This is a genomic window from Massilia sp. SYSU DXS3249, assembly GCF_053668055.1.
The window spans coordinates 173014-229910 of record NZ_JBSIPX010000005.1 but is presented as its reverse complement, the minus strand read 5'-3'; the positions used below and the strand labels follow the sequence as shown (position 1 = coordinate 229910).

Sequence of the window (56897 nt, the reverse complement as noted above, 5' to 3'; positions counted from 1 at the left end):
CAGGGGCATCACCGCAGCGAAGTCGTCGCTGGTGGCCACTTGCTTGGCGCTCATCTTCTTTTCGGCGGCGCGCAGGGCCACCAGCGCCGCCTTCTCGATGTTCACGATACGCACGTTCATCTTGAAGTCGTCGACCCGTTCGCCGGCGAATTCCATGGTCTTGATGCCGAAGGCTTGCGTCATCTCGACCGTGCGCGGGCGCTCCAGGATGTTGGCGGCGAAGTACATGTCGCGCAGCGCCACCGTGATGGGATTGGTCTTGCCTGCGATCTCGAAGCTGGCGACGCCGCCCTGCATGCTGCCGAACCAGATGTTGCCGGCGCCGCGGCGCTGGGTGCCGGCGAGCGTGGCGTCGCGCATGGTCAGGCGCGCGTCCTTGTCCTCGAAGGTCAGCAGGGGCCAGGCCGCGCGGTAATCCGCGCTCTTGCCCGACTTGTGGAGCCAGAAGTCGATCGGGAATTCGCTCCACTGCAGCGTGCTGCCCGCCGGCGTGGTCTGGTGCAGGGCATTGAGCTGCCAGCGGTAGGCGGCCTTGCCGTTTTCGACGCCGCGCTTTTCCATGGTCCATGGGCGCTCGTTGCCGAAGCCCTCGGCCAGCAGCTTCGCGACGTCCGGCGAATGCTGGAAATTCACCAGCTTGTCGAAAGTCTTGTGGAGGTCGGCGCCGTCCTCCATGGCGTTCTGCAGCTCGTGGGCGGCGGCGGTAAAGGCTTGCACCATCACCGGCGGCGCCTTGGCCGCGGGCTTCGGCGCCTGCTCGGCGGCGTGAACGAAAGGAGAGATGAAAAGGGTTGCCGCAAGGACGCGGCGCATCAGGGCAGGTTTCACAAAGGGCCTCATGGTTAGCAAGTTTCCAATTATCAATGATGCATTACTGAAAGTCATCTTGCTATCCATGGTGCTTAAACGGATGTTGCAGAAAAGTCCTCCTGTGCCGCCGCCTGCTTGCCGGGGGCATGCTGCGCCAGCCGCGCCGCCCGCGCAGTACAATATCGAATTCGACAATCTTTCCAAAGAAGACCACCATGGCCGTGAATTCCCCCCTGCCCGTCGCCGCCGACCTGAAGCCGGTCGCCGGTATCGAGATCGGTTTTGCCCAAGCCGGCATCAAGAAGCCCAACCGCAAGGATTTGCTGGTGATGCGCGTGGCCGACGGCGCCACCGTCGCCGGCGTGTTCACCCTGAACCGCTTCTGCGCCGCGCCTGTGCAAGTGAGCAAAGCCAACCTGGCGGCCGTGACGAACGGCGCCGCGCCGATCCGCGCGCTGGTGGTCAATACCGGCAACGCCAACGCGGGCACCGGCGAAACGGGCCTGGCGAACGCCCAGGCCACCTGCGCCGAAGTGGCGCGCCTGCTCGGCTGCGAGCCAGGCCAGGTGCTGCCGTTCTCGACCGGCGTGATCCTCGAGCAGCTGCCCATCCAGAAGATCGTCGCCGGCCTGCCGGAGGCGGTCGACAACCTGACCGCGGACAACTGGTTCAACGCGGCCGAAGCCATCATGACCACCGACACCCAGCCGAAGGCGGCTTCGCGTACGGTCACGATCGGCGGCCATACCGTCACCATGACCGGCATCAGCAAGGGCGCCGGCATGATCAAGCCGAACATGGCGACCATGCTGGGCTACCTGGCGTTTGACGCGAAAGTGGCGCAGCCGGTGCTGGACGAACTGGTGAAGTACGCGGCCGACCGCTCCTTCAACAGCATCACCATCGACGGCGACACCTCGACCAACGATTCCTTCATGCTGATCGCCACCGGCGCCGGCAGCCTGGTCGTGAACGAAGCGAGCGGCGCGGACTACGAGGCGCTGCGCGACGCGGTGACCGACATCTCGCGCAACCTGGCGCAGCAGATCATCCGCGACGGCGAGGGCGCCACCAAGTTCATCACCATCACGGTGGAGCAGGGCCGTTCGCTGGAAGAGTGCCGCAAGATCGCCTACGCGATCGCCCACTCGCCGCTGGTCAAGACCGCCTTCTTCGCATCCGACCCGAACCTGGGCCGCATCCTGGCCGCCGTCGGCTATGCCGGCGTGGACGACCTGGATGTGACGAAGCTCGACCTGTACCTGGACGACGTGCTGGTGGCGCAGGCGGGCGGCCGCAATCCGAACTACCAGGAAGCGGACGGCCAGCGCGTCATGAAGCAGGCCGAGATCCTGGTGCGCGTGACCCTGGGCCGCGGCGACGCGACGGCAACGGTCTGGACCTGCGACCTGTCGCACGACTACGTCAGCATCAACGCCGATTACCGGTCCTGATGCCGGCATGACCTCGCTCGAACAGTTCCTGCAGCGCGCGGAGAGTTTGCTGGCGCGGGTGGAGGCGGTGCTGCCGCCTGCGGCTCCGCGCGAGCCGGACTGGAAGCGCGCCACGGCCTTCCGCTGGCGCCGCCGCGCGTCGGGCGGGGGCTGGCTGCAGCCGGTGCTGCATGCGGCGTCGATCCGTTTCGAGGACTTGCAGCACATCGGTCCGCAGCAGCGGGCGATCGAGCAGAACACGCGCCAGTTCGTGGCGCGGCGCCCGGCCAACAACGTGCTGCTGACGGGCGCGCGCGGCACCGGCAAGTCTTCCCTCATCAAGGCCTGCCTGAACGGCTTTGCCGACCAGGGGCTGCGCCTGATCGAAGTCGACAAGGCCGACCTTGCCGACCTGCCGGACATCGTCGACCTGGTCGCCGGCCGCCCGGAGCGCTTCGTCATCTTTTGCGACGACCTGTCGTTCGAGGAAGGGGAGGCCGGCTACAAGGCGCTCAAGGTGGCGCTCGACGGCAGCATCGCCACGCCTTCGGACAACGTCCTGATCTACGCGACCTCGAACCGGCGCCACCTGATGCCGGAAAAGATGTCCGACAATGCGGGTTTCAAACACGGCGACGACGGCGAGCTGCATCCGGGCGAGGCGGTGGAAGAAAAGATTTCGCTGTCGGAGCGCTTTGGTTTGTGGCTGTCGTTCTATCCGTTCCGGCAGGACGATTACCTGGATATCGTCGCGCACTGGCTGGCGAGCTTCGGCTGCACGCCGGAGCAGATCGAGGCGGCGCGTGGGGAAGCCCTGCAATGGGCCTTGGGACGCGGCTCGCGTTCTGGCCGCGTCGCCTGGCAGTTTGCGAAGGATTATGCGGGCAAGCTGCCTGGCCCGGACGACTCGCCCTTGTAGGGTGGGCACTTGTGCCCACGCGGTACGGTGGGTGCGTATCGAAATGATGTTTCGACATCACGACCGTGCCAAGCCGCGTGGGCACTTGTGCCCACCCTACGAACCCCACATATCGCGCCATATCCGGCGGTTATCCCCCCTCTCATTTTTGTATCGCCCGGCACAACAGCAGGCATGCCTTGCGCATCAGCCTGGCGTACAATATCGGATTTTCCGGACGATTCAGCCATGCAGGAAGCGAAGGCCCGGCCGATCGATGTGGCGGTCGGCATCTTGATGCGCCCGAACGGCGACGTGCTGCTCGGCCAGCGCCCCGAGGGCAAGCCCTATGCGGGCTACTGGGAATTCCCGGGCGGTAAAGTCGATCCGGGCGAAACCATTTTCGAAGCCCTGCAGCGCGAATTCGTCGAGGAACTGGGCGTGCACATCGACAGCGCCAGCCAATGGTGCTGCGTCGAACACGTCTACGAGCACGCCCATGTGCGGCTCCATTTTTATATCAGCCGCGACTGGCGCGGCGAACCGCAGAGCCTGGAAGGCCAGGCATTTGCGTGGCAAGGGACAGTCGGCGTTACCCCGCTGCTGCCCGCTACCATCCCCTTGCTCGAGTGGCTCGATCAGCTGCGCTTTGCAAGGTAAAAAGCAGTCAATCAATCTGTTGAAGGATCCCTGTGAAAATCATCGTCTTGGGTAGTGGTGTCATCGGCACCACCACGGCGTATTACCTGGCCCAGGCCGGGCACGACGTCACGGTCATCGACCGCCAGCCGGCCGCCGGCATGGAAACGAGTTATGGCAACGCCGGCGAAATCTCGCCCGGCTATGCATCGCCCTGGGCCGGTCCCGGCGTGCCGGCGAAAGCCGTCAAGTGGCTGATGATGCAGCACAGCCCGCTGGTCGTGCGTCCGCAACTCGATCCGGCCCAGTGGCGCTGGATGCTGCAGATGCTGGCCAACTGCAACCACAAGAGCTATGCCATCAACAAGGGCCGCATGGTGCGCCTGGCCGAGTACAGCCGCGACGTGCTGGTCCAGCTGCGTGCCGACACCGGCATCAGCTACGACGAGCGCAGCCAGGGTACCCTGCAGCTGTTCCGCACCCAGAAGCAGCTCGACGGCGCCGCGACCGACATCGCCGTGCTCCAGCAGTATGGCGTGCCGTACAAGGTCCTGGATCCGGCCGGCTGCGAAGCCTACGAACCGGCCCTCGCGAAAGTGCGCGGCAAGTTCGTCGGCGGCCTGCTGCTGCCGAACGACGAGACCGGCGACTGCTTCAAGTTCACCCAGAAGCTGGCCGAGATGGCCAAGGCGCTGGGCGTGAAGTTCCGCCACGGCGTCGAGATCAAGCGTCTCTCCGTCGAAGGCGACAAGGTGGTCGGCGTGGTGACCTCGCAGGGCGAGTTGAAGGCCGATTCCTTCGTGCTGGCGCTGGGCAGCTACTCGCCCTTCGTCCTGAAGCAGATCGGCATCAAGATCCCGGTCTACCCGGTCAAAGGCTATTCGATCACGGTGCCGATCACGGACGCCTCCGGCGCGCCGGAATCGACCGTCATGGACGAGACCTTCAAGGTGGCGATCACGCGCCTCGGCGACCGCATCCGCGTCGGCGGCACGGCCGAACTCGCGGGTTACAACCTGACCCTGCACAAGGCGCGCCGCGACACGCTGGAGCACTCGGTGACCGACCTGTTCCCGCAGGGCGGCGACGTGACGAAGGCGGAATTCTGGTGCGGCCTGCGCCCGATGACGCCGGACGGCACCCCGGTGGTCGGCCCGACCCCTTACCGCAACCTGTTCCTGAACACCGGCCACGGCACCCTGGGCTGGACCATGGCCTGCGGCTCGGGCCGCGTGCTGGCCGACATGGTCTCGGGCCGCCAGCCGGAGATCGGCCTGGAAGGGCTGTTCATGGACCGCTACGGCGCCGTCAACAAGCCGGTGCTGGTGCCGGGCGGGATTACGGTCACGGCCTGATCCCGTAGGGTGGACGGCTCCGCCGTCCACGCGTTCGGCGTGTGTCTGATATTCCGCGAACGATCATCTGCCGCTTGAACGCGTGGACGGGAGACCCGTCCACCCTACGCGGTTCATTTCGGAACGGTCGCTTGCCACTTGCGCAGCCTTTGTAGGGTGGGCTCTCGAGCCCACGCGGTACGTCGGTCGATCAATGGAGCGGCCGCGCGGAGCTTTGGTGGATTGCAGCGGCACGACCGCGTGGGCACAAGTGCCCACCCTACGGGTATGTTCGTCGATTTCGACGGGTTTCAGCGCTACCGGCGCGTAGCCGGGTCAGTGCTTGTCGTCGTCCAGCGGATTGTCCTGCGACTCGTTCGGCGCAGCGGCGGGGATGGTGTACTTCTCCTCGGCCCAGGCGCCCAGGTCGATCTGTTTGCAGCGCTCGGAGCAGAACGGGCGGTACTTGTTCTCAGGCGTCCATTCGACTTTCCTGGAGCAGGTGGGGCAGGCGACGACGGTCATGGCAATACTCGATCAAACTTAGAAATTACAGAGGGTCAGCTCGAAGGGCACGTCTTCTTCCAGCGACTTCGGCTTGAGGTCGCCGCCCTGGGTGGTGAAGCGTACCCACAGCATGTACTTGTTAGCGGAAATCTCGGGGATCGCGCCCAGCGATTCGTCCAGGCCGAGCCGCAGCATGTGATAGATCTTCCCCTGCAACATCTGCTGGTAGCTGCCGGCGGAGGCGATCATCTTGGTCGGGCGGCCGGAGTCGCGCAGCAGGCGCAGCACCAGGGCGAGGGCGTCGCACAGCGGCGCCAGCGGGCCGAACCAGCCCATGATGTCGGCGTGGCGCTGCTCGAAGGGGCGCTTCTGCCAGGCGTAATAGGAAGGCAAATCGAATTCGCAGGCGCCGCCCGGGATGATGGTGCGGCCGCGGATGCTCATCAGCCATTCGTTGTCGCGCACGTTCTGGCCGGTCTTGCCCTGGGCGGCGACGAGGGCGCTGCTGACCTGGTCGAGTTCGCCGAGGACGGCGTCGAGCGCGTCGGCGGCCACGGCGGGGTTGCTGCGGTAGGCCAGCAGGCTCTGCTTCTGGCGTTCGAGTTCCTGCAGCAGGTCGGATTTCAGGTCGGCGCGGCCGGCCACTTCCAGCATGTCGAAGATCGTTGCGAGCGCGACGTGGTGCTGCATGGGATGCTCCTGCTGCACGAAGAACTTGAACTTCTCGTACAGGTCTTCCAGCCGCAACAACGTGCGAATCCGCTCGTTGAAAGGATATTCGTAGACGATCAAAGTGACATTCCCCTGGATGTGGGCTGGCGAGCAACCCCGTGATTCTGAACCATGCGGAGCAAAATTACAAATCCCGCATCGCAGGCGCGCCGATGCGGGCGGCCTCGGCCAGGTAAAACGCGTGCAGGCGTTCCACCTGGGGCGCGAGCGCCTCGAGGCCGTCGTCGTTGACGATCACGTCGTCGGCCGCAGCCAGACGCTGCGCGCGGCTCACCTGGGCCGCCATGATGGCACGCACCTGTGCCTCGTCCAGCCCGTTGCGCGCCATCACCCGCGCCACCTGCGTCTTTTCCGAGCAATCGATCGCCAGCACGCGCGCGACGCGGTCGGCCCAGGTGCCGGACTCGATCAGCAGCGGCACCACGAAGATGACGTAGGGGCCGGTAGCAATCGCCGCCGCGGCGGCGGTCGCTTCGCGGATGCGCGGGTGCAGGATGGCTTCCAGGCGGGCGCGGGCGCCGGGATCGGCGAAGACCAGTGCGCGCATCTTCGCGCGGTCCAGCGCCCCATCGGGCGTGGCGAAGCCGGCGCCGAATTCGGCGAGCAGGGCCGGCATGGCGGCCCCGTGCGGCGCAGTGAGGGCGTGGGCGATGGCGTCGGTGTCGACCAGCGAGGCGCCGAGCGCGCCGAACATGTCGGCCACCGTCGTCTTGCCGCAGCCGATGCCGCCGGTGAGGCCGACCGAGAAGGCGGGAGCGTGGGCGGCGGTCATGGTGCTCATGGTGCTTATGCGAGGTGGCCCAGGAACATGGCGGAGATCTGCTCGCCGTAGAGCAGGGCGATCATGCCGGCAGCGGCCAGGTAGGGGCCGAAGGGGATCGGCTTGTCGCGCCCGCGCTTGGCGAACACGATCAGGCTGATGCCGACAATCGCGCCGACCACCGAGGACAGCAGGATAATCGTCGGCAGCATCGTCCAGCCGAGCCAGGCGCCCAGCGCCGCGAGCAGCTTGAAGTCGCCGTAGCCCATGCCTTCCTTGCCGGTGACGAGTTTGAACAGCCAGTACACCGCCCACAATACGAGATAACCGGCGGCCGCGCCAATCACGGCGTCGTGCAGCGGAACGAAGGTGCCGTCCAGGTTGACCAGCAGGCCGGCCCACAGCAGCGGGAAGGTCAGATCGTCGGGCAGCAGCTGGGTGTCGACGTCGATGAAGGTCATCGCGATCAGGAGGTAGGCGAACAGCAGGGTGGCAAGGCCCGCCGTGCCGGACCCGAAGGTCCAGACCAGCAGGGCGGACAGCAGGCCGGTCAGGAGTTCGACCGCAGGATAGCGCGCCGAGATCGGCGCCTTGCAATTGCGGCATTTGCCGCGCAGCGCCAGCCAGCTGATCACGGGGATGTTTTCCATCGCCGTGATCTGGTGGCCGCAGCAGGGGCAGGCCGAGCGTGGCACCATCAGGTTGTAGCGGTCGGTATGGGGCAATTCCTTGCCGCTTTCGTGGGCCACGTAATTGTCGGACTCGCGCTGCATCATCTTCGGGATGCGGTGGATCACCACGTTCAGGAAACTGCCGATGAGGAGGCCAAACAGGCCGGCGACCAGGGTGGGACCGAGCGATGCCGGGGCGGCGAAGAGAAGAGTTTCCAAAGCGGGCTTCCGAAAATGAAGAATGGTTCCGTAGAACAACGTATTCTAGGGTGTTTCGGGCGTTTTGGCGAAGAGACCGTGCATCGCAGGGCTGATTGCGCGCCCTGGTGTGGCATGCAGGCAGCCGGGAGTATCTACACCGGCCTTGCGCGCCCGGCTTGCAGGTGTCGTGGTACAAATGGATTATATGAGTTATGATGGTGTGAAGCGAACCAGCATAATCTCATCAGGAGGGGCCATGCACGCACTGGACTACGACACGGCAGGGATTTCGACCCTGGCAGGCGGGCCCGAGGAAGTCAGCAGGCAACTGCACCGAGTTGATGCGGAACAAGTGGTTGCAGTCACGCTGACCCATGCGACGGCGCGCGAAGCGGCGGCCATGGCGGAAACCTTTGCCGGCATCGCCGGGCTCGTCAAATCCATCGTCGGCGCCCACCACCGCCAGTCGCTCGACGCCATCGTCGAAGCGCTGGTGCCGAAGGCGCCGCCCACCCCGAACGAGCTGAAGGAAGCGACCATGCTGGCACGCGCGCGCACCGCCGTGCTCGACAGCGGCGACTGGATGACGGCCGCCGAGATTGCTTCCGTGGCCGGCTTCAGCCCCAGCAACCCCAGCACCCAGCCCAACAAGTGGAAACGCGAGGGCGCCATCTTCGCCATCCGCCACAACGGCATCGATTATTTCCCCAGCTACGGCCTCGACCCGCAAGCCGGCTACCGGCCGCGCAAGGCGATGGCGCAGGTCCTCAAGACCTTCGGCGACGCCAAGGACAGCTGGGGCTTGTCCTACTGGTTCATGTCCGCCAACAGTTTTTTGGGCGGTAAATCGCCACGCGAACTGATCGCCACCGATCCCGAACGCGTGATCGCCGCCGCGGCCGACGAGTGCGAAGGCGTGCTGCATGGCTAAGGCGCCGCCGCGCCCATCCCTCATTGCCCAGGCTGCGCCCCCCGCGATCCCGCCGCCATCCGTACTGCATATTTCGACGACCATCTGGCCGGCGGGCCTGGCCATCCACCGCGTGCACCAGGATGTCTATGGCCCGGTGCAATTCAACCCCGGTTTGGCCGGCAATGCCCGTTTCAGTCCCATCACGCGCCCCGACGGCACCCCGATCCCGACCCTCTACGGCGGCGCCAGCTTCGCCTGCGCGGCCATGGAAACGGTGTTCCACGACATTCCTTTCGTGCCCGGCTTTAAGGCCTACGACAAGGGCAAGCTGGCCGGGCAGGTTCATTCGCAGTTCAGTGCGGCGCATGAACTGCTGCTGGTCGACCTGGGCAGCAAGGCACTGCGCAAGCTCGGCGTCGAGCGCAAGCAGCTGATCGATACGGAAAAGGACCAGTACCCGGTGACGCGGCTGTGGGCGGCGGCCATCCACGCCGGCTTCCCGCAGGTGCAGGGCCTGTGCTGGATCTCGCGCCAGGACGACGGCGCCCGGTCGGTGGTGCTGTTCGGCGACCGCATCGCCCCGGACGGCCTGCGTCCGGGCGTGCCTTCGCGCAGCCTGGTCGACGACACGGTTGCCTATGGCGAACTGCTGGCGCTGGCCGAGCAGATCGGGGTGGACATCGTCCCGGGGCGCGGCTGAGGCAGTCGTCGCTAGTGGCTTGAAAACATCTTCAGGCCGATGATGCCGGCCGCGATCAGGCCGATACAGGCGATCCGTGCCGGCGAAGCGGATTCGCCCAGCAGGACGATGCCGACCAGCGCCGTGCCGACCGCGCCGATACCCGTCCAGATGGCGTACGCCGTGCCGACCGGCAGCGTCTTGAGCACATGGGCCAGCAGGCCGAAACTGATGGCCATGCCGGCCAGCGTGCCGACCGTCGGCCACAGGCGCGTAAAGCCTTCCGTGTATTTCAAACCGATGGCCCAGACAACCTCGAACAGGCCAGCCAACAGCAGCAGAATCCAGACCATGACAAGCTCCCTATGCCGCCATCGCGGCCTTGTGATGCTGCGTATGGTATGTCTCTAAAACTATGAGGAAAAGTCAGATACTATCAACGTAATTGATAGATTGGAGCAGTGCATGGCGTTCGACCTCGACAATTTGAAAGCCTTCCTTGCCGCCGTCGAGCGCGGCTCGTTCTCGGCCGCGGCGCGTGCCCTGAGCCGGGTGCCATCGGCGGTCAGCATGGCGATCGCCAACCTGGAAGCCGAGCTCGACCTGCAGCTGTTCGACCGCAGCGGGCGTGAGCCGAGGCCGACCGTGCACGCGCAGGCCCTGTTGCCCCAGGCGCGCCTGCTGGTTGAGCAGCTGGACCGCCTCAACACTCACGCGCTCTCGCTCACCAAAGGGCTGGAAGCCTCGCTGACCATCGCGCTGGTGCCGGAACTGATCGCGGCCGAATCGTGGAGCAGGGCGCTGCAGGCGCTGGCGCTGGAGTACCCGCTGCTGGAAGTGGCAGTGCTGACCGCGCCGCAGGGCGACGCCCTCGGCATGCTGGAAAGCGGCCGCGCCGACCTCGCCCTCGTCTTCGAACGCTACGGACTGGGCGCCCACGAGGCCTTCCAGGAGATCGCGCAGGAGCGGCTGGTCGCCGTGGTGGCGCCGCATCACCCTTTGCTCGAAAGCGTGAACGATGTGTCGGTGCGCGATGCCGATCTCCTGTGCGCGCGCCAGATCGTGGTGGCCGGGCGCGATTCAAACGAGGTCGACAAGCGCATCTCGGTATCGCGGCTGCAGTGGAAAACGGACAGCCCGGCCGCCGCGCTGTCGCTGGTGACCGCCGGCGCAGGATGGGCCTGGCTGCCATCGGCCTTCGTGCGGCCCTACCTGGCCGACGGCTCGCTGGTCGAGATACCGACGGAGAATCTGACCAACGAACTGCGCTTCTTCGTCGATATCGTCTGGACCACCGAGCGGCCGCTGGGACTGGCAGCGAAGCGCTTCATCGAACTGCTCGGCCCGCAGGGACAAGCACGTGGCGGCACGCACGGATAAAATGCGGGACGAACCTGCCACCTGAACACCGACATGAAAATTTCCCAACGCGCCCAATCCGTCGATCCCTTCTTCGCCATGGAGTTCGGCAAGCGTGCGGCCGCCCTCGAAGCGCAAGGGCACGAGGTCATCAAACTGAGCCTGGGCGAACCCGATTTCGGCCCGCCGCCCGCCGTGCTCGAGGCCGCGCGCACGGCGGTGGACAGTCCGCTTCCCTACACCGCGGCCCTGGGCACCTGGGCCCTGCGCGAGGCAATCGCCGCTTTCTACCTGCAGGAACACGGCGTCACGGTCTCTCCGCACCGCATCATCGTCACCGCCGGCGCCTCCGCCGCGCTGCTGCTGGTCACCGCGGCCCTGGTCGACCAGGGCGACGAAGTGATCGTGGGCGACCCGTCCTACCCATGCAACCGCCAGTTCCTCAGCAGCTTCGGTGCGCAAGTCAAACTCGTGGCGACCGATGCCGACAGCCGCTTCCAGCTCGCCCTCGATAGCGTGCGCGCCAACTGGACGCCGCAAACGAAGGGCCTGATGATCGCCACGCCCTCGAACCCGACCGGCACCTCGGTGCTGCCGCAGGAACTGCGCGCGATCTGCGACTGGGCGCGCGAGCACGGCGCCTGGCGCATCGTCGACGAGATTTATTTGAACCTGGGCGACCGCGACGCCGCCGGCCGCCCGCCGCAGACCGTGCTGTCCTTCGACGACGGCGCCATCGTCATCAACAGCTTCTCGAAGTATTTCGGCATGACCGGCTGGCGCCTGGGCTGGACCGTCGTGCCGGAAGCGCTGGTGCCGACCATGGAGCGCCTGGCCCAGAACTACTACATTTGCGCCTCGAACCTGTCCCAGCAGGCGGCGCTGGCCTGCTTCACGCCGGAATCGCTGGCCGTCTGCGAGGAGCGGCGTGTCGAGTTCGCGCGGCGGCGGGAACTGGTGCTTGAAGGCCTGGCGGGGATCGGGCTGCCCGTGCCGGTGCCGCCGGACGGGGCTTTCTATGTGTACTTCGACGTAAGCGGGACGGGGCTGAGCGCGTGGCAGTTCTGCGAGCGGGCGCTGGAAGAGATGTATGTGGCGCTCACGCCGGGCAAGGATTTCGGCCATGTGGGCGCGGACCGCTACGTGCGGCTGTCGTATGCGGCGGGCGCGGAACAGCTGGCGGAGGCAATCAGGCGGCTCGGCATCCTGATGGAGCGCCTCGCCAAATGACGACTGGCCGGGACCGATCGTCCGATCGTGTCCCGGCCAGCCGGTGTGCAGCGTCTTGTTGCGGGCCTGTCAATACCTGTAGGGATTGTCGGGACGGCGGTCGTGGCGGTTGCGCACGCCGTCGCCGTCCACGTCGCGGTCGTAACGATTGGCGATACCGTCGTTGTCGAGGTCGCGATCATAGCGGTTCGGCACGCCGTCGCGGTCGAAGTCGCGGCGTCCGCGGCGATCGTGCATGCCGTCGCGGTTACGGTCGACCCAGCGGCGCGACTCGACGTAGTACCCACGTGGCGCATAGACATAGTCGCCGCGGTAATTGTGCTGCTGAACGTAACGGTCCTGTACGTAATAGCGGTCTTGCACGTACACGGGGGCAGGCACGCCGACGTTGAGGTGGACGCGGGTCTGTGCGGCGGCCGACAGCGGCAGCAAAGCGGCTGCGCTCACGGCGGTAATGGCGGCAATGCTGAGGAATCGTTTCATGTCAGGTCTCCAGTTGAACTGCTATGGTTCGACTATAGAACTGCTACCTGTTCCTTGACAGCACTGATGCAACTTCTTACAGGTGATACAGATCGCACAGGTTCTGACGGCGTAGGCGCGTGGCGTTCCGGGTCCACGCGGTTGAACCGTTGAACGGCCTGCAGCCGCCGTGCGCTACACCACCGAACCCAGCTTGAAAATCGGCAGATACATCGCCACCACCAGGCCGCCGATCAGCACGCCCAGGATGAACATGATCATCGGCTCCATCAGCGAGGACAGGGCGGCGACGGCTTCGTCGACCTCGTCTTCGAAGAAGTCGGCCACCTTGCCCAGCATGGCGTCGAGCGCGCCGGATTCTTCGCCGATGGCGACCATCTGCGTGACCAGGCTCGGGAACACGGCGGCGTTCTGCATCGCCATCGTCAGGCTGGTGCCGGTGGAGACTTCGGTCTGGATGCGGCGGGTGGCGTCGAAGTGCACTGCACTACTACGTTGTTGGCTGGCCGCCATCTGGAGCAAGGACTCGTACCTAAAGGGGGCGACAACGGCGAATCCTATCTTAGTAGACGTTGCTTGCACATTAAATGAAGGCCCTGCTTTCACTCGTTCTTGTGCAAGCGACAAACAAATCTTCGGCATGGCTTAGGGTTCGCGTACAATTGAAACTAGGTCAATAAACGCATGTTCAAATTAAAACATTATTAACACTCTCCGGGCGCTAAGGAAGCAGAGTCATGATACTCAAAAATGTAGATCTAGAGAACTTTCGTGGCATTGAAAAGATGTCGCTCTCATTCACTAAAAGAACGACGGCAATCTTGGGTGTTAACGGCGTAGGCAAGTCAACGGTACTGGATGCATTAGCTATCGCTCTGTCAAATATGACTGAACGTATTGTTGGTAACTCTGCTAAGGCGAGAGATATCTCGCCTGATGACATTCAGGAGGGAAAACAATTTGCGCGTTTGAAAGTGCAGGTTGATCTTGGGGCGGATTCGCCGACCAGTTGGGCTATAGCTCGAAATAAAAAAGCAGGCGAAAACAAGACCTCCGAGCGCAGCAGCGATTTTTCCTCATTGAACCCACAAACTGCATTACTAAATTCTCGTATGCTTTACCGGGAAGAGCACAATCAACCCATCAGTCTTCCGTTGGCTGTTTATTATGATGTTCATCGCGCTGTTTTAGATGTTCCGCTCAGAGTCAGAGCAAAAATGAAGAGCACGCCACGAGAAGCTTACTATGATGCTTTAGGTCATGGTGGAACGGATTTTCGAGGCTTTTTTGGATGGTTTCGGGATCGCGAAGACGCAGAGAATGAAAAAATTCGTGATGATTCGGCATATCGGGATCGTGATCTCTCTGCTGTGCGCCATGCTATTGAAAGTTTTACGAAATTTACTGAGCTACGTATACGCCGGAAACCTTCCCTTCGCATGACGGTAAAGAAGGGGGGGATCGAATTAAATGTTATGCAGCTTTCGGATGGTGAGAAATGTCTTCTTGCACTTGTTGGGGACCTGGCTCGACGTTTAAGTCTTTTAAATACAGAAAAGTCAAATCCTCTGTCGGGTGAAGGAATTGTTCTAATAGATGAAATAGATCTGCATTTACATCCTAAATGGCAGCGGACAATTGTTTCATCATTGGAAACTACTTTTCCAAACTGTCAGTTTGTAATTACGACGCATTCACCACAAGTGGTGGGGGAGCTGGCACCCGAATCAGTGATGTTATTGCGAAACGGCGTATTGTTGGGGCATGCCGAACGGGCAATGGGTATGAGCAGTGGCGACATACTCGAGGAACTAATGGAAAGTACTGCTCGTGATCCAGTGGTAAAGGCCTCACTTGCAAAGATTAGGACGCTTATCGATGATGATGAATTGGCTGAAGCGCAGAGCGAACTTAATAGGTTAAGAAATAAAGTGGGAGATATTCCAGAGGTTCTGGAAGCTCAAGGTTCGATCTCGAGTTTAGAATTGATGGGGGATGTTGAGTAATGCGCTCGATAAACAAGTCGGCTGAGCCCCGTGAACTTATAAATTGGAAGGCTGAGAACGCAAAGACGCCTGAAAATTTGACCTATGGCGGTGGAGGATTTCCGAGTGAGGCTGTTCGAAAATCTTTGCTTACGGAGCAGTTTTATTTGTGCGCCTACACATTGAAACGATTGCAAACTGTCGCCGATTGTCAGGCGACAGGGAACGATACCCGCGCCTCGTGTCATATCGAACACGTCCTTCCGCAGGCAAGAAAAATTAGCGCGGAAACAATTGATTATCGTAACATGGTGGCATGTTATCCCCCTAGCCAGTCTTCGGTGGCAACTGAATACGGCGCGCCAATAAAAAAAGATTATGACCCCCAATCTCAACCATTTGTCTCTCCGTTGCTACCTAACGCCGAGCGACATTTTAAATTCCAAAAGGATGGGGAAATTATTGGGAGTACAGCTGAGGGAATAGCAACCGTCAAAATCCTTAATCTGAATCACCGCACATTAAGTTCCAATCGTGCTGCTGTTATACGTGGTTCGCTTTTCCCAAAGCAAAACAAGCCAATCACAGCTGCTGCAGCTCGTAGGCTTGCGGCGGAGATTCTAAAGCCTGATGCCAACGGATGTTTACCTGCGTATTGCGTGGCTATTGCAAATGTTGCGTTGGCTCATGCTGATCGGGAAGAGCGCCGAGCAGCGCGTATTAAAGGCGCGCGACAGTGTCCCTAGCTATTCGTGAAGAATCTGCACGTTTCGTCAGAAAGCCATAAACTCGCCTCAATACGTTATATTCTTAGCCTAGATTACTTCCTAAGTTCGGATTTTTGCAATCGTCGAGGCGGCGTTCAGGACGCGTTTCTGCAGGATTGACGTTGCGTCAATCCAAGCCTCGGTCACTGATCTACAAGAAGGGTCTTACACCACCGAACCCAGCTTGAAAATCGGCAGATACATCGCCACCACCAGGCCGCCGATCAGCACGCCCAGGATGACCATGATCATCGGCTCCATCAGCGAGGACAGGGCGGCGACGGCTTCGTCGACCTCGTCTTCGAAGAAGTCGGCCACCTTGCCCAGCATGGCGTCGAGCGCGCCGGATTCTTCGCCGATGGCGACCATCTGCGTGACCAGGCTCGGGAACACGGCGGCGTTCTGCATCGCCGTCGTCAGGCTGGTGCCGGTGGAGACTTCGGTCTGGATGCGGCGGGTGGCGTCGAGGTAGACCGCGTTGCCGGAAGCGCCGCCGACGGAGTCGAGGGCCTCGACCAGCGGGACGCCGGCGGCGAACATGGTCGACAGGGTGCGCGTCCAGCGCGCGATGGTGGCCTTGCGGATGACAGGGCCGAAGACCGGCAGGCGCAGCAGCAGGCGGTCCATGGTCTGCTGCATTTTCAGCGAGCGGCGCCAGGACTGGAAGAAGAAGTAGATCGCGCCGAAGAGCGAGCCGAAGATCAGCCACCACCACTGCACGAAGAATGCCGACATGGCCATCACGATCAGGGTCGGGGCGGGCAGGTCGGCGCCGAAGCTTTCGAACACGGATTTGAAGGCCGGGACCACCCAGATCATGATCACGGCGACCACGATGAAGGCCACCGCGAGGATGGCGATCGGGTAGGTCAGGGCGGACTTGATCTTGGCCTTGATCGCCAGCGTCTTCTCTTTGTAGACCGCGAGGCGGTGCAGCAGGTCTTCCAGGATGCCGGCCTGTTCGCCGGCGCCGACCAGGTTGCAGAACAGCGGGTCGAAATAGCGCGGGTACTTGCGGAAGGCGTTGTTCAGGCTGGTGCCGGTCTCGATGTCCGAGCGCAGGTCGAGCACCAGTTTCGCCATGGACGGGTTCGCATGGCCCTTGCCGACGATGTCGAAGGCCTGCAGCAGCGGCACGCCGGCCTTCATCATCGTCGCCAGCTGGCGCGTGAACATGGTCAGGTCCTTGTCGGTGATCTTCTTGCCGGCGCGGTAGACCTTCTTCTTGACCTTGGTGACCATGATGCCCTGGCGGCGCAGCGTCACGTTGACGATCGCTTCGCCGCCGGCGCGCAGCTCGCCGCGCACGGTCTTGCCGGCCTTGTCCTTGCCTTCCCAGGCGTAGACCGCTTCCTTGACTTGCGCGCCGCCGCGGCCACGGGTGGTGAGGGAGGTTGCCATAGTGATCCTGTCTTCGTTGTTCGCTACTCGTTGGTGCAGCCGAGCACTTCTTCGAGGCTGGTCAGCCCCTGTTTTACTTTCATCAGGCCCGAGCGGCGCAGCGAGTTCACGCCTTCCTTCTCGGCCTGGGCGGCGATCTGCATCGAGTTGCCGCTGGCCAGGATCAGCGCCTCGATCGCCGGGCTGATCGGCATGAGCTGGTAGATGCCGACGCGGCCCTTGTAGCCGGAACCGAGGCAGCGCTCGCAGCCGACCGGGCCGTAGGGTTTCCAGTCGCCTTCCAGGTCGCCCTCGCGGTAGCCGGCCGCCAGCAGGGCCTCGCGCCCCATCTCGAGCGGCTGCTTGCAATGGCAGAGGCGGCGCGCGAGGCGCTGGGCCGTGATCAGGATCACCGAGGAGGCGATGTTGAACGGGGCCACGCCCATGTTCATCAGGCGCGTCAGGGTCGAGGGCGCGTCGTTGGTGTGGAGGGTGGGAAACACCATGTGGCCGGTCTGCGCGGCCTTGATCGCGATGTCGGCGGTTTCCAGGTCGCGGATCTCGCCGACCATGATGATGTCGGGATCCTGGCGCAGGAAGGATTTCAGCGCGACCGGGAAGGTGAGGCCGGCCTTGTCGTTGACGTTGACCTGGTTTACGCCGGGCAGGTTGATCTCGGCCGGGTCTTCCGCGGTCGAGATGTTGATCCCGGGTTTGTTCAGCACGTTCAGGCAGCTGTACAGCGACACCGTTTTACCCGAGCCGGTCGGACCGGTCACCAGCACCATGCCGTAGGGGCGCGAGATGGCTTCGAGCAGCAGCTCTTTCTGGTCCGGGTCGTAGCCGAGCGAGTCGATGCCCATTTGCGCCTGGGTCGCGTCGAGGATACGCATGACGGTTTTTTCGCCGAACAACGTGGGCAGGGTGCTGACACGGAAGTCGATGGTGCGCGTGGCGGACAGGATCAATCTCATGCGGCCGTCCTGCGGCACGCGTTTTTCCGAAATGTCGAGCTTGGCCAGCACCTTGATGCGCGAGACCAGCTTGTCGCGGATCGACAGGGGCGGCATCGCGTGGTCGCGCAGCACGCCGTCGACGCGCATGCGGATCCGGTAGTACTTTTCGTAGGGCTCGAAGTGGATGTCGGAGGCGCCCAGGTTCACGGCATCCATCAGGATCTTGTTCAGGAAGCGCACGATCGGCGCGTCCTCGACCTCGGTGGTCGCTTCCAGCGCCACCGCCGCCGATTCTTCCTCGGCGAATTCGATGTCGGCGCCGTCGCCGGCCAGGTCGTTCAGGCTTTGCTCGGTGCTCTTGGTGAGGTTGGCCAGCAGGGCGAGCAGGGCGTCGTGGGCCACGATCACGGGTTCGACCGCCGCTTCGCTCTGGAACTTGATCTGGTCCAGGGCCTGCGTGTTGGTCGGGTCGGAGATCGCCACCGACAGCCGGTTGCCGCGCTTGGCCAGCGCGATCACGCGCTGGGCCGCCATCAGCTTGGTGTCGATCGCGCCGGCCGGGAGCGACTCGGGGCTGAAGGTCGACAGGTCGAGCAGCGGATAGCCGAAAGTCTCGGCGCAGAAGGCCGCCAGCGACTGGGCGTCGAGGACGCCGCCGGCCAGCAGGGCATCGATGAAGGTGCTGCGCTCGCTCGCGGCTTTCTTCTGGAAGGCGTCCGCCTGGGGCACGCTCAGCCGGCCCGCCTGCACCAGTGCGCGCGCCAAACCGGACATAGGCGCCGACATCGGCGTGCCTGAAGTCGTGTTTGGGAGGACTGCTGCCATAAGCAAATGAGAAGCCAGTGAGGTGCCGAGTGATTAGATGAACAACAAGAGGCAACCCGCGCCATGTCGGAGAGGCGGGCTCTTCGGATGATGCCTACAGGCATCACATTTGTAAAGCGTTTCAACAGGGCGGAGATGCAGATGCGCCACGTAGACGAAATGGCACGACGCCCCGTGGAAGCGAGTTTGTTGGCGGGGTATCAATGGGTGTTGTCGGGTTGATCAGAGCCTTTATTAATCGTAATGGATGAGTACCCGTAGGGTGGTCGGCTCCACCCAAGGGTATGAATTTACGTACCGTATGCGCCGCCCACGCGTTCAACCGCCGGGTGATCGGTCGCGAATGATCGGCAGTGCGTTGAACGCGTGGACGGCGCACACGCAGCAGTCGATCATCCGTTCAGGTGAAGCCGTCCACCCTACGACACCCAAAACAATACCGGCGCCCTCAGGCGCCGGTATCGATCTCGCGCAATCGTGCGCAGCCGCTCAGCGCAGCGCCAGCGGCGCCGGCCGTGCCGAGAGGGCCGGCTCGCCGCCCTGGCCCGCCAGCTTGAACACCGACAGCGCACCCGTCAGCTGCCCGGTCTGCTCGGTCAGCGATTCCGCCGCCGCTGACGCTTCCTCGACCAGGGCCGAGTTCTGCTGGGTCATCTCGTCCATGCTGTCGATGGCGCGGCCGATGTCTTCGATGCCTTCGCTCTGGCGCTGGCCGGCCATGGCGATTTCGACCATGATGTCGTGTACCTTTTTCACCGAATCCACGATCTGGCCCATGGTCACGCCGGCCTGGTCGACCAGCGCGCTGCCGGCGTTGACCTTCGAGACCGAATCGCCGATCAGTTCCTTGATCTCCTTGGCCGCCGCGGCGCTGCGCTGGGCCAGGTTGCGCACTTCGCCGGCCACGACCGCGAAGCCGCGGCCCTGTTCGCCGGCGCGCGCCGCCTCGACGGCCGCGTTCAGGGCCAGGATATTGGTCTGGAAAGCGATGCCGTCGATGACCGAGATGATTTCGACGATCTTCTTGGCCGAGGTGTTGATGTCGCCCATCGTCGACACCACGCCGCCCACGACCTGGCCGCCGCGGGTGGCGATGTCGGTCGCGTTGACGACCAGCGCGTTCGCTTCGTTGGCGTTGGCCGCGTTCTGGCGCACGGCGCCCGTCAGGTCGTCCATCGCGCGCGCGGTGCGTTCGAGGTTGGCCGCCTGCGACTCGGTGCGGCCGGCCAGGTCGGCGTTGCCGCTGGCGATCTCGGCGCTGGCGACGGCGATCGTGTCGGCCGAGGTCTTGATCTCGGCAACCATGGTGGCCAGGCGCACGCGCATGTCCTTCAGCGAGGCCAGCAGGCTGGTGCTGTCCTTCGCATCGGTGCGGATGTCCATCGCGAGGTTGCCCTCGGCCACGGCGCGCGCGATCTGGCGCGCGTATTCCGGCTCGCCGCCGAGCTGCTGCCAGATGGCGCGCACCACGAACCACGACACCAGCGCCAGGCTGAGAACCACGACCAGCGCGGTCAGGATCATCGTCCACAGCACGCGGCGCACGTTCGCCTCGCTGCTGGCGATGCCGGCGGTGAACTGCTCCCTGGCCCTGGCCTGGGTCTTTTCCAGGTCGGCGCTGAGGGCGGCCAGCGTGCTTTGCATCTTCGGCACCACGACTTGCGGGTCGCCCTGCTCGAGTTCGAGCATGATGCGCGCGGCCGACAGGGCCGGCGCATAGTAATCGTTGAATTCCTTCAGCAGGCGCGCGCCGTTCTCGCGCTGGCCTTCGATCTGGCCGAACTGCTGCAGGTGGGCGCGGACCTTGTTGGCCTGCTCGCCGACACTGTCGATGCGCGCCTTGTCGCCTTCGGTGACGGCGTCGGTGAGGCCGGCGGTGATGTCCTGGATCTCGAGCGTGATCGCCTTGGAGGCATCGAGCACGGGGTAGTCGGTGCGCCCGGTGGAGTCGATCGAGCTCAGGGCCTCGTTCGCGATGATCGCGCTCACGCCGACGCCGAGGCCGAAGATCAGGGTCGAAATGACCGGTAGTGCCCAGATTTTGCGCTTGATGCTCATGTTCTTGTCTCTTGTTTGCTGAGGACAGCTCTTATTGAATACGCCCTGCCGGCACGAGGCGGGCAGGGCGGACTTCAACTACGGTACGTCAGGCTTGCTTACGGCGCGGTGTAGACGACCTTGACGCTGGCGTCGACGGCGCTTTTTTCCATGTAGCCGATCGCCTTCGGGTTGGCGGCGACAGCGCTCTTGACGGCGGCGCTGTTGGCGACTTCCTTCGGCATCGTGGCCTTGCCGGTGAAGACCAGCTTCGACCACAGGGCCTTGGCCTGCGAGGCTTCCTTGTCGGTCACCTTCTTGTAGAACTCGGCGCGCACGGGGGCGTCTTCCGGCTGGTCGATCGGGGTCATCGCGGTCGACTTACCCAGGAAGAACTGGGCAATCTGGTCCTTGGACATCGACGCTTCCGCCGCCTTCGGGTTGACCACGACCACCACTTCGGCAAGGGCCGGCACCGATGCGGTGAAGATCGCTGCGGCCAGGGCCGCTTTCAACAGTTTGTTCATGGCGGCTCTCCTTAGAAGACGAAGTCGAGGGCGACGGCGCCGACGGTCACGTCGCGCTGGAAGCCAGGCGCGGCGTTGAGCAGCAGGCCGCTGCCGACTTCCGGCTTGACGCGGTCGATTTGCACCTTGAGTGCGACCGAACGGTAGAAGTCGTAGCGCACGCCGATCGAGGTCGTGCTCTGCTCGCCCTGGCCGATGCCGGTATAGGGCAGGCGGGCGGCGCCGGCGCGCAGTGCGGCCATGGTCGGGGTGCAGGCAGCCGGGTAGCCGGCCGGGCAGGCGGTCGGGACCGCATTGCTTGGGAAGCCGTCGATCGAGACCTTGCCCTGGATGACGTAAGGCAGGACCTTGCCGAAGCGGTAGCCGCCCATCACGTACCACGAGGTGGTGTCGTTGACATAGGTGTCGGTCTTGCGCTTGGCGAACTCGGTCTGGACGACGATGTCGTTCCAGTCCATGCCCAGGCCCAGCGAGGTGAACGAGGCTTTCTTCTCGGTCGCCTGCAGCTGGTCGGCCATGGCGTTCAGTTGCGGGAAGCGGTAGCCGGTGCCGGCGGCGCGCAGGCCGGCCAGCAGGGTGTCCAGGCTGGCCGAACCGGAGATCGAGACCTTGGCGTCGACACGGCCGACACGGGCGGTGAACGGGCCGTGCTCGGCCATCAGGTTGACGGCGACCATTTCCTTGCCCTTGGCTTTCAGGCCACCCGAGATCGGCGCTTCGGCACGGCCGAAGGCGAGCTGGCCGGTGACGCTGGTGTCGCCAAAGCTCTGCTGCCAGGTGGCGTCGATGCCGTCCAGGCTGTTGAATGGCACCTGCGAATACATCTCGACTGGCGGACGCAGGAAGGTATTGGCGTAGCCGACGTTGCGGTAGTCCGAGATCATGAAGGCCGGCAGGCCGATGCGGCCCACGCGCACGCTGAACTGGTCGTTCAGCTTGGCCTTGGCGAAGGCCCAGCCGAGTTCGGCGCCGTAGTCGTCTTCGGCATCGCGGCGCACCAGGCCCTGGCCGGTGAACGAGAGCCAGCTGTTGATGGCGACGTCGGCCTGCAGGCCGAGGTTCGAATCCACACCGGTGCGCGGGCTTTTCCGGGCGCCGCTGGCCTGGTTGGGACGGCCGAACTCGGCTGCGTCGGTGTTGGTCCAGGTGAGGGCACCGGTACCGAAACCGCTGATCCTGACCGACGGACCTTCCGCTTCCTGCGCAAAGGCCGACGAGAGTGCGAGCGGCATGGCCAGCACGGCGGCAATAATCTGCTTATTCATAAGACAACCTGTAACGGGTACTGCGTTTATAAGATTAACTTCTTGTTGTGAGGCGTCAGCGCGCAAAGCGTGAATTGACAGAAATTATTCTATCCATGCGGCAAAAGTGCTGACAAGCAAAAGCCTGGAGCATGCACACTAAATAAGAGAGGTGACCCGGCAGATGTTGTGCTGCTGAAACAGATGGGCTGTGATCCTTACAAACTCGGCAATGTTCTGCCAAGCCGAGCTAGATAAAAGATCAAGAACACTAACAATGTTGTCAATTCCACCAATGCGAGGTGGCGCCCATGGCGGGCAGGCGGGCCTGGACGGCCTCGTGGACGAGGCCGGCGCGCACGGCCTGTTCGGCCGTATAGATGCGCGCATTGCCGAACAGATGGGGACGGATGTCGTGCGCTTCGGGCGCGCCGCGGGTGGCTTCCTCGAAGATGCTGGCATAGCGTTCGGCGTCGAAGTCGAGGCATTCGCGCCACTCCGACACACGCGAATGGTCCGCCGCGACCAGGTTGCCGAAGCCCCAGTGCAATGGATGCACGAGGAAACGCGCCCCGGGACAGGCGTAGCGCTTGGCGCCGGCCAGGAAGATGACGACGCCCACCGATTCGACGCTGCCGATATTGTAGGTGGTCAGCGGGATGGGGAGCGATTTCAGGAAGAAGTAGAGGGCGAAGCCGGCCGTCATGTTGCCGCCTTCGGTCGACATGTGCAGCTCGATCTCGCTGGCCCCGCTTTGCAGGGCCTGCAGGCACAGGTTGCGTACCCCGCAGGCGGAGTTGTGGTTGATCGGGCCGATGAAATGAACGATGTGCAAGGACATTGGCGCTCCCTCCTGGGGCTCAGGATAGCAATTTATTCCACGGCACAGCGCCCGGTTACCGGGTTCGAGGGGCCTCAACCACGACCCCACGCACATCGCGATGCGTGGGGTCGAGCCTTAGCTCCCCCGGTAGGTGGAATACGACCACGGCGTCACCACCAGCGGCACATGATAATTCTGCCCCGGATCGGCCACCCCGAACGCAATCGTCACCCGATCGACGAACCGCGGCTCGGGCAAGCTGACCCCTTGCGCCGCAAAATAATCACCCGCCGCAAACACGAGTTCATAGCGCCCGGCCCGCAGCGCATCCCCTTCGAGCAGCGGCGTATCGCAACGCCCGTCCGCATTCGTGCGCGCCTGCACCAGCCGCCGGCGATCCTCGCCTTCGACCGCAAACAGCTCGATGACCACGCCGGCGGCGGGCCGCCCGTGCGCGGTGTCGAGCACATGCGTGCTGAGTTTGCCCATCGCATCTCCTATACGAGTCCGTTGAACCTGCCTATTCATGCGATGATATACCGTTGTGCTTCCGTCAATATAAGATCGCCGATATACCTCCCATTCTTCGAGCCGCCATGACGTCATCCGATCCCCATTACCCGCGCGACCTCGTCGGCTACGGCCGCAACCCGCCGCATGCCCAATGGCCCGGCGGGGCGCGCATCGCCTTGCAGTTCGTGCTGAACTACGAGGAGGGCGCCGAGAATTCGGTGCTGCACGGCGACCCGGCTTCGGAAACCTTTCTCTCCGAAATCATCGGCGCCCAGGCCTTCCCGATGCGCCACATGAGCATGGAGTCGCTCTACGAATACGGCTCGCGCGCCGGCCTCTGGCGCCTGCTGCGCCTGTTCGAGGCGCGCGGCCTGCCGCTGACCGTGTTCGGCGTGGCGATGGCGCTGCAGCGCAACCCGGATGCGGTCGCCGCTTTTCGCGAACTCGGCCACGAGATCGCCTGCCACGGCCTGCGCTGGATCTCCTACCAGAACATGGACGAAGCCACCGAGCGCGCCCACATGCTTGAGGCGGTGCGGATCATGCGCGAACTCACAGGCGAAGCGCCGCTGGGCTGGTACACCGGGCGCGATTCGCCGAACACGCGCCGCCTGGTCGTCGAGCACGGCGGCTTCGCCTACGACGCCGACCATTACGGCGACGATTTACCGTTCTGGCAGAACGTGGCGTTCACGGGAGCCGACGGCGCCCCGGCCGAGCGCGCCCACCTTGTCGTGCCCTATACCCTCGACACCAACGACATGCGCTTCGCCGCCATGCAGGGTTTTAACTCGGGCACCCAGTTCTTCGACTACCTGAAGGACGCCTTCGACGTGCTGTATGCGGAAGGCGACCCGAATGGCCTGGATCGGCCTAAAATGCTCTCGATCGGGCTGCATTGCAGGCTTGCCGGCCGTCCGGCGCGCGCCGCATCGCTGGCGCGTTTCCTCGATTACGTGCTGGGACACAAGCATGTGTGGATCACGCGCCGCATCGACATCGCGCGCCACTGGCAGGCGCACCATCCGTACGCTGGCTGATATATCGGTTTGATGATAAGAAATATCTGTTTGCAGTCATAGTAGGCGGCCTCCCCGAGGGAGTATCCTTCACGCTGGGTTAAATCCGAGACAAGCATGGCCGAACCGATCCGCTTTTATTTCCGCAACGCCGTCCACGAAGTGACGGACGTGGCGCCGACGCAATCCATCCTGCAGCACCTGCGGGAGGACCTGCGCTGCACCGGCACCAAGGAAGGCTGCGCCGAGGGCGACTGCGGCGCCTGCACGGTGGTGGTCGGTTCGCTGGAGAATGGCGAGCTGGAACTGAAGGCGGTCAATTCCTGCATCCAGTTCACGCCCACGCTCGACGGCAAGGCCTTGTTCACGGTCGAAGACCTGCAATTGCCCGACGGCCGCCTGCACCCGGTTCAACAGGCACTGGTCGAATGCCACGGCTCGCAATGCGGCTTCTGCACGCCGGGTTTCGCGATGTCGCTGTGGGGCATGTACCTGAAACAGGACGGGCACCCTCCCTCGCGCTGCCAGGTCGACGATGCGCTCTCGGGCAACCTGTGCCGCTGCACCGGCTACCGGCCGATCATCGAGGCCGCCGGGCGGATGGTGGAACTGCCGCGCGCCGAATTCGACCGCGCGGCCGTGCGCGAGGCCCTGCGCGGGATCGAGCGCGGCACGACCCACACGTATTCCTTCGAGGGTCGCAGCTTCCATGCGCCGCGCACGCTGGACGAACTCGTCGCCCTGCGCGCGGCTCATCAGCAAGCGCTGATCCTCGCCGGCTCGACCGACGTCGGCCTGTGGGTGACCAAGCAGATGCGCGAGCTGAACGACATCATCTACCTCGGCCACGTGAGCGAGCTGAAGTCCGTGACGGAAACCGGCGACACCCTCGAGATCGGCGCCGGCGTCACCCTGCAGGACGCCTATGCGGCCATCTGCCGCCACTATCCCGATGCGTTGAAGGAGTTGTGGCAGCGTTTCGCCTCGCTCCCCATCCGCAACGCCGGCACGCTCGGCGGGAATGTCGCCAACGGCTCGCCCATCGGCGACTCCATGCCCTGGCTGATCGCCCTTGGCGCACAGCTCGTGCTGCGCGGGCAGGGCGGCGAGCGCGTGCTGGCGCTGGAAGATTTTTATCTCGGCTACCAGCAGAAGGACATGCAGCCGGACGAGTTCGTGCAGGCGCTGCGCGTGCCGCTGCCGCGACCGAACCTGCGCTTCCGCACCTACAAACTCGCCAAGCGCTTCGACCAGGACATCTCGGCCGTATGCGCGGCGTTTGCGCTCACCGTCGAGCACGATGTCGTCGTCGACGCGCGCATCGCCTTCGGCGGCATGGCCGCGACGCCCAAGCGCGCTGCCGCGGCCGAAGCCGTGTTGCGTGGCCGTGCCTGGGACGAGGCCGCATTGAAAGACGCCATGGCCGCGCTGGCCCAGGACTATGCGCCGCTGTCGGACATGCGCGCTTCCAGCGGCTACCGCATGAAGACGGCGCAAAACCTGCTGCGCCGCTTCTGGCTGGAGACCCGCGGCGAGAATCCGCTGCCCGTCACCGCCGTCAACGCATTTGCAGCCTCGGCGTAAGGAGAACACCATGAACGACGCAGGCGCACCAGCATTCAAGGCGGCGGCGTGGAGCGCGGTCGGTCGCGCCCGACCGCACGAGTCGGCCACGCTGCACGTGCTCGGCCAGGCCACCTATACCGACGACATCGCGGAAGTCGCGGGCACGCTGCATGCGGCGCTCGGCCTGTCCAGCAAACCGCACGCCCACATCCTCTCGCTCGACCTGGCGCCGGTACGCGCCGCGCGCGGCGTCGTCTCCGTGCTCACGGTACGCGACATCCCCGGCACCAACGATTGCGGCCCGATCATCCACGACGACCCCATCCTCGCCGACGGCAAGGTGGAATATGTCGGCCAGCCGATCTTCATCGTCGTCGCCGACACCCACGACAACGCCCGCCGCGCCGCGCGCCTCGCGAAAGTGGAATACGAAGAGCTGCCGGCCATCCTCACGCCGCAGGAAGCGCACGCCGCCAAGTCCTATGTCGTGCCGCCGATGCGCCTGGCGCGCGGCGACGCCGAGACCGCCTTCGCCAACGCGCCGCACAAGGTGGCAGGCAAGCTGTACGTCGGCGGCCAGGAACAGTTCTACCTGGAGGGCCAGATCGCCTACGCGATTCCGGGCGAGGACAACGGCATGCTGGTGCAGTGCTCGACCCAGCATCCGAGCGAGATGCAGCATGTGGTGGCGCACGCGCTCGGCCTGCATTCGCACCATGTCGTCGTCGAGTGCCGGCGCATGGGCGGCGGCTTCGGCGGCAAGGAATCGCAGTCGGCCCTGTGGGCGGCCGCCGCGGCCATCGCAGCAAACAAGCTGAAACGCCCGGTGAAGCTGCGCGCCGACCGCGACGACGACATGCTCGTCACCGGCAAGCGCCACTGCTTCTATTATGAATACGAGGTCGGCTACGACGATACGGGCCGCATCCTGGCCGCCAAGGTCGACATGGTCTCGCGCGCCGGCTACTCGGCCGACCTCTCCGGCCCGGTTGCCACGCGCGCCGTTTGCCACTACGACAATGCCTATTATTTGTCGGACGTCGACATCCGCGCGGCCTGCGGCAAGACGAATACGCAATCGAACACCGCCTTCCGCGGCTTCGGCGGCCCGCAAGGCGCGATCGCGATGGAATACGTGCTCGACGAGATCGCGCGCAATCTGAAAGTCGACGCGCTCGACATCCGCAAGCGCAATTTCTACGGCAAGGAGGAGCGCAACGTCACGCCCTACGGCCAGGCCGTGGTCGACAACGTCATCCACGAGCTGGTGGACGAGCTGGAAGCGTCCAGCGAGTACCGCGCGCGGCGCCAGGCGGTCGAGGCCTTCAACCGTACCAGCCCGGTGCTGAAGAAAGGCCTGGCGCTCACCCCCGTGAAATTCGGTATTGCCTTCAACGTCACCCACCTGAACCAGGCCGGCGCGCTGGTGCACGTCTACGTGGACGGTTCCATCATGGTCAACCATGGCGGCACCGAGATGGGGCAGGGGATCAACACCAAGGTGATGCAGGTGGTCGCGCACGAACTCGGCGTCGACATGATTCAGGTGCGCGCCACCGCCACCAACACCAGCAAGGTATCGAACACATCGGCCACCGCCGCCTCCACCGGTGCCGACCTGAACGGCAAGGCGGCCCAGGACGCGGCGCGCCAGATCCGCGAGCGGCTGGCCGCCTATGCGGCGGCGCAGTACGGCGGCGAGGCTGGCGAGGTGCGTTTCGCGGCCGACACCGTGTTCGTCAACGGCATCGAGGTGCCTTTCCCGCACCTGGTGCAAAAGGCCTATCTCGCGCGCGTGCAGCTCTGGTCGGACGGCTTCTATGCCACGCCGGGCCTGTCCTGGGACGCGAAGACCATGAACGGCCGGCCTTTCTCCTACTTCGCTTATGGCGCGGCGGTGTCCGAAGTCGTGGTCGACACGCTCACCGGCGAGTGGAAGCTGCTGCGCGCCGACGCCCTGTACGACGCCGGCAATTCGCTCAATCCGGCAATCGACATCGGCCAGGTCGAAGGCGCCTTCATCCAGGGAATGGGCTGGCTCACCACCGAGGAACTCTGGTGGAACGCGGGCGGCAAGCTGATGACGCATGCGCCCTCGACGTACAAAATCCCGGGCGTGTCCGACTGCCCGCAGGTCTTCAACGTGCGCCTGTTCGAGAACCGCAACGTCGAGGACAGCATCCACCGTTCGAAAGCGGTCGGCGAGCCGCCGCTGCTGCTGCCGTTCTCGGTGTTCTTCGCGATCCGCGACGCGGTTTCCTCCGTCGGCGATCACCAGGTCAATCCGCCCCTGAACGCGCCGGCGACGAGCGAGGAAATCCTCGACGCCATCGCCGCGGTTGAAGCTGCGGTCGAAGCGGCCGTTTCCGCGCACGCCTGATGGAAGACTGGCGGACAGCCGCGCTGCGTGCGCCGGCCGTGCTGGTCACGGTCGCCATCGCCCAAGGGTCCGTGCCGCGCGAACCGGGCGCGAAGATGCTCGTCATGCGCGAGGGCTTCGCGGGGACCATCGGCGGCGGGCACCTGGAGCACCGGGCGATCGAGCTCGCGCGAGAAATGCTGGCGCAGGGCGGGACGCCGCGCCTCGAACGCTTTGCGCTGGGGCCGAGCCTGGGGCAGTGCTGCGGCGGGGTGGCTTATCTCGTGTTCGAGCAGGTCGATCGCGACCAGGCGGCTTTGCTCGATGCGCGCCGCCATGAAGATACGATCAGGCTCGTAGGGTGGACCGGGCCACGAAAGGCGGCTCCGCCGTCCACGCGTTCAACGGACGGTGGCACGGTCGAGATCCCTGGTACGTCGCCGTACGTTGAACGCGTGGACGGGAGACCCGTCCACCCTACGTGGGCTCTCTGCACTGCTGATGGTACCCACATCGCCGGCGACGCCGTTCCCGCCTTCGACCGTACCCGTGGCACCCACGTCTTCACCGACGATGACGGCCGCACCTGGCTGGCCGACCCCATCCTCGCCCCGCGCGCCCACCTGATGCTGTTCGGCGCCGGCCATGTCGGCGCCGCCATCGTGCGCGCGCTGGCCGAGCTGCCCTGCCGCGTCACCTGGGTCGACGAGCGCGAGGACCTGTTCCCGTCCGTGGTGCCGGCCAACGTCACGGTCGAGGCCACCGACACCCCCGAGGCGCTGGTCGAACAGGCCGCGCCGGGAACCACCTTCCTGGTCATGACACACAGTCATGCACTTGACCTGCGCCTGTCCATTGCGATACTGTCGCGTCCCGGCGCACCGGACTGGTTCGGATTGATCGGGTCGGAAACCAAACGCCGCCAGTTCGAACACCGCCTGCGCGAGCGCGGCATCGCCGGCGAGCGCATCGATGCCATGGTGTGCCCGATCGGCCTGCCCGGCATTGCCGGCAAGGCCCCGGCCGTGATTGCCGCCTCCTGCGCGGCGCAACTGCTGACCGTCTGGGAGGCGCGCGAGCGCGCCGCCAGCCCCCACCAAGTTTCTTCGGAATCCAACTGATGTCCACCGCACCACATACCGTGCAAGCCTACCGTGCCAGCTTGCTGCATTTTCACGCCGACCCGGCCTTCACCGACCAGGCCCACACCTGGATCGAGGACGGCCTGCTCATCGTCCGCGACGGCCGCGTCGAGGCGGCCGGCGACTATGCGCAGCTGGCCGCCACGCTGCCTGCCGGCCTCGAGCCGGTCGACTACCGCGGCCAGATCATCACGCCCGGCTTCATCGACACCCACCTGCATTACCCGCAGACGGACATGATCGGCTCACCCGCGCCGGGCCTGCTGCCCTGGCTCGACACCTACACCTTCCCGACCGAGCGCCAGTTCGCCGACCCGGCGCATGCACGCGCGACCGCCGAGTTCTTCCTCGACGAGCTGACCCGCTGCGGCACCACCACGGCGGTGGTTTACTGCACCGTGCACCGCGAATCGGTGGACGCCTTCTTCGAGGCCAGCGAAGCGCGCAACCTGCGCATGGTGGCCGGCAAGGTGCTGATGGACCGTAACTGCCCGGACTTCCTGCGCGACGCCGAAGGGCAGATCGGCGAGAGCGAAGCCCTGATCAACAAGTGGCACGGGCACGCGCGCTCGCTGTACGCGATCACCCCGCGCTTCGCTCCGACCTCGAGCGAAGCGCAGCTGGGCGCGATCGCGGAACTGGCGAAGGCCTATCCGGACGTCTTCATCCAGACCCACGTCTCGGAAAACCAGGATGAAGTGAACTGGGTGCGCGAGCTGTACCCGAAGGCGCGCAGCTATCTCGGCGTCTACGACGACTATGGCCTGATGCGCCCGCGTGCGCTGTTCGGACACTGCATCTGGCTCGACGACGAGGACTTCGCGCGCATGGCGGCCACCGGCTCGGCGGTCGCGAGCTGCCCGACCTCGAACCTCTTCCTGGGCAGCGGCCTGTTCGATTTCGAAAAGGCCGACGGCGCCCGGGTCCAGGTCACCCTCGGCACCGACGTCGGCGCCGGCACCTCGTTCTCGATGCTGCAGACCATGAACGAAGCGTATAAAGCAGCGCGCCTGAAGGGCAGCTACCTGCCGGCCCTGCGCATGTTCTACCTCGCCACCCTGGGCGCGGCGCGCGCGATGGGCCTGGAGGGCACGATCGGCAGTTTTACGCCTGGTGCGGAAGCCGACTTCATCGTGCTCGACCCGCAAGCCACGCCGCTGCTGGCGCGCCGCAGCAGCCATTGCCACTCGCTGGAAGAACAGCTGTTCGCGCTGGCCTTGCTGGGCGACGACCGGGCGGTGCGCGCGACCTACGCGGCCGGCAGCAAGGTGCACGAACGCCAGGCGTAATCGCTGCGCCGATATTCGGTAGGGGTGATTGAGGCCAGTGGCCTCAATCACGGGTTCACCGGGCGGCTCTACCCGTACGTGGGCGTGCCCGCGGCCCATGCGCCGCCCAAGCGTTCAAGCAGCGTGAAATGGCCATGGTTCGATTCATCCCAAACCACGTGCAGACAGGGTGGGGCTGTTGCCTGACACGTTATCGGTACCTCCAATCCGCGTGGACACAAGTGTCCACCCTACGGGTCACGCCTCGGGTTCGGCACTCCGTGCCTCGGCGTCTCGGGCCTGCAGCGTGTCCCGTAGGGTGGGCACTCTGTGCCCACGCGGATCGCGCCTACCGATCACGCCGCAGGCAACAGCCCCACGTCCCCCGGCACGCCCCGCATTGCCAACCTTGAACGAACCCGTTAGAGTTGCGCGGTCGCGCGCCACTGCCGAGCTTGCTGCCGCGACAAGCCAACCCAACACGAAAGACCGTCATGCAGAACACACTCAGCACCAGCCTGCTGATCGCCCTGGCCGCATTGTCCCTGAACGCCGCGCCGGCGATGGCGAAGGAGCCCTCCAGCGCCGCGCGCCAGGCCAACGAGGCCGCCACCGCCCGCCACTACGCCACCCTGATCGCAGGCAGCGAGCCGAAAATGGCCGAGCTGACGATGTTCTTCACGCAGATGCCGAAGGGCGGCGACCTGCACCACCATTATTCGGGCTCGATCTACGTCGAGCAGTACCTCGAATTCCTCGACAAGCAGGGCCTGTGCGTGAACAAGCAGACCTACCGCATCGAGACCGACAAGGCGAACATCGCCGCCGAGCGCGCCAAGCCGGCCAAGGAACGCAACTGCCTGTCGAGCGCGGAAGTCTATGCCGACGACCACACCTGGCGCGAGCTGGTGCAGCGCTGGTCGAACAAGGATTTCAACAACCACGGCGCGATCCAGCCGCCGCCGGACCGCCTCTTCTTCCAGACCTTCGGCTACTTCGGCCCGGTCTCGAACGCGAACTTCGCGGAAGGTCTGCAGGAACTCAAAAAGCGCGCGATCGCGGAAAACGTCAGCTACATCGAGACCATGTTCAAGATGGCGCCGGCCGTCGCCAACCCGGAATTCGACAAAACCGCCTGGCAGCTGGCGAACGACGACGCGGCGCTCCAGGCCGAGATGCGCCGCGCGATGGAAGCCCTCGACCGTGACCCGGCCTTCGCCAGGTCGATCGGCGACTTCGTCGCCAAGATCGAGGACGCCGCGCAGGGCATCGACGACGAGCGCTTCACGATGCGCTACCAGACCTACGTGCTGCGCCTGCTGAACCCGTCGCAGGTATTTTCCTCGATGCTGGCCGCCTTCAAATCGGCCTCCACGGGCGGCAAGGTGGTTGGCGTCAACATCGTCGGCCAGGAAAGCACGCACGTGTCGATGCGCGACTACGCGCTGCACATGAAGATGTTCGGCTTCCTGAAGTCGGTCTATCCGAAGGTGAAGGTGGCGATGCACGCGGGTGAACTGGCGATGGGCGACGTGCCGCCGGAAGGCCTGAAGTTCCACATCGACCAGGCCCTGAACGTGGCGCGCGCCGACCGCATCGGCCACGGCATCGACCTGGCGCACGAGTCGAACGCGGTGCAGATCATGCGCACGATGCGCGCCAGGGACATCCCGGTCGAGATCAACCTGACCTCGAACAGCTTCATCAGCGGCATCGAAGGCGCGAATCACCCGGTGACCCTGTACCGCAAGTACGGCGTGCCCTACGTGATCTCGACCGACGACGCGGGCGTCACCCGCCACACGCTGTCGCAGGAATATGTGTCGTTCGCCAGCCGCTACAAGCCGGACTATGCGGAGATGAAAAAGACTTCGTACAACAGCGTGCGCTACGCCTTCCTGCCGGCGCCTGAGAAGACACGCCTGACGCGCCAGCTCGACGAACGCTTCGCGAAGTTCGAAGCCGAGATGGCGAAGCTGGCGAGCGGTGTCGCTTCGGCGCGACGGAAATAAACAAAACCGTCCGGCCCCGGTAACGGCAGCGCAACGCTGCCGTTGTTGCATCTGCACCATGCAATGCATCGAGATGGGGCAAATAAAAGTTAGCGCCGAGCTAACATTTGTGGTGGGGCCACCACAAATTCCAGCGCCCACCGGGGCGATCAATGGAAATTTTTATCAAAATATTTCATCAAAGAATGCACCCCTTATAATCCCGCCTTGTGATTTTGCTCGGGGAAACCCCCGCGCGGCGCACGAGATGCACGTTTTTCGGGCGATTCAGAGGAAAGGCCTCTCAATCCCGAAGTAAAAACGTATTTGTCTGGTCTGTGGCACTCATGCATATTTGTTGTTGTTAGTAAATATGCTTGAAGTTTTTTCAAGGGCGGCAGGTAACGGGGATGACATATTTCCTCTTTACAATCGCCCGGTCCACGGAAGACCAGCAGTGCGACGCTGCGGTGCAGCGGCCGGCGAACCGGCAACCAGGGTTGCAGTACTTGTAAAGAGGGGCGTTCTTCGGGACGCCCAAATAATTAAGTCTATTTTGGGGTTTTAACAATGATCACTCAACAACAGATCCGGCTGACCAAGCTGGCGCTGGCTTTGTCGATTGCGTTGTCGGCGGCGCCGACCTTCGCACAGAACACCACCTCGGCCATCGGCGGCCGCGTCGCCGGCCCGGATGGCAAGCCGGTGGCGGGTGCACAGGTCCAGATTCGCCACGCCGAGTCGGGTTCTGTCAGCACGGTTACGACCGATGCTGAAGGCCGTTACGTCGCGCGCGGCCTGCGCGTCGGTGGTCCGTACACGATCACCATGACCAAGGACGGCGCTGTTGAGAAAGTCGACAACGTGTTCACCCAACTGGCGGAAACGTCTGCCGTCGACGCAACCCTGGGCCAGGTCCAGGTCGTCCGCGTGACCGGCCAGGCTGCTTCGAACAAGTTCAACAGCACCAACATGGGTTCGGGCACCGCCATCGGCCGCGCCGACCTGGTCGCCCAGGCATCGATCAACCGCAGCCTGTCGGACTACGCGCGTAACGATCCGCGCCTGTCGCAGACCGACAAGGAGCGTGGCGAGATTTCGGCCGGCGGCCAGAACTCGCGCTTCAACTCGATCACCATCGACGGCGTGTCGATCAGCGACACCTTCGGCCTGGAAGCGAACGGCCTGCCGACCAACAAGCAGCCGATCTCGATCGACTCGATCCAGTCGGTGCAGGTCAACATCTCGAACTACGACGTGACCCAGAAGGGTTACACCGGCGCGAACATCAACGCCATCACCAAGTCGGGCACCAACCAGTGGCACGGCAGCGTGTACCACGTGTACCGCGACGACAACATGGTCGGCAAGCGCTACAACGCTACCGACGACACCTACTTCGACGCGCCTGAGTTCCAGGAAAAGACCACCGGCTTCACCATCGGCGGCCCGCTGATCCAGGACAAGCTGTTCATGTTCGCCAGCGCCGAAAACGCGACCAGCTCGAAGGCATCGCCGGAATTCGGCATCCTCGGCAGCAACCTGACCAACGTCGGCATCACCCAGTCGTCGATCACCGCCCTGCAGAACGCAGCGCAGCGTACCTACGGCATCGACGTCGGCAGCGGCGAGACCCCGACCGGCCTCGAGCAGAAGGTCGAAGACCGCCTGCTGAAAGTCGACTGGAACATCAACGACAACCACCGCGCAAGCTTCCGCTGGCAGAAGACCGAGCAGAACGAGCCGGCATTCGCAGGCTACTCGGCATCGGGCATCGCCCTGTCGTCCTACCTGTGGAACGAGAAGAAGACCATCGAATCGAGCGTCGCCCAGGTGTTCAGCGACTGGACCCCGACCTTCTCGACCGAATTCAAGCTGTCGCGCCGCGATTCGGGCAAGACCCACGACAACAACTCGCGCCTGCCGGCCATGGCCCTGCAGATCGGCGGCGCGTTGCCTGCTGGTACCCCATCGTCGGTCCGTACCGGTAACCGCTTCATCAACTTCGGTACCGAGCAGAGCCGTCAGTTCAACGAACTCGACACCACGACCTGGGACAGCTACGCCGGCGCCACCTGGCTGCACGGCGACCACGAAGTCAAGGGCGGCGTCGACTACAGCAAGAACGAGATCTTCAACGCGTTCCTGCAGAACGTGAACGGTAACTACACCTTCCGTTGCGACAACACCACCGGCCTGACCGCGCAGCAAGTCGAAGATTGCGTCATCAACAACTTCGTCGCCGGCCGTCCAAGCTCGTACACCGCACAGCTGGCTTCGCCTGGCTTCGCGCTGACCGACGCCGCTGCAAAGTGGACCCTGGCTAACACGGGCCTGTTCCTGCAAGACACCTGGAGCATCAACCCGCAGCTGAAGCTGACCTACGGCGTGCGCTATGACCGCGCTTCGACCAGCGACCGTCCTCTGCGCAACAATGCCGTTGCCGGCGCCCGCGTTGCCGGTTCGTTCAACGCCACCACCGGCGCCATCGTGCGCGACACGGGCGGCTTCGGCGTCGACAACACCGTCACCATCGACGGCGACGACCTGATCCAGCCACGCGTCGGCTTCAACTACCGCCTCGACACCAAGCGCGCGACCCAGATCCGCGGCGGCGTCGGCCTGTTCGGCGGCGCAGCCCTGAACGTCTGGCTCGGCAATCCGTTCGCCAACGCCGGCATCGCGACCTACACCGTCGGCTGCGGCACCGGCAACTTCGGCGCCTGCCCGGCAACCGGCGCGCCGATCTTCAGCGCCAACCCGGACGCACAGCGCGCCATCGCCGGCTCGCCGCCGGCAGCCAACGTCGACGTCCTGGCACGCGGCATCAGCCAGCCGTCGGTGTGGAAAGCCAACATCGCCGTCGAACACGAACTGCCATGGTACGGCATGGTCGTGAGCCTGGAATACCTGCGCACCGACGTCAACAAGGGCGTGTACTTCCGCCAGCTGAACCTGGGCGGCGCAACCCGCACCGGTCCTGACGGCCGTCCGCTGTACTGGACCGCGCCTGGCTACAACGCAGCCTGCGCCACCGGTACCGGCAGCATCACCTTCAGCACCAGCGGCGCCTGCACCGGCTTCCGCGCCCGCGCACTGTCGAACGCTTCGTTCGCCAACGTGATCGAAGTGGCTGAAACCAAGAAGGGCGACGGCAACGTCGCGACCATCCAGCTGAGCAACAGCCGTTCGCGCGGCCTGCGCTGGAACGCGGCTTACACCTACACCGACGCAACCGAAGTGAGCAACCTGAGCTCGTCGACTTCCGGTTCGAACTTCGGCGCCCGTGCAAGCTTCGATCCGAACGAAGACGTGGCAGCGAACTCGGCTTACCTGGTGCGCGACCGTGTCAACGCCTCGGTCAGCTGGGAAAAGGCCTTCTTCGGCACCTACAAGACGACCTTCGGCGCATTCTACGAAGGCCGTACCGGCAAGCCGTACAGCTGGACCTACAACAACGACATGAACGGCGATTCGGTCAACTCGAACGACCTGATGTACATCCCGTCGGCCTTCGGTTCGGGCGAAGTGATCTTCCGTGGCGACACGGCAGCAAACCGCGCCAACGAAACGAAGTTCTGGGACGTCGTGAACGGCAACAAGGAACTGCGTAACTCGGCAGGCAAGGTCATCAGCCGTAACAACTCGTTCGCACCGTGGACCAACAGCATCGACATGCGTATCACCCAGGAAGTGCCAGGCCTGTTCGCTGGACACAAGGGCGCGCTGGCGATCGACTTCATGAACGTCGGTAACATGCTGAACAAGCGTTGGGGCCGTATCAACGAAGTCGGCTTCTCGAGCGCTGGCGGTAACTCGCGCAGCTTCGTGGACTACGCCGGTATGCAAGACGGCAAGTACGTCTACCAGGTGCGTGACCAGGTCGAAGACTACGTGACCAAGCAGGCTCGCGGCGAATCGCAGTGGGCAGTCCAGGTGACCGCACGTTACGAGTTCTAATCTCGTTTCTACGGTTAAAAACCTGAAAACGGCCGGTGGCGACACCGGCCGTTTTTTCATTTAGTGAGAGGGCAGGGCGGGCCTGTAAAGATGGCTCCCAACTGGCCTACGTGCAATAATTCTGTTTGCCCATGCGGGTGCGTTCCCATTCTCCAAAAAAAGGTAAGTCATGACCGTTTTCCCGCGCGCGTGCGCCCGTTTGTCCATCCTGGCGCTGGCCCTGGCAACTGCCGGCTGCGCCACCGCGCCGCGCGGACCGGTGACGCTGAACCTGGTCGCGATCAACGACTTCCACGGCAACCTCGAGCCGAGCAAGTACACCTGGACCAGCGCCGCCGGCAAGACCGAAACCCTGCGCGCGGGCGGCATCGAAGCCATCAGCGGCGCGCTGGCGCAGTGGCGCAAGGAAGACAAGGACCTGCTGTTCATCGGCGCGGGCGACCTGATCGGCGCCAGCCCGGCGCTGTCCTCGATGTGGGCGGACGAGCCGAGCATCGAGGCGATGAACCTGATCGGCCTGCGCCTGTCCTCGGTCGGCAACCACGAATTCGACGCGGGCAGCAAGGAACTGCTGCGCCAGCAGGGCGGCGGCTGCGATTCGCCGCGTCCGGCGAAAGCCTGCAAGCTGATGCCGGGCTACGGCGGCGCGCGCTTCACCTATCTCGCCGCGAACGTGCTCGACAAGGCGACCGGCAAGCCCTTCATGCCGGCCTACCGCATCGAGGACGTAAAAGGCGTGAAGGTCGGCGTGGTCGGCGCGGTGCTGGAAGGCACGGCCTCGGTCGCGGTGGCCTCGGCCATCAGCGGGCTTTCCTTCATCGACGAGGCAGAAGCCATCAACCGCGAGCTGCCGCGCATGCGCGCCGAGGGTGCCAAGGTCTTCGTGGCCCTGATCCACGAAGGCGGCAAGACCGACGAGGCGCCCGACCAGCCGGCCTGCAGCAATTTGAAGGGCGGGATCGTCGACATCGTGAAAAAACTCGACCCGGCGATCCGCCTGGTCATCACCGGCCATTCGCACCAGGGTTACCTGTGCAAGGTGGACGGCCGCGTGGTCACCCAGGCCGATGCCGCCGGTCACCTGCTGTCGCGTATTGCCGTGACGGTGGACGCGGACAGCGGCGCCGTCTCCGACATCCAGGTGCGCAACGTGGTGATGAATCCGGAACTGTTCCCGGCCGATCCGAAAGTGAGCGCTTTCCTGGCCGGCGTGAAGGAGAAGAGCCGCGCGCTGCTGGCCCGTCCGATCGGCAAGCTGGGCGCGCCCATGGTCGCGCGCAAGGCGAACGAGGCGGGCGAATCGCCGCTCGGCAACCTGATCGCCGACGCCGTGCTGGAAGCGACCCGCACCCACGGCGCCCAGATCGGCTTCATGAACAATGGCGGCATCCGCAAGGACCTGGAAACGTCGGATGCGGCCCTGACGACCAACTTCGGCCATGCCCAGGCAGTGCTGCCTTTCGGGAACTGGATGGTCGTGATGGACCTCACCGGCGCCCAGCTCAAGCGCCTGCTCGAGCAGCAGTGGCAGCGCCCGGGTGCATCCAGCTCGACCATCCTGCAGGTGTCGCAGGGCCTGGCTTACACCTGGGACGAGAAGCGCCCGGTCGGCAACCGCATCGTGCCGGGCAGCCTGAAGTTCAATGGCGCGCCGGTCGAGGACGCTAAAACCTACCGTGTGGTGGCAAACAACTTCCTGGCCGAAGGCGGCGACAACTTCCCGGAATTTGCCAAGGGCACGAACCGCGTGGATACCCAGATCGTCGACCTCGACGCGCTGAGCGCATTCATCGCCAAGAATCCGGGTGCGGGCGGCGTTAATGCCGGCCTGGCCCCATCGGTGCGCATCGACAAGGTGCGCCAGTAATTACACCGCAGTACTATCCAAACACTGGAGAACCCATGAAGAAACTGGCTTGTGTCCTGGCGCTGACGAGCGCCTTCGTCTCGATGGACGCGCTCGCGTGGGGCAATGACGGCCACCGCGCCGTCGGCGCCATCGCCGATAAACTGCTCAAGGGCACCAACGCCGAGAAGCAACTCGCCGCGCTGCTGCTGCCCGGCGAATCGCTCGAATCGATCGCCAACTGGGCCGATTGCGTGAAGGGCACGTATTGCGGCCCGCAAAAGCCGGAGATGGTCGAGTACGTCAACGCCAATCCGAAGCACAGCACCTACCACTACACGGACGTGCCGTTCCAGCTCGAGCGTTACCATGACCACGGCGTCGGCACCTTCGACGAAGACATCGTGCAGACGCTGAAGCAGGCGATTGCCGTGTTGCAGGGCAAGACCGACCCGGCCCTGAACCCGCACAAGTTCACCAAGCGCCAGGCCCTGCTGCTGCTGGTGCACATGACCGGCGACATCCACCAGCCGCTGCACGTGGGCGCCGCGTTCGTCAGCAAGGACGGCAAGTTCGTCGTGCCGAAGACCCATGCGGAAGTCGACGAGGCCGCGATCTTCGATTCGCGCGGCGGCAACAACCTGCTGCTCGACGACCAGAAGCTGAGCGAACTGAGCGCCAAGCTGATTCCGCCGGGCGAGCCGAAGCCGGTGCGCGAAGGCGTGCCGCAGGCGCTGACCAAGCCTTTCCACTCGTACTGGGACAGCACCACCGTCGACTACGCCTTCCGCCGCATCCGCACCAAGACGCCGGAGCAGTTCGCGCAAGCCGCGATCGACAGCAAGCCTGTCATCAAGGCCAACAGCGGCGACCTGGCCACCTGGCCTTACCAGTGGGCCGACGACGCGCTGGTCGTGTCGAAGCTGGCCTACCAGGACGTGGTGCCAGGCAAGTTGGTGCCGCAGACGAGCAAGAAGGGCGAGACCTATTACACCTTCACGCTCGAGGTGCCGGCCAACTACCCTGTGCCGAGCTCGCAGATCGCCAAGGAACAGCTGATCAAGGGCGGCTACAAGCTGGCCGAGATTCTGAAAGCAATTTACGGCTGATCCGGGCGAATAGCGCTGCTGATCGAGAATGGCGCCGCAGCGGCTCGCTGCGGCGCCTTTTCTTTTGCCTTGCCGTCCGAACGAGGCCGCTGCCGGCGCCGGCGGGGCGGGAAGAGCATCATGATCGACACCATCATGTCGCACCTGCGGATCTGGATCGAGCATATTCCTCCATGATGTGCGGCTGGGCTGGCCGTGCGGCGGCTAGAATGGCGGTTCCGGCGCGCCGCGCCCCCATCCCGGTCACTGCATGAACCACCACCTGATTTCCTGTGCCGCGCTTGCCTGCCTGATGGCGGCTCCGGCCGCTGTTGCGTACGCTGTGCCCGCTGTCGAGCCCTCGGTCGAGTCCTCGGTCGAGCCCGCCGCCCCGCCGGGCCAGCCGCTGTGGGAGATCGGCCTGGCCGGCGGCGTCGTCAGCACGCCGTCCTACCCCGGCGCCGAGGACCGCGAGACGCGCGGCCTGGCACTGCCGGTCATCATCTACCGCGGCAAGATCCTGCGTGCCGACCAGGGCGGCATCGGCGCGCGCCTGTTCCGCAGCGATGTGGCCGAGCTCGACATCGGGCTGGCCGCCTCATTGCCCGCCCGTTCGGACGACGTGGCGGCCCGGGCCGGCATGCCCGACCTGGGCGGCCTGGCCGAATTCGGCCCGCGCCTGAAACTGCTGCTGGCCCGGCCCGACGAGCGCAGCGCCGTGCGCGCCGAGTTTCCGCTGCGCGCCGTCATGGAAGTGCGCAGCGGCGTGCGCCACCAGGGCTATACCTTCGAGCCGCGCCTGGCGTACGACCGCCGCAGTCTTGATGGCAAGTGGCGCTTCGAGGGCCATATCGCCGCGGTAGTAGGCGACGGCAAGATCAACCGCTACTTCTATGAGGTGCGGCCCGAATACGCGACTGCCACCCGCCCGGCCTACTCGGCCGATTCCGGCCTGATCCTGGCGCGGGTCGGCGTGTTCGCCGCCCGTACCGTCAACCGCGACCTGCGCGTGTACGGCTTCCTCCGCGCCGAGAACTATGGCGTCGGCAAGAACGACGACAGTCCGCTGCACCGGCGCGACAACGGGCTGTCGGCGGGACTTGGCCTGAGCTGGACCTGGAAGCGCTCGGCCGCGCTGGCGAGCGACTAGGAAGACGGCTGAACGCAGGATTAGGAATTGTTTCCTAATCCTAATTCATTGTTCGTGAACAAAAAGAGGACCTTAGCGGCGCGAAAGAATGGGCAGTTTGCTTTCCATCGGAGGAAACGAAAATGCTCATCCGCAAAGCCTGCCTCTGCCTGGCCGCCCTGTGCCTGCTGTCCGCGGCCGCCGCGCCACCCAATCCCTACCGCGACCACAATGGCCGGATACCGGCCGGGTACAGCGGGCCGCTGTTCAAGCTCAGCCATGACTATCCGGCCGGACTGCCGGCGCCGCACATGCCCTGGCGCGGCGCCATTGGCAAGCTCCCGCTCACGACCGGCAATGCCGCCGCCTATGCCGCCGCGCTGAAGGCGAGCGTGGCGCAGGACATGGCCGCGCTGCTGACGGGCGAGGGGAGCTGGGATGCGGCCGCGCGCGGCTGGTACAACGATCCCTGGCTGGGGCCGCAGCGCGAAGCCCTCCACGGCATGCTGGTCGGGATCGAACGGGTTGACAACGCCTTGTTCCCGAAGAGCGGCCTGCGCAAGCCTTTTACCACCTACGTCATCACCTATTACGACCGGACCGGCGCGCAGACCATCGGCCGCATCTGGGCCGGCAACCCGCGCATGCCAACACTGACCGGGGGCGCGACCCAGTACGCCGAAGGTTCGGTGACGGTCAAGCTTGCCTTCACCACGGCCGGCCCCGAGGAGTGGCCCGCCATGCGCGGCGCGCTGGCCTGGCCGATCGCGATGACAGTCAATGCCACCACCGGCCACTTCGACCGGCCCACCGTCGCCCCGGGCTACCTGATGCAGGTCGACATCGCCGTCAAGGACACGCAATCGAGCCCGCAGACGGGCTGGGTGTTCACCACCTTCGTGTACGACAAGGATGCGCGCGGCGGCGTCTGGGACCGCATGGTGCCGCTGGGCGCGCAGTGGGGCAACGATCCCGGCGTGGACAGCGCGCTCGATCCCGGCGCCCCCTTGCGCGAGACCTGGATCAACCCGAAGGCGCCGCTGTACGCGCTCGAGACGCTGGGGTGGGGCGGCCGCCTGTCCGGCCCGAACGACCACGGCGTCAACGACATCTCGGTGGCCGGCGACGGCGGCCGCATCCTCACCCGCAACGCGCGCAATTCTTCCTGCCTGAGCTGCCACGGAACCTCGCAATGGAACCCGGCCAATCCGGGGAAGGGCATGGCCTCGTTCATGATGCCGCTCGCGCCCCCTGCGCCGGGCGCCGCGCCGAACGCCGGCGCACCCTACCTGAACTCGCCCCGGCCGGGGTCAAGCGACTGGCTGCGCTGGTTCCAGAACCGGGCCGGCAACGTGCCGATGGACCCCGGCAGCATCGCCGGCGACTACGACCTGGCGCTGACCTTCCGCGTGCTGCCGGCCTGGCATGCGGCGACGACGGGGAAGGCGCACACGCTGCAGAAGATGGATGCGGGAGGGAGCACGCTGCAGCGCGAGTGACCGGAACGTCCTGCACGCGTCTCGATAACCCAGGCGCAAATGAAAAAGGGCGGCCCGGAGGCCGCCCTTGAATCGGTTCACGCCCGGATCAGCGCGACTTGACGAACGGTTTGCCGATCGCCTTCGGCGCCACCGACTTGGCCATCAGGCCGGCCAGCACGATCACGGTCACGACGTACGGGATCATCTGGATCAGCGAGCCCGGGATGCGGCCCACGACCGGTAAATCGACGCCTTCGAGCTGGATCTGGACGGCGGCGAAGAAGCCGAACATCAGGCAGCCGAGCACGGTGTGCACCGGGCGCCAGTTGCCGAAGACGAGGGCGGTCAGGGCGAGGTAGCCGGCGCCGGCCGACATGTCGCGCAGGAAGAAGCCGCTCTGGACGATGGACAGGTAGGCGCCCGAGAACGAGCACAGCACGCCGGCAACCAGCATGGCCATATAGCGGGTCTTCTCGACCGAGACGCCGGCGGCGTCGGCCGCGTGCGGGTTTTCGCCGCAGGCGCGCAGGCGCAGGCCGAAGCGGCTGTGGTAGACCACCCAGTGCACGACCGGCAGCAGCGCAAAGGCGAGGTAGACCAGCGGCGAGTGGCCGCCCAGCACGCTGCCCCATAACCAACCAATGACAGGAACGTCAGCAAGCGCTTCCGTTCCTGGCAGCACGACGCTGGTCAGGCGCGCCGCGCCCAGGTCCGGCGTGCGGCCGCCCTGCTGGAAGATGTACTGGGCGACGACGAAGGTCAGGCCGCTCATGGCGATGTTGATGGCGATGCCGGCGACGAGCTGGTTGCCCTTCTGCGTGATCGACACGAAGGCCTGCACCATGGCCAGCGCCACCGAGACGGCGATGCCGGCGGCGATGCCGAGCCACGGGTTCTGGGTGGTGTAGCCGACGGCGGCCGAGACGAAGGCGGAAGCGAGGATCTTGCCTTCCAGGCCGAGGTCGACCACGCCGCTGCGTTCGGCGAACAGGCCGGCCAGCGCCGCGAACATCAGCACCGGTGCGTTGCGGATCGTCGAGACGACGATATTGGCGATATCAAAGTCCATGGCTTAGCCCTTGCGTGTTGCGTTGATCAGTTTCAGGAGTGCCGGCGCGTAGAAGTTTTCCATCGCGCCGCAGAACAGGATGATCAATCCCTGGATGAAGACGAAGGTCTCGACCGGAATGTTCGGTTTTTCCAGCGAGAGGTCGAAACCGCCCTGGATCAGCGCGCCGAACAGCACCGAGGACAGGAAGATGCCGACCGGGTGCTGGCGGCCCATCAGCGCGATCGCGATGCCGACGAAACCGGCGCCGGCCGGGAAGTTCAGGCTCAGGTAGTGGGTCGAACCCATGATCGAATTGACGGCGGCAAGACCTGCCAGCGCGCCCGAAATCAGCATCGCGACGATGATCATGCGGCTGATGCGCACGCCGGCGTAGTGGGCCGCGTGCTGGTTCAGGCCGGTGGCGCGCAGCTGGTAGCCCCAGGTCGAGCGCGACACCACGACGCCATAGATGACCAGCGCCACGATCGCGATCGGGAAGCCGATGTTCAGCGGGGTGTCGCCGAAGAAGGGGAACCAGGTGTTCAGGGTCGGCAGCGCGGCCGATTCGGCGAACACGCGGCTGGCCGGGTTCTGCTCGCCCTCGGGGATGAGGTACTTCACGATGATGAAGTTCATCAGGCTGGCGGCGATGAAGTTGAACATGATGGTCGTGACCACCACGTGGCTGCCGCGCTTGGCCTGCAGGTAGCCCGGCAGGAAGGCCCAGAGGGCGCCGAACAGGGCGCTGCCCAGCATGGCCAGCGGGATCATGAGCCAGGGCGACAGCGTCGCGTCGAAGGCGAGGACCGCCAGCGTCAGGCCCAGGCCGCCGAGGTACATCTGGCCTTCGGCGCCGATGTTGAACAGGCCGGCCTTCATCGCGATCGACACGGCGAGACCCGTGAAGATGAAGGTGCTGGCGTAGAACAGCGTGTAGGCCAGGCCTTCCGGATTGACGATGGCGGAATCGATCAGGATGCGCATCGATTCGACCGGGCTTTCGCCGAGCAGGTGGATCACCAGCGCGGCGACCAGCAGCGCCGACAGCAGGTTCAGGAGCGGCAGGGCGATGCCCGTCGCCCAGCGTGGGAGTTCGGTGGTTTTCATCTGTGTCATGACTTGTGCATGCCGCCCATCAGGAGGCCGATGCGGGTAGTATCGAATTCGTCGATGTTCAGTTCGCCCGTGATGCGGCCGCCCGACATGACCACGATGCGGTCGGCCAGGGCGCGCACTTCTTCCAGTTCGACCGACACCAGCAGGATCGCCACGCCCTCGTCGCGCAGGCGCAGCAGCTGGGTGTGGATCGATTCGATGGTGCCGATGTCGACCCCGCGGGTCGGCTGGCCGACCAGCATCAGTTTCGGCTGGGCCGAGACTTCGCGCGCGATCACGACCTTCTGCTGGTTGCCGCCCGAGAGCAGGCCGATGCGCAGATCGGGATTATTCGGGCGCACGTCGAAGCTTTGGAGCAGGTGGGCGCAGCGCCTGGCGATGGCGTCGAAGTCGAACAGGCCCCAGCGGTTCTTCACGCGCTCTTCATAGCCGAACACGGTGTTCTGCATGACCGAGAAATCCTTGATCACGCCGTCGCGCAGGCGGTCTTCCGGCACGTGGCCGATGCCGAGTTCGCGGAAGGTGGCGGGCAGGCCGTCGGCATTCGCGCGGCGCGCAAAAGGCAGGGCCTTGCCTTCGAGTTCGACCTGGCCGGAGGTCGGCAGGCGCATGCCCGCCAGGATTTCCATCAGCTCGCTCTGGCCGTTGCCCGAGACGCCGGCGATGGCGACGATCTCGCCGGCACGCACGTTCAGGTCGATGTCGGCCAGCAGCTGGACGCCGTTGGCGTCCTTGAGCTGCAGGTTCTTCACGTTCAGCACCGGCGCGCCCGGCTGGAAGGGCTTGCGCGGCAGGTTGCCCTCGATCGGGCGGCCGACCATCATGTTGGCCAGCTGCTCTTTCGAGGTGTCGCTGGTCGTCACGGCGCCCGACACGCGGCCGGCGCGCAGCACCGTCACCTGGTCGGTGATGTCCATGATCTCCTGCAGCTTGTGGGTGATCAGGATGATGGTCTTGCCCTGGTCCTTGAACAGGCGCAGGATCTCGAACAGGGAAGCGGTTTCCTGGGAGGTCAGGACGGCGGTGGGCTCGTCCAGGATCAGGATGTTGGCGCTGCGGTAGATTTGCTTGAGGATCTCGACGCGCTGCTGGGCACCGACCGAGAGGTCGTGGATGGTGGCCAGCGGATCGACGTCGAGGCGGTAGCCCGTGCAGATCTCGCGCAGCTTGTTTTCGACTTCCTTACGCTTTGCAGCCAGCTGGAAGCCGCCTTCGGCGCCCAGCATCACGTTGTCGAGCACGGTCATGTTTTCGACCAGCATGAAGTGCTGGTGCACCATGCCGATGCCCAGATCGATGGCTTCGTGGCTGGTGCGGATGGTGCGCTCCTGGCCGTCGATCAGGAGCTGGCCGCTGTCGGCGTTGTAATAGCCGTACAGGATGCTCATCAAGGTGGATTTGCCGGCGCCGTTCTCCCCGATGACGCCGTGGATCGAGCCCTTGGCGATCGAGAAGCTGACGTCAGCGTTCGCTTGCACCGGCCCGAAGGCCTTGCTTATGTTGCGAAATTCTACGGCTGGCTGCATAGCGATCAGTAGTGAAAAGAAGAATGTATTTACTTAAAAAGCGCGCCGGACCGGAAACCCGGTGCGGCGCGCCTCTTGGGGACTAACTTGAATTAAACCGGGCAGCGGCTTGCAGCGCGGTAGTCGATGACCTTGATCTTGCCGTTGATGATGTCGGCCTTCACGCCATTGACGCGCTTTTCGATTTCCGGGGTGACGACCTTGCGGTTGTCCTTGTCCAGCACCCAGTCCACGCCGCCTTCCTTCAGGCCCTTGTGGGTGACGCCGGCCTTCCAGCTGCCGTTCTTGACCTGCATGAACGAGTCGTAGACGGCGACGTCGACGCGCTTGACCATCGAGGTCAGCATCGAGCCCGGGTGCAGGTAGTTCTGGTTCGAATCGACGCCGATCGCCAGCTTGCCTTTTTCCTTGGCCATCTGCAGGGCGCCCATGCCTGAACCGCCGGCCACCGCGAACACGACGTCGGCGCCGCGGTCGAATTGCTGGCGTGCCAGCTCGCCGCCCTTGGCCGGGTCGTTCCAGGCCGCGCTGGTGGTGCCGACCATGTTCTGCATGATGTCGATCTTCGGCTGCTGCGCCTTGGCGCCCTGGCCGTAGCCGCAAGCAAACGCGCGGATCAGCGGGATGTCCATGCCGCCGACGAAACCGATCTTCTTCGACTTCGACGCCATCGCGGCGGCGACGCCGACCAGGTAGGAGCCTTCCTCTTCCTTGAACATGATCGAGTTCACGTTCGCGCCCGGCGCGATCGAGTCGATCAGGACGAATTTCACGTTCGGGAATTCCTTGGCGACCTTGGCCACGGCCTGGGTCTGCGAGAAACCGATCGCGGCGATCATGTCGACCTTCTTGCGCGCCAGGCCGCGCATCACCTGCTCGGCTTGCGTGTCGCTGTTGGCCTGGACTTCAATGTACGGGATCCTGGTTTCTTTCTTGAAGCGCTCAGCGCCTTCGAAAGCGGACTGGTTGAACGATTTGTCGAACTTGCCGCCGGCGTCATAGACGATGGCCAGTTTCGGATTCGCCGCGACTGCGCCGCCGGCGACGCACAGCGCCGCAATGGTCATGCTGAGTTGCTTGAATTTCATGAATTAGCTCCTGGAATTTCGATATTGTACCCGGCGCAACGGTTGCGTTGGGAGGGGCGGCCTAGAGGCAAGGCTCGACACGCAGGGCTTCCGTCCTCGCGGATTGCGCAAGCGGCTCCGCTTGCGTCACACCTGCGTCTGTTCGATGCCGTGCGGATTGTGTCAGTCCCGGACATTTCATGCGGTTACGATTTGTTTCTAGGACGTTTCCGGGCGCCGATGCGCACGTGGATGTCGCGTCATCGCAACAGCAAGCCTCCAGAATGCGACCAAAAACCAGGCCGGCCATGGGCCTACGGTGTCAGGGCGGTTCTCGCTGCCAAATATGCATCAGTCCGCCAACGCAAGGCAAATACGATTTTACTTGGCAATTTATTCGGTGGAAATATAAATGCCGACAACTTTCGGCATTTTTTTCCATCAAGCCACAGTTTGGATCAGCTGGGGCGGCGGCAGGGGCGCGCTGAAGCGCTCGGTGAGAAAGCCCGCGATGCGGCGCTGGGTCGCTTCGAGGTAGGGGATGGTCAGGTGGTCGGAGCCGGGCACGACCTCGTCGAGGATCAGGTTGGCCAGCTTCTGGCACAGCTGGTCGGTATGCGAGTGCGGCACGATGTCGTCGCTCTCGGCGCGCAGCACGCAGGTCGGCACGGTCAGCGAAGGTGCATGCTTGATCGACTCGAAGCGGTGGCGCAGCATGTATTCGATCGGCATCGCGCGGAACTTGCGCTTGGCGATCGCCAGGATCGAATCGTAGGGCGTGACCAGCACCACCGAGTGCGCCGCGCGTTCCTTGGCGACCTGCACCGCGACGCCTGAACCGAGGCTGCGGCCGACGATGGCGATGCGGCGCGCGTCGACCTGGCCGAGGCTGGCGAGCCAGTCGAAGAGGGTGCAGCCGTCGTCGATCATCAGGGTTTCGTCGGGGATGCCGTGCGAGTTGCCGTAACCGCGGTAGTTCATCGCCAGCACGGTCATGTTCGGGAACAGGTTGCCGGCATCGCGCACGACCCAGGAAACTTCTTCCGAGCGGCCGCCGAAGTACAGCACCGCGGGACGGGGGCCGGGCGTACGCGGCGTCATCAGCCAGCCGCAGAGGCGGGTGCCGTCCTTGGCGCGCAAGACGATCGGGCGGGTACGGTGGCCGGCGCTGCGCGGACTGGCCACTTCGGGGACGATGGTCGGGTTGAACACCAGCCGGCGCTGGTTGGCGGCAACCGCAGCCGTCAGGCCCAGCCACAACACGCTGGCAAATCCCGCCATCCCTGCCGCCATTTTTTTGGAAGTGTTCATGGAAGCAGTCTAGCGCGGCGGTAGGAATTGTTCTGTGCGCCACATCGCCATGCATTGCAGCATGAGTGTTGGTTGGCGAGACAGTATGCTTTTTGCTACAGAGGCACCGGTTTGCCTTCTATGCCGATTCGCGCACATTCCGGCTTCCCATCCTCGTGTGCGCCCCTGCGCTTCGGGTAAGATGGGCGGTTTATTGCTCAACCAACAAGGAACCGCCGTGCATTTCCTGCTGACCTACGATCTCGCTCCCGATTACCTCGAACGCCGTGCCGAATTCCGCAACGAACACCTGAAGCTGGCGTGGGAGGCGCAGGAGCGCGGCGAGATGGTGCTCGCCGGCGCCCTCGACGAACCTGCGGACCGCGCACTGCTGGTATTCAACTGCGACAGCGCCGAGACGCCCCAGCTGTTCGCCGCGAAAGATCCCTACGTGACGCACGGCCTGGTGCGTTCCTTCCACGTGCGCCGCTGGAACACGGTGGTGGGAGATATCGCGGCCAATCCGGTGCGTCCGGAGTAACTGGGCGACACAGAAGGGCTGCCGGGAGCCATTTCCCGGCCGCTCTTAGGTTTACCGTTACTTCATCGTTATTTCACCGTTATTTCATCGTTATTTCACCGTTATTTCACCGCATGCATCAACGCGGCACCAGCCTCAACACCAGGTTCTGCGACGTCGCCGCCAGCGTCCCTGCACCCAGCACGGCGATCCCGCGCGGCGCATTCAGCCCGCCGGGCAGGGGACCGAGCACGTTGTTCTGGCTGCCGGCTACCCCGATGACGGTGCTGACCGTTCCCCTGGTGTCGATGCGCCGGATGGTGCCGTTGCCGGTATCGGCCACGAACAGGTTGCCGGCCCCATCGATCGTCACCCCTGCCGCCCGGCAGAAACGCGCCGCCGCCAGAGGTCCGTCGGCGCTGCCGCATTGTCCGGCGGACCCGGCCAGGGTGCGTACCTCGCCCGAGGGCGCGATTTCGCGGATGGTGGAATTGGCCGTGTCGGCCACGTACAGCCAGCCGTCTTCGTCGACTTCGATATCCTGCGGCTCGCAGAAGCGCGCCGCATTGCCGCGGCCGTCGCTGCTGCCGCAGGAGCCGGCCACGCCGGCAATCGTGGTGACGTTGTTGGCGCGGTCGATGCGGCGGATGGTGTGGTTCAGCGTGTCGGCCACGTACAGGTTGCCCTGGCGGTCGAGCGTGATGCCCTGCGGCGAGCAGAAGCGCGCGGCGCCCGCATTGCCGTCGGCACTGCCGCACTGGCCGGCCGCACCGGCGAGGGTGACCACGGCCCCGGCCGGGCTGATTTCGCGGATCGTCGAGTTGCCGGTGTCGGTCACGTAGAGGTTGCCGTCGGCGTCGGCCTCGAGGCGGGTCGGCGTGTTGAAGCGCGCGCTTGACCCGGCGCCGTCCTGGCTGCCGATTGCCCCCGTGCTGCCCGCCAGCGTGACGGCCACCCCTTGCGGGGTTACCTTGCGGATCGTCGCGCTGTTCCTTTCGGCGACGTACAGGTTGCCGTCGGGCGCGACGACGACGCCTTCCGGGCCGTCGAAGCGGGCGTTCGACCCGGAACCGTCGAGCGAGCCGCCGCATTGCGGACACAGGCCGCCCGCGATCAGGAAGACGCCGGTGTCGCCGGGCGGGCGCTCCTGGCCCGGGCCGTGGGGCCGGTCGTCATCGTCGTCGTAATCGGTGTAGCCGAAGCCGACCGAGACGCCGCCGCCGCAGGCGGCGAGCGCCATGCACAGCATCAGGGAAGCGCACCGGCGCAGGCAGTGGTGAAAAAAGCGGTGAACAAAGCGGTGCACACAGCGGTGCATCCCGCGGCACAGGGCCTGGAGGAAGGTGGGGAGGGGCATGGCGTCTCCTTGAAAGTGGCAGGGCATCCCGCCTTTATTCCATCGAGATTAAAGAGAGGATGCCTCACGCATATGAGCGCGATCAAGCGTGCGCAGGTGCGCGTGGGGAGGGCGCGACGAAGCGTCGGCAGGCCTTCCACCCGCCGTCCAGCCGCGCGGTGCCAGGCCACGCCGGCGACGCGTTTTTGTTTCACGACTGCAAGCTCCCTTCGGGTACACTTGCCCGGCTATTCAATCCGAGTGAGACACCGCATGCAAACCGCTGTTAACCTGTGGCCGCTGCTGGGCGTGGCCGTCATCGCCGCCGGCTTCCTGCTGCGCGCCAATCCCGTGCTGGTCGTGGTCGCGGCCTGCGGCGTCACCGGGGCCGCCGCCGCGATGCCCTTCCTGCACGTGCTGGAGTCGCTCGGCACCGCCTTCCTGAAGACGCGCAACCTGCCGCTGGTGCTGCTGCTGCCGCTGGCGGCCGTCGGCCTGCTCGAGCGCTTCGGCCTGAAGGAGCACGCCATGGCCAGCATCGCGAAGATCCGTTCGGCCACCAGCGGGCGCCTCCTGATCGTCTACCTGTTCCTGCGCGAGACCTCGGCGGCCGCCGGCCTCACCAGCCTCGGCGGGCAGCCGTCGATGGTGCGCCCGCTGGTGGCGCCGCTCGCCGAAGGCGCCGCCGAGGCACGCAACGGCAAGCTCTCGGAAAAGCTGCGCTACCGCATCCGCGCGATGGCGGCGGCGACCGACAACGTCGGCCTGTTCTTCGGCGAAGACATTTTTGTGGCCTTCGGCGCGATCGTGCTGATGCAGACCATCCTGCGTGCCGAAGGTATCGAGGTCGATCCGCTGCACATGGCGCTGTGGGGCATCCCGACGGCCATCTGCGCCTTCATCATCCACAGCTGGAACCTGCGCCGCCTGGACGTGGCCATCCGCCGCGAGGGAGAAGGCGCATGATTTTTTCTCTCTCGTTGCTGTACCTGCTGGTCGGCCTGCTGCTGGCCTTCGTGGCCCTGCTGACCCTGCTGGACCGCGCCCACCCGCGCCGCTACACATCCGGCCTGTTCTGGGGACTGTATGCCGCGGTGTACCTGGCGGGCGACTTCATGGCCCCGGCGCTGGCGGGCGCCATCATGCTCGCGATGGCGCTGCTGGCGGGCTGCGGCTTCGTGAAGCCGGGCAAGCACGGCACGCTGGAGGAGGGCGCACGCCGCGCCAGCGCCGCGCGCCTGGGCAACCGCCTGTTCCTGCCGGCGCTGGTGATCCCGATCGTCACCGTGCTCGGCGCCACGCTGCTCAAGGACGTGCAGATCGGCGACTGGGCGCTGTTCGACAAAGCCCATTTGACCCTGGCCAGCCTCGGGCTCGGTTCGCTGCTGGCCATCGCTGCGGCCTGCTGGCTGACCCGCGCCAGCCCGGTGCAGGGCCTGCGCGAGGCGCGCCGCCTGGTCGACGCCATGAGCTGGGCGGTGACGCTGCCGCACATGCTGGCCGTGCTGGGCCTGTTATTTACCGAAGCCGGGGTCGGCAAGGCGGTGGCGGCGGTGACGACCACCTGGTTCGACGCCGACTCGCGCTTCACGGCCGTCGCGCTGTACTGCATCGGCATGGCGCTGTTCACTGTCATCATGGGCAACGGGTTTGCCGCCTTCCCGGTGATCGCCAGCGGCATCGGCGTGCCGATCCTGGTCGGGCAGTACGACGCCAATCCGGCGGTGATGGCTGCCATCGGCATGTTCAGCGCGTATTGCGGTACCTTAATGACGCCGATGGCAGCGAACTTTAATATCGTCCCCGCGGCCTTGCTGGAGTTGCCGGACAAAAACGCTGTCATCAAGGCGCAAATCCCGACGGCGCTGCCCCTGTTGGCGGCGAACATCGTTCTCCTCTACTTCCTGATGAACCGATAACCATGAAAAAAACCGTGCTGCTCACCGGATTCGAGCCCTTCAACGGCGCGACCATCAACCCCGCCTGGGAAGCGGTGCGCGCGCTGAAGGGCTGGAACGGCCCCGATTTCATGGTGGAGGTGCTGCAGCTGCCCTGCGTGTTCGGCTTCGCCAACCGCGTGCTGCGCGGCGCGATCGACGAGATGAAGCCGGATGTCGTGATCTGCGTCGGCCAGGCCGGTGGGCGCCCCGACCTGACGGTGGAGCGGGTGGCGATCAACGTCGACGATGCGCCCATCCTCGACAACGACAAACAGCAGCCGGTCGACGCGCCCATCGTCGACAGCGGGCCGGCCGCGTATTTCGCGACCCTGCCCGTGAAAGCCATCGTCGGCGCCATGCGCGAGCGCGGGCTGAAGGCGTCGGTGTCGCAGACGGCCGGCACCTTCGTCTGCAACCACGTGTTTTATGGGCTGATGCACCATGTCGACGGCAGCGGGGTGCAGGGCGGGTTCATTCACGTGCCTTACCTGCCGGAGCAGGCAGCGGCGTTTGCCGGGGCGCCGGCGATGGCGCTGGCGGAGATCGTCGAGGGATTGCGGGTGGCGGTGGAAGTGGCGGTGCGCGGTGGGGATGACGTGGTCGTAGCAGGTGGAGCTACCCATTAATGTAGGGTGGAGTCCTGACTCCACGCGGAAGCATGCGTCGTGTTGACTGGTTCAGGCGTCAACGAAACGCACGCATTCGCGTGGACTCGGGAGTCCACCCTACAAGGTCCCGTCCGGTTTCAGGATCTTCAAAAACGCCCGCACCACTGGCGCGTCGTCCTGGCTCGTATAGGTGATATACAAATTCGCCGACGGCGGATTCGTCCGGATCGGCAAGAACACCACGCCCGGCCAGCCGATGCGGCTGGTCGTCTCCGGCATCAGGGCCACGCCCAGGCCGGCGCCGACCATTGCCAATAAAGTCTGCGGCTCGGCCGCTTCCTGGAAGATGGTCGGCTGGAAGCCGGCGTTGATGCAGCACTGGATCAGGTAGCGCGGTTCGGCCGACTGGTTCAGGTGCAGGGTCAGCATCGGTTCCTGCGCGATATCCGTCAGCTCGATCGCATCGCGCTGCGCCAGCGCGTGCCCCTTGTGCACGGCGACGCAGACGTTCTCGCGGAAGCACAGCTCCTGGCGCAGGTTGGCCGCCTTCAGCTCTTCTTCGTCCAGGCGCGGCTCGCGCCAGAAGCCGACGTCGATCTGCTTCGAGCGCAGCGCCTCGAACTGCTGGTCGGGGCCGGATTCGTGCAGGGTCCAGGTCACGCGCGGGAATTCGGTCTGGAAGCGTTCCAGCAGACTCGGGATCGGGCCCCACATCGCGGAACCGACGATGCCCACGCGTAGCCTCCCGACTTCGCCGCGGTCGATCTGGCGGATGGTGTCGATCGTCATGCGCATGCGGCCCAGCAGGTCGGAGGCTTCCGCCATCAGCGCCTTGCCGGCCACGGTCAGCTCGAAGCTGCGCGTGGTGCGCGCGAACAGGCGCACGCCGAGCTCGGCTTCGAGCTTCATGATCTGCTGGGAGAGCGGCGGCTGCGAGATGTGCAGGCGCTCGGCGGCGCGGCTGAAGCTCTTTTCCTCGGCGACCGCCAGGAAGTACTTCAGTTGTTTCAGGTCGATCGACATGGTGACCGGATCAGACTGCAGTCGCGTTCAAGGCGACGGCCAGCTGCGTGCCGACCAGGGCATTGTGCTTGACCAGCGCGATGTTGGTGGCCAGGCTGCGCCCTTCGGTCAGCTCCTTGATGCGCGCCAGCAGGAAAGGCGTGACGCGCTTGCCGGTCACGCCCTGCTGCGCCGCCTCGCCCAGCGCCTGTTCGGTGATGCGGTCGATGTCGGCTTTCGGCATCGCGGACTGCTCCGGCACCGGATTGCTGACCACCACGCCGCCGCTCAGGCCGAGCTGCCACTTGGTACGGATGAAATTCGCCTGGTCGGCGGCGCCGTCGATCTGGAAGTCGGCCTTGAAGCCGCTCTCGCGGGTGAAGAAGGCCGGGAAGCCCGGCTGGCCCACGCTGATCACCGGCACGCCGTGGGTTTCCAGGTATTCGAGCGTCAGGCCGATGTCGAGGATGGATTTCACGCCGGCGCAGACCACCGCCACGCTGGTCTGGGCGAGTTCCTGCAAGTCGGCCGAGATGTCGAAGCTGGTCTCGGCGCCGCGGTGCACGCCGCCGATGCCGCCGGTGACGAAGACCTCGATGCCGGCCAGCTGGGCGCAGATCATGGTCGCGGCCACCGTGGTCGCGCCCAGCAGGCGCTGCGACAGCACATAGGCCAGGTCGCGCCGGCTCACCTTGATGGCGTCGGGCGCGGTGCCGAGCTGCTCCAGCTGTTCATCGGAGAGACCGACGCAGATCCTGCCGTCCATGATGGCGATCGTCGCCGGCACCGCGCCGGCGTCGCGGATGATCTGCTCGACTTCGCGCGCGGTGTGCACGTTCTGCGGGTAAGGCATGCCGTGCGAGATGATGGTCGACTCGAGGGCGACGATGGGCAGCCCGGCCGCGCGGGCGGCGGCGACTTCAGGGGAGAACAGCAGGAACGATTGCATGGTGATTCCAATCAGGATTCGGTAAGGGCCGCGAAGGTGTCCGGCGCCAGTTGCGGGCAGACCGTCTCGCGGCAGGCGATGGTCAGCGCGGCCAGTTGCAGGCCGCGGCGGCAGGCGAGCGCCAGGTCGTTGCCGCCTTGCAGCGACAGCACGACGGCGGCGGAGAAGGCATCGCCGGCCCCGGTGACGTCGACCACCTCGGCAGGCGGGGCGGCCAGGTGTTCGACGCCGCCGGCGCAGGTGTACAGTACGCCCTGCGCGCCGAGGGTGACGATCACGTCTTCGGCGCCTTGCGCCTGCACTTCGCGGCAGGCTGCCGCCAGGTCGGCGTCGCTGTTCAATGGGCGTCCCACGCGCGCGGCGAGTTCGCCGGCGTTCAGGATCAGCAGGCGCACGCCTGCGAGCGACCGCGGCAGGCGGTTCATCTTCGGTTCCGACACGGCGACCAGCACCACGGAAATGCTGTCGAGGGCGGCGTCGCGCTGCAGCGTGGCGATGGCCTCCATCGGCAGGTTCAGGTCGGCCACGATCAGCGAGGCGCCGGCGCGCTGCTGCTGGCGCATGTCGAGGAAGGCCGGGGTGAGGCGGTCGTAGATGGCCATGTCGGCCAGGGCGACGACCATCTGGCCGTCGCCGTCGAGCACCGCCGTGTAGGTGCCGCTGCCGGCATCGTCCAGCCGCAGGCAGCCGCGCGTGTCGATGCCGACGTTGTCGGCGTGGGCGAGCAGAGCGCGTCCGGAGGAATCGGTGCCGACCGCCGTGATCAGCGACACCGCCGCGCCCATGCGCGCCAGGTTCTCGGCGATGTTGCGGGCGACGCCGCCGAAGGATTCGAGGCCGGATGCCGGGTTGGAGGTGCCCATCACGAGCGGCCCGCTGGCGCGCAGCTTGCGGTCGATGTTGGCCGCGCCCACGCACAGGATCGGGCGCTGGTCGGGCAGCACGTAGGCGCGTCCCAGCAGGCGGCGTTCGCGCACGAGGGTGGCGACGTAGCCGGCAACGGCCGACCGCGACAGGCCGAGTTCGGTGGCGAGGTCCTGCTGCGCAATGAAGGGGTTAGCGCGGATCAGCTCGTACAACTGTTCTTTTTTCGAGAGTTCAGTCACGGTCCAGCCTGTATTAAACAAATGTTTGTCAATGCTAGACAATTGTCTAGTTGCCGTCAACACATTTATCAGCTTGGCTAGATTGTAGCTATCTGCCAACGGAACAGGATAGATATTTACGCGGATTTATTTGCTCGCCGTATAAATGAGTAAGAGAAATGGTATTTGCCATACATATCCGGGATAATGCATAGTTAGACTATTTTCTGGCGTCTCTGCCTCTGGTTCCAGCACCCGACCTCCGCGGCGCTGAACCCGCTTCCAACAGCCCGCACGACCGCCTCCCCATCGACCAGATTCAACAGAAGGAACCTCATGTCCAGCAATACCCCATTTGAAGCCGCCGACATCATTCGCGCCCGTAAGCCGGGCTTCGAGCCGCGCGTGGCGATGATCCTCGGTTCCGGCCTCGGCGTCCTGGCCGAGCAGATGACGGACGCGGTCTCGATCAGCTACAGCGAACTGCCGGGCTTCCCGATCAGCACCGTGCACGGCCATGCGGGCGAGCTGGTGCTTGGTACCCTGGCCGGCGTGCCGGTCGTGTGCATGAAGGGCCGCGGCCACTTCTACGAAGGCTACGGCGCCGCCGTGATGACCTCGGCCGTGCGCACCTTCAAACTGCTCGGCTGCGAGATGCTGCTGGTGACGAACGCCGCCGGTTCCCTGCGCACCGAAGTGGATGCAGGCAGCGTCGTCGTCCTGACCGACCACATCAACCTGCTGCCGGGCAGCCCGATGGCCGGCCCGAACGACGACCGCTTCGGCCCGCGCTTCTTCAGCATGGCCAATGCCTACGACGCCGACCTGCGCGAACTGGTGAAAGCCACGGCC

Annotated in this window: 51 protein-coding genes (2 of these 51 only partly in view); 26 read left to right on the top strand and 25 right to left on the bottom strand. The window is 64.8% G+C overall.

What is annotated here, in order from left to right:
• Nucleotides 1–828: the 5' portion of a DUF945 family protein gene (locus ACWCIA_RS08695; RefSeq protein WP_454162395.1), read on the bottom strand. The gene continues 747 nt to the left of window position 1, outside the view; the window shows 828 of its 1575 coding nt (coding positions 1–828); its start codon is at nucleotides 826–828; the stop codon falls past the left edge of the window.
• A 197-nt stretch (nucleotides 829–1025) separates the two neighbouring features.
• Here ACWCIA_RS08695 and argJ point away from each other — a divergent pair, with 197 nt between their 5' ends.
• From argJ to ACWCIA_RS08675, 4 genes are all read left to right on the top strand, one after another.
• Complete coding sequence (gene argJ / locus ACWCIA_RS08690; RefSeq protein WP_454162393.1) at nucleotides 1026–2264, top strand: bifunctional glutamate N-acetyltransferase/amino-acid acetyltransferase ArgJ; 1239 nt, start codon at nucleotides 1026–1028, stop codon at nucleotides 2262–2264.
• Between the two features lie 7 nt (nucleotides 2265–2271).
• A complete protein-coding gene (locus tag ACWCIA_RS08685; protein ID WP_454162391.1) occupies nucleotides 2272–3162 on the top strand; it encodes an ATP-binding protein in 891 nt (296 codons plus the stop codon).
• A gap of 228 nt (nucleotides 3163–3390) precedes the next feature.
• Nucleotides 3391–3801, top strand: coding sequence for an NUDIX domain-containing protein (locus tag ACWCIA_RS08680; protein ID WP_454162390.1), 411 nt, complete (start codon nucleotides 3391–3393; stop codon nucleotides 3799–3801).
• Nucleotides 3802–3833: 32 nt separating this feature from the next.
• A complete protein-coding gene (locus ACWCIA_RS08675; protein ID WP_454162388.1) occupies nucleotides 3834–5135 on the top strand; it encodes a D-amino acid dehydrogenase in 1302 nt (433 codons plus the stop codon).
• Between the two features lie 315 nt (nucleotides 5136–5450).
• On the opposite strand, the gene ACWCIA_RS08670 is transcribed toward ACWCIA_RS08675, so the two are convergent.
• The 4 genes from ACWCIA_RS08670 to ACWCIA_RS08655 form a co-directional block, all read right to left on the bottom strand.
• Nucleotides 5451–5639: a DNA gyrase inhibitor YacG gene (locus ACWCIA_RS08670; protein ID WP_454162386.1), complete on the bottom strand. Its 189-nt coding sequence runs from the start codon at nucleotides 5637–5639 to the stop codon at nucleotides 5451–5453.
• An 18-nt stretch (nucleotides 5640–5657) separates the two neighbouring features.
• The gene (gene zapD / locus ACWCIA_RS08665; protein ID WP_454162384.1) at nucleotides 5658–6413 is read right to left on the bottom strand and encodes a cell division protein ZapD; all 756 of its coding nucleotides are present in this window, start codon (nucleotides 6411–6413) and stop codon (nucleotides 5658–5660) included.
• A gap of 64 nt (nucleotides 6414–6477) precedes the next feature.
• Complete coding sequence (coaE, locus tag ACWCIA_RS08660) at nucleotides 6478–7125, bottom strand: dephospho-CoA kinase (RefSeq protein ID WP_454162478.1); 648 nt, start codon at nucleotides 7123–7125, stop codon at nucleotides 6478–6480.
• A 14-nt stretch (nucleotides 7126–7139) separates the two neighbouring features.
• Entirely contained in the window at nucleotides 7140–8003 is an 864-nt protein-coding gene (locus ACWCIA_RS08655; RefSeq protein WP_454162382.1) for a prepilin peptidase, read from the bottom strand.
• 238 nt (nucleotides 8004–8241) lie between these two features.
• On the opposite strand from ACWCIA_RS08655, the gene ACWCIA_RS08650 reads away from it, so the two are divergent.
• Together ACWCIA_RS08650 and ACWCIA_RS08645 are read left to right on the top strand one after the other, a co-directional pair.
• Complete coding sequence (locus ACWCIA_RS08650; RefSeq protein WP_454162380.1) at nucleotides 8242–8916, top strand: hypothetical protein; 675 nt, start codon at nucleotides 8242–8244, stop codon at nucleotides 8914–8916.
• Nucleotides 8909–9598 (top strand): RES family NAD+ phosphorylase, encoded by a 690-nt coding sequence (locus ACWCIA_RS08645; RefSeq protein WP_454162378.1) that lies wholly within the window; start codon nucleotides 8909–8911, stop codon nucleotides 9596–9598. The genes ACWCIA_RS08650 and ACWCIA_RS08645 overlap by 8 nt, the downstream gene beginning before the upstream one ends.
• Nucleotides 9599–9609: 11 nt before the next feature.
• Here the strand turns inward: ACWCIA_RS08645 and sugE are convergent, their stop codons facing one another.
• Nucleotides 9610–9930: a quaternary ammonium compound efflux SMR transporter SugE gene (gene sugE, locus ACWCIA_RS08640; protein WP_454162376.1), complete on the bottom strand. Its 321-nt coding sequence runs from the start codon at nucleotides 9928–9930 to the stop codon at nucleotides 9610–9612.
• Between the two features lie 112 nt (nucleotides 9931–10042).
• Between sugE and ACWCIA_RS08635 the strand changes: the two genes are divergently transcribed.
• Nucleotides 10043–10957, top strand: coding sequence for a LysR family transcriptional regulator (locus tag ACWCIA_RS08635; protein ID WP_454162374.1), 915 nt, complete (start codon nucleotides 10043–10045; stop codon nucleotides 10955–10957).
• 33 nt (nucleotides 10958–10990) lie between these two features.
• Complete coding sequence (locus ACWCIA_RS08630) at nucleotides 10991–12166, top strand: pyridoxal phosphate-dependent aminotransferase (protein WP_454162372.1); 1176 nt, start codon at nucleotides 10991–10993, stop codon at nucleotides 12164–12166.
• A gap of 69 nt (nucleotides 12167–12235) precedes the next feature.
• On the opposite strand, the gene ACWCIA_RS08625 is transcribed toward ACWCIA_RS08630, so the two are convergent.
• Both ACWCIA_RS08625 and ACWCIA_RS08620 read right to left on the bottom strand, forming a co-directional pair.
• Entirely contained in the window at nucleotides 12236–12649 is a 414-nt protein-coding gene (locus ACWCIA_RS08625; RefSeq protein ID WP_454162370.1) for a hypothetical protein, read from the bottom strand.
• A 174-nt stretch (nucleotides 12650–12823) separates the two neighbouring features.
• Nucleotides 12824–13291 carry a type II secretion system F family protein gene (locus ACWCIA_RS08620; protein ID WP_454162368.1) on the bottom strand — a complete coding sequence of 156 codons (468 nt, stop codon included), beginning with the start codon at nucleotides 13289–13291 and terminating at the stop codon, nucleotides 12824–12826.
• A gap of 95 nt (nucleotides 13292–13386) precedes the next feature.
• Here ACWCIA_RS08620 and ACWCIA_RS08615 point away from each other — a divergent pair, with 95 nt between their 5' ends.
• Nucleotides 13387–14655: an AAA family ATPase gene (locus ACWCIA_RS08615; RefSeq protein WP_454162366.1), complete on the top strand. Its 1269-nt coding sequence runs from the start codon at nucleotides 13387–13389 to the stop codon at nucleotides 14653–14655.
• Nucleotides 14655–15380, top strand: coding sequence for a hypothetical protein (locus tag ACWCIA_RS08610; RefSeq protein WP_454162364.1), 726 nt, complete (start codon nucleotides 14655–14657; stop codon nucleotides 15378–15380). Before ACWCIA_RS08615 ends, ACWCIA_RS08610 begins: the two co-directional genes overlap by 1 nt.
• 186 nt (nucleotides 15381–15566) lie before the next feature.
• On the opposite strand, the gene ACWCIA_RS08605 is transcribed toward ACWCIA_RS08610, so the two are convergent.
• From ACWCIA_RS08605 to uraH, 7 genes are all read right to left on the bottom strand, one after another.
• Entirely contained in the window at nucleotides 15567–16802 is a 1236-nt protein-coding gene (locus ACWCIA_RS08605; protein ID WP_454162362.1) for a type II secretion system F family protein, read from the bottom strand.
• A gap of 23 nt (nucleotides 16803–16825) precedes the next feature.
• Complete coding sequence (gene pilB, locus ACWCIA_RS08600) at nucleotides 16826–18562, bottom strand: type IV-A pilus assembly ATPase PilB (protein ID WP_454162361.1); 1737 nt, start codon at nucleotides 18560–18562, stop codon at nucleotides 16826–16828.
• Nucleotides 18563–19051: 489 nt separating this feature from the next.
• Entirely contained in the window at nucleotides 19052–20620 is a 1569-nt protein-coding gene (locus ACWCIA_RS08595) for a methyl-accepting chemotaxis protein (RefSeq protein WP_454162360.1), read from the bottom strand.
• A 98-nt stretch (nucleotides 20621–20718) separates the two neighbouring features.
• Nucleotides 20719–21126 carry a hypothetical protein gene (locus ACWCIA_RS08590; protein WP_454162358.1) on the bottom strand — a complete coding sequence of 136 codons (408 nt, stop codon included), beginning with the start codon at nucleotides 21124–21126 and terminating at the stop codon, nucleotides 20719–20721.
• 11 nt (nucleotides 21127–21137) lie between these two features.
• Complete coding sequence (locus ACWCIA_RS08585; protein WP_454162357.1) at nucleotides 21138–22391, bottom strand: hypothetical protein; 1254 nt, start codon at nucleotides 22389–22391, stop codon at nucleotides 21138–21140.
• Between the two features lie 262 nt (nucleotides 22392–22653).
• Nucleotides 22654–23211, bottom strand: a complete 558-nt coding sequence (locus tag ACWCIA_RS08580; RefSeq protein ID WP_454162355.1) for a ClpP family protease — start codon at nucleotides 23209–23211, stop codon at nucleotides 22654–22656.
• Nucleotides 23212–23328: 117 nt separating this feature from the next.
• Nucleotides 23329–23682 carry a hydroxyisourate hydrolase gene (gene uraH, locus ACWCIA_RS08575; RefSeq protein ID WP_454162353.1) on the bottom strand — a complete coding sequence of 118 codons (354 nt, stop codon included), beginning with the start codon at nucleotides 23680–23682 and terminating at the stop codon, nucleotides 23329–23331.
• Nucleotides 23683–23789: 107 nt separating this feature from the next.
• On the opposite strand from uraH, the gene puuE reads away from it, so the two are divergent.
• The 9 genes from puuE (at nucleotide 23790) to ACWCIA_RS08530 (ending at nucleotide 39966) form a co-directional block, all read left to right on the top strand.
• Nucleotides 23790–24746 carry an allantoinase PuuE gene (gene puuE / locus ACWCIA_RS08570; protein ID WP_454162352.1) on the top strand — a complete coding sequence of 319 codons (957 nt, stop codon included), beginning with the start codon at nucleotides 23790–23792 and terminating at the stop codon, nucleotides 24744–24746.
• 96 nt (nucleotides 24747–24842) lie between these two features.
• On the top strand, nucleotides 24843–26309 hold the full coding sequence (xdhA, locus tag ACWCIA_RS08565; protein WP_454162351.1) for a xanthine dehydrogenase small subunit: 1467 nt from the start codon (nucleotides 24843–24845) through the stop codon (nucleotides 26307–26309).
• 10 nt (nucleotides 26310–26319) lie between these two features.
• Nucleotides 26320–28671: a xanthine dehydrogenase molybdopterin binding subunit gene (xdhB, locus tag ACWCIA_RS08560; protein ID WP_454162349.1), complete on the top strand. Its 2352-nt coding sequence runs from the start codon at nucleotides 26320–26322 to the stop codon at nucleotides 28669–28671.
• Nucleotides 28671–29771, top strand: a complete 1101-nt coding sequence (gene xdhC / locus ACWCIA_RS08555) for a xanthine dehydrogenase accessory protein XdhC (RefSeq protein WP_454162348.1) — start codon at nucleotides 28671–28673, stop codon at nucleotides 29769–29771. Before xdhB ends, xdhC begins: the two co-directional genes overlap by 1 nt.
• A complete protein-coding gene (guaD, locus tag ACWCIA_RS08550) occupies nucleotides 29771–31081 on the top strand; it encodes a guanine deaminase (RefSeq protein ID WP_454162346.1) in 1311 nt (436 codons plus the stop codon). The genes xdhC and guaD overlap by 1 nt, the downstream gene beginning before the upstream one ends.
• Nucleotides 31082–31554: 473 nt before the next feature.
• Nucleotides 31555–33072 carry an adenosine deaminase gene (locus tag ACWCIA_RS08545; RefSeq protein WP_454162344.1) on the top strand — a complete coding sequence of 506 codons (1518 nt, stop codon included), beginning with the start codon at nucleotides 31555–31557 and terminating at the stop codon, nucleotides 33070–33072.
• A 549-nt stretch (nucleotides 33073–33621) separates the two neighbouring features.
• The gene (locus ACWCIA_RS08540) at nucleotides 33622–37011 is read left to right on the top strand and encodes a TonB-dependent receptor domain-containing protein (RefSeq protein ID WP_454162342.1); all 3390 of its coding nucleotides are present in this window, start codon (nucleotides 33622–33624) and stop codon (nucleotides 37009–37011) included.
• Nucleotides 37012–37180: 169 nt separating this feature from the next.
• Nucleotides 37181–38878 carry a bifunctional metallophosphatase/5'-nucleotidase gene (locus tag ACWCIA_RS08535; protein ID WP_454162341.1) on the top strand — a complete coding sequence of 566 codons (1698 nt, stop codon included), beginning with the start codon at nucleotides 37181–37183 and terminating at the stop codon, nucleotides 38876–38878.
• Between the two features lie 35 nt (nucleotides 38879–38913).
• A complete protein-coding gene (locus tag ACWCIA_RS08530; RefSeq protein ID WP_454162339.1) occupies nucleotides 38914–39966 on the top strand; it encodes a S1/P1 nuclease in 1053 nt (350 codons plus the stop codon).
• Here the strand turns inward: ACWCIA_RS08530 and ACWCIA_RS08525 are convergent.
• On the bottom strand, nucleotides 39957–40103 hold the full coding sequence (locus ACWCIA_RS08525) for a hypothetical protein (RefSeq protein ID WP_454162337.1): 147 nt from the start codon (nucleotides 40101–40103) through the stop codon (nucleotides 39957–39959). The two genes, ACWCIA_RS08530 and ACWCIA_RS08525, sit on opposite strands and share 10 nt — an antisense overlap.
• A gap of 113 nt (nucleotides 40104–40216) precedes the next feature.
• Here ACWCIA_RS08525 and ACWCIA_RS08520 point away from each other — a divergent pair, with 113 nt between their 5' ends.
• Nucleotides 40217–41095, top strand: coding sequence for a MipA/OmpV family protein (locus ACWCIA_RS08520; protein WP_454162335.1), 879 nt, complete (start codon nucleotides 40217–40219; stop codon nucleotides 41093–41095).
• Between the two features lie 122 nt (nucleotides 41096–41217).
• Nucleotides 41218–42573, top strand: a complete 1356-nt coding sequence (locus tag ACWCIA_RS08515) for a hypothetical protein (protein ID WP_454162333.1) — start codon at nucleotides 41218–41220, stop codon at nucleotides 42571–42573.
• Between the two features lie 88 nt (nucleotides 42574–42661).
• On the opposite strand, the gene ACWCIA_RS08510 is transcribed toward ACWCIA_RS08515, so the two are convergent.
• From ACWCIA_RS08510 to ACWCIA_RS08490, 5 genes are all read right to left on the bottom strand, one after another.
• Entirely contained in the window at nucleotides 42662–43624 is a 963-nt protein-coding gene (locus ACWCIA_RS08510) for an ABC transporter permease (RefSeq protein WP_454162332.1), read from the bottom strand.
• A gap of 3 nt (nucleotides 43625–43627) precedes the next feature.
• Complete coding sequence (locus ACWCIA_RS08505) at nucleotides 43628–44713, bottom strand: ABC transporter permease (protein WP_454162476.1); 1086 nt, start codon at nucleotides 44711–44713, stop codon at nucleotides 43628–43630.
• A gap of 5 nt (nucleotides 44714–44718) precedes the next feature.
• On the bottom strand, nucleotides 44719–46248 hold the full coding sequence (locus tag ACWCIA_RS08500; protein ID WP_454162330.1) for an ABC transporter ATP-binding protein: 1530 nt from the start codon (nucleotides 46246–46248) through the stop codon (nucleotides 44719–44721).
• A 92-nt stretch (nucleotides 46249–46340) separates the two neighbouring features.
• Nucleotides 46341–47336 carry a BMP family lipoprotein gene (locus tag ACWCIA_RS08495; protein ID WP_454162329.1) on the bottom strand — a complete coding sequence of 332 codons (996 nt, stop codon included), beginning with the start codon at nucleotides 47334–47336 and terminating at the stop codon, nucleotides 46341–46343.
• A 420-nt stretch (nucleotides 47337–47756) separates the two neighbouring features.
• Nucleotides 47757–48626 carry an alpha/beta hydrolase gene (locus ACWCIA_RS08490; protein ID WP_454162327.1) on the bottom strand — a complete coding sequence of 290 codons (870 nt, stop codon included), beginning with the start codon at nucleotides 48624–48626 and terminating at the stop codon, nucleotides 47757–47759.
• A 217-nt stretch (nucleotides 48627–48843) separates the two neighbouring features.
• Between ACWCIA_RS08490 and ACWCIA_RS08485 the strand changes: the two genes are divergently transcribed.
• Nucleotides 48844–49146 (top strand): YciI-like protein, encoded by a 303-nt coding sequence (locus ACWCIA_RS08485; RefSeq protein ID WP_454162326.1) that lies wholly within the window; start codon nucleotides 48844–48846, stop codon nucleotides 49144–49146.
• A gap of 118 nt (nucleotides 49147–49264) precedes the next feature.
• Here the strand turns inward: ACWCIA_RS08485 and ACWCIA_RS08480 are convergent, their stop codons facing one another.
• Complete coding sequence (locus ACWCIA_RS08480; protein WP_454162324.1) at nucleotides 49265–50482, bottom strand: NHL repeat-containing protein; 1218 nt, start codon at nucleotides 50480–50482, stop codon at nucleotides 49265–49267.
• Between the two features lie 252 nt (nucleotides 50483–50734).
• Here ACWCIA_RS08480 and ACWCIA_RS08475 point away from each other — a divergent pair, with 252 nt between their 5' ends.
• Genes ACWCIA_RS08475 through pcp form a run of 3 tightly spaced genes read left to right on the top strand, consistent with a single transcriptional unit; the run spans nucleotide 50735 to nucleotide 53027 of the window.
• Entirely contained in the window at nucleotides 50735–51427 is a 693-nt protein-coding gene (locus ACWCIA_RS08475; RefSeq protein WP_454162322.1) for a DUF969 domain-containing protein, read from the top strand.
• A complete protein-coding gene (locus ACWCIA_RS08470) occupies nucleotides 51424–52380 on the top strand; it encodes a DUF979 domain-containing protein (protein WP_454162320.1) in 957 nt (318 codons plus the stop codon). Before ACWCIA_RS08475 ends, ACWCIA_RS08470 begins: the two co-directional genes overlap by 4 nt.
• A gap of 2 nt (nucleotides 52381–52382) precedes the next feature.
• Nucleotides 52383–53027 carry a pyroglutamyl-peptidase I gene (gene pcp / locus ACWCIA_RS08465; RefSeq protein ID WP_454162318.1) on the top strand — a complete coding sequence of 215 codons (645 nt, stop codon included), beginning with the start codon at nucleotides 52383–52385 and terminating at the stop codon, nucleotides 53025–53027.
• Nucleotides 53028–53126: 99 nt separating this feature from the next.
• Here pcp and ACWCIA_RS08460 read toward each other — a convergent pair whose 3' ends face one another.
• The 3 genes from ACWCIA_RS08460 to ACWCIA_RS08450 are packed head-to-tail and all read right to left on the bottom strand — an operon-like array spanning nucleotide 53127 to nucleotide 56066.
• Nucleotides 53127–54032 carry a LysR family transcriptional regulator gene (locus ACWCIA_RS08460; protein WP_454162316.1) on the bottom strand — a complete coding sequence of 302 codons (906 nt, stop codon included), beginning with the start codon at nucleotides 54030–54032 and terminating at the stop codon, nucleotides 53127–53129.
• A gap of 10 nt (nucleotides 54033–54042) precedes the next feature.
• Nucleotides 54043–54960, bottom strand: a complete 918-nt coding sequence (locus ACWCIA_RS08455) for a pseudouridine-5'-phosphate glycosidase (RefSeq protein ID WP_454162314.1) — start codon at nucleotides 54958–54960, stop codon at nucleotides 54043–54045.
• A gap of 11 nt (nucleotides 54961–54971) precedes the next feature.
• Nucleotides 54972–56066, bottom strand: coding sequence for a carbohydrate kinase (locus tag ACWCIA_RS08450; RefSeq protein ID WP_454162312.1), 1095 nt, complete (start codon nucleotides 56064–56066; stop codon nucleotides 54972–54974).
• A gap of 315 nt (nucleotides 56067–56381) precedes the next feature.
• Here ACWCIA_RS08450 and xapA point away from each other — a divergent pair, with 315 nt between their 5' ends.
• A protein-coding gene (gene xapA, locus ACWCIA_RS08445; RefSeq protein WP_454162310.1) for a xanthosine phosphorylase crosses the window boundary here: on the top strand, nucleotides 56382–56897 show its 5' portion. Its footprint extends 327 nt past the window's final position; 516 of the gene's 843 nt are visible here — the first part of the coding sequence; it begins with the start codon at nucleotides 56382–56384; its stop codon lies beyond the right edge, outside the window.

Bases quoted from the DNA above. Each gene is read 5' to 3' on its own strand.
- argJ (WP_454162393.1), top strand. From the start codon at position 1,026: ATGGCCGTGAATTCCCCCCTGCCCGTCGCCGCCGACCTGAAGCCGGTC.
- ACWCIA_RS08685 (WP_454162391.1), top strand. From the start codon at position 2,272: ATGACCTCGCTCGAACAGTTCCTGCAGCGCGCGGAGAGTTTGCTGGCG.
- ACWCIA_RS08680 (WP_454162390.1), top strand. From the start codon at position 3,391: ATGCAGGAAGCGAAGGCCCGGCCGATCGATGTGGCGGTCGGCATCTTG.
- ACWCIA_RS08670 (WP_454162386.1), bottom strand. From the start codon at position 5,639: ATGACCGTCGTCGCCTGCCCCACCTGCTCCAGGAAAGTCGAATGGACG.
- coaE (WP_454162478.1), bottom strand. From the start codon at position 7,125: ATGACCGCCGCCCACGCTCCCGCCTTCTCGGTCGGCCTCACCGGCGGC.
- ACWCIA_RS08650 (WP_454162380.1), top strand. From the start codon at position 8,242: ATGCACGCACTGGACTACGACACGGCAGGGATTTCGACCCTGGCAGGC.
- ACWCIA_RS08645 (WP_454162378.1), top strand. From the start codon at position 8,909: ATGGCTAAGGCGCCGCCGCGCCCATCCCTCATTGCCCAGGCTGCGCCC.
- sugE (WP_454162376.1), bottom strand. From the start codon at position 9,930: ATGGTCTGGATTCTGCTGCTGTTGGCTGGCCTGTTCGAGGTTGTCTGG.
- ACWCIA_RS08635 (WP_454162374.1), top strand. From the start codon at position 10,043: ATGGCGTTCGACCTCGACAATTTGAAAGCCTTCCTTGCCGCCGTCGAG.
- ACWCIA_RS08630 (WP_454162372.1), top strand. From the start codon at position 10,991: ATGAAAATTTCCCAACGCGCCCAATCCGTCGATCCCTTCTTCGCCATG.
- ACWCIA_RS08625 (WP_454162370.1), bottom strand. From the start codon at position 12,649: ATGAAACGATTCCTCAGCATTGCCGCCATTACCGCCGTGAGCGCAGCC.
- ACWCIA_RS08620 (WP_454162368.1), bottom strand. From the start codon at position 13,291: ATGCCGAAGATTTGTTTGTCGCTTGCACAAGAACGAGTGAAAGCAGGG.
- ACWCIA_RS08615 (WP_454162366.1), top strand. From the start codon at position 13,387: ATGATACTCAAAAATGTAGATCTAGAGAACTTTCGTGGCATTGAAAAG.
- ACWCIA_RS08610 (WP_454162364.1), top strand. From the start codon at position 14,655: ATGCGCTCGATAAACAAGTCGGCTGAGCCCCGTGAACTTATAAATTGG.
- ACWCIA_RS08605 (WP_454162362.1), bottom strand. From the start codon at position 16,802: ATGGCAACCTCCCTCACCACCCGTGGCCGCGGCGGCGCGCAAGTCAAG.
- pilB (WP_454162361.1), bottom strand. From the start codon at position 18,562: ATGGCAGCAGTCCTCCCAAACACGACTTCAGGCACGCCGATGTCGGCG.
- ACWCIA_RS08595 (WP_454162360.1), bottom strand. From the start codon at position 20,620: ATGAGCATCAAGCGCAAAATCTGGGCACTACCGGTCATTTCGACCCTG.
- ACWCIA_RS08590 (WP_454162358.1), bottom strand. From the start codon at position 21,126: ATGAACAAACTGTTGAAAGCGGCCCTGGCCGCAGCGATCTTCACCGCA.
- ACWCIA_RS08585 (WP_454162357.1), bottom strand. From the start codon at position 22,391: ATGAATAAGCAGATTATTGCCGCCGTGCTGGCCATGCCGCTCGCACTC.
- ACWCIA_RS08580 (WP_454162355.1), bottom strand. From the start codon at position 23,211: ATGTCCTTGCACATCGTTCATTTCATCGGCCCGATCAACCACAACTCC.
- uraH (WP_454162353.1), bottom strand. From the start codon at position 23,682: ATGGGCAAACTCAGCACGCATGTGCTCGACACCGCGCACGGGCGGCCC.
- puuE (WP_454162352.1), top strand. From the start codon at position 23,790: ATGACGTCATCCGATCCCCATTACCCGCGCGACCTCGTCGGCTACGGC.
- xdhA (WP_454162351.1), top strand. From the start codon at position 24,843: ATGGCCGAACCGATCCGCTTTTATTTCCGCAACGCCGTCCACGAAGTG.
- xdhB (WP_454162349.1), top strand. From the start codon at position 26,320: ATGAACGACGCAGGCGCACCAGCATTCAAGGCGGCGGCGTGGAGCGCG.
- xdhC (WP_454162348.1), top strand. From the start codon at position 28,671: ATGGAAGACTGGCGGACAGCCGCGCTGCGTGCGCCGGCCGTGCTGGTC.
- guaD (WP_454162346.1), top strand. From the start codon at position 29,771: ATGTCCACCGCACCACATACCGTGCAAGCCTACCGTGCCAGCTTGCTG.
- ACWCIA_RS08545 (WP_454162344.1), top strand. From the start codon at position 31,555: ATGCAGAACACACTCAGCACCAGCCTGCTGATCGCCCTGGCCGCATTG.
- ACWCIA_RS08540 (WP_454162342.1), top strand. From the start codon at position 33,622: ATGATCACTCAACAACAGATCCGGCTGACCAAGCTGGCGCTGGCTTTG.
- ACWCIA_RS08535 (WP_454162341.1), top strand. From the start codon at position 37,181: ATGACCGTTTTCCCGCGCGCGTGCGCCCGTTTGTCCATCCTGGCGCTG.
- ACWCIA_RS08530 (WP_454162339.1), top strand. From the start codon at position 38,914: ATGAAGAAACTGGCTTGTGTCCTGGCGCTGACGAGCGCCTTCGTCTCG.
- ACWCIA_RS08525 (WP_454162337.1), bottom strand. From the start codon at position 40,103: ATGATGGTGTCGATCATGATGCTCTTCCCGCCCCGCCGGCGCCGGCAG.
- ACWCIA_RS08520 (WP_454162335.1), top strand. From the start codon at position 40,217: ATGAACCACCACCTGATTTCCTGTGCCGCGCTTGCCTGCCTGATGGCG.
- ACWCIA_RS08515 (WP_454162333.1), top strand. From the start codon at position 41,218: ATGCTCATCCGCAAAGCCTGCCTCTGCCTGGCCGCCCTGTGCCTGCTG.
- ACWCIA_RS08510 (WP_454162332.1), bottom strand. From the start codon at position 43,624: ATGGACTTTGATATCGCCAATATCGTCGTCTCGACGATCCGCAACGCA.
- ACWCIA_RS08505 (WP_454162476.1), bottom strand. From the start codon at position 44,713: ATGAAAACCACCGAACTCCCACGCTGGGCGACGGGCATCGCCCTGCCG.
- ACWCIA_RS08500 (WP_454162330.1), bottom strand. From the start codon at position 46,248: ATGCAGCCAGCCGTAGAATTTCGCAACATAAGCAAGGCCTTCGGGCCG.
- ACWCIA_RS08495 (WP_454162329.1), bottom strand. From the start codon at position 47,336: ATGAAATTCAAGCAACTCAGCATGACCATTGCGGCGCTGTGCGTCGCC.
- ACWCIA_RS08490 (WP_454162327.1), bottom strand. From the start codon at position 48,626: ATGAACACTTCCAAAAAAATGGCGGCAGGGATGGCGGGATTTGCCAGC.
- ACWCIA_RS08480 (WP_454162324.1), bottom strand. From the start codon at position 50,482: ATGCCCCTCCCCACCTTCCTCCAGGCCCTGTGCCGCGGGATGCACCGC.
- ACWCIA_RS08475 (WP_454162322.1), top strand. From the start codon at position 50,735: ATGCAAACCGCTGTTAACCTGTGGCCGCTGCTGGGCGTGGCCGTCATC.
- ACWCIA_RS08470 (WP_454162320.1), top strand. From the start codon at position 51,424: ATGATTTTTTCTCTCTCGTTGCTGTACCTGCTGGTCGGCCTGCTGCTG.
- pcp (WP_454162318.1), top strand. From the start codon at position 52,383: ATGAAAAAAACCGTGCTGCTCACCGGATTCGAGCCCTTCAACGGCGCG.
- ACWCIA_RS08460 (WP_454162316.1), bottom strand. From the start codon at position 54,032: ATGTCGATCGACCTGAAACAACTGAAGTACTTCCTGGCGGTCGCCGAG.
- ACWCIA_RS08455 (WP_454162314.1), bottom strand. From the start codon at position 54,960: ATGCAATCGTTCCTGCTGTTCTCCCCTGAAGTCGCCGCCGCCCGCGCG.